Raw genomic sequence first — 57,671 nt, forward strand, 5'->3', positions numbered from 1 at the left:
CACCATTTCCTTCCCCGTGCATAATACCTAGACTGTGTAGTTTACGAATATGGCCCTCAAACCATCCACCTGTAATATCATCTTTTGGCTTTTGTACTTCTTCTTTTGGTACATTATAGTTAATTTTAATCCAACTTGGATTATAGAAAATCCACTCTCCACTTCCTACTTTGTACCAACCGTTTTTAACTGCTAACACTTTGTAACGGTCTCCGTTTGAAGCTTTACGAACAATATGATGCTCAAGGTCCGCACCACTACGTACGTTTATACCGTCACCATTCACTACAAGCTCCATGTTAGGTTCAGCTGGATTATATTCATTTGAATCAAATAGCTCGTTTCTTTCTTGTAAAGGCGAGTCAATTTGCGCATTAACATTTGCATACCATTGAATACCTTGTACGAAGCCAGTCCAATTCCCACGAGAAATTAAAATATCAGGACAGTTTTTTCCGCTCCATTGTTGATGCCTATAAATGTGATCCGCGCTAATTCCTTCTTTATTCATTAAGTATCCTGCAAGTCGTTTTGCATTCTCTAACGCTTTATTATAATCTCCATCTTGGTTAACTGAAATTTCGATACCGATAGACTCTCTGTTTCCTGAACCATCACCATCTCCTGCATGCCAACCATTTTCATTTGTTGGTAAGTGCTGATAGATTTGTTTATCGTCTACTGTAAAATGCCATGAAGCAGTTCGGAACGTACCTTCCGTTGCTTGTTTATACAAATATTTCGCATGATTTTCAGCATTCGCACCGCGGGCTGTGTTTGCAGTCTCATGAATTGTAATATAACGTGCTTTCATCGGATTGGCAGGGCGAATATCAGGGTTTCCGGCTGGAACAATCCACTCTACAAACGGGACACCTGCAAGTGTTCCATATTTCTTTGTAGTCATCGACGCATTATATTGAATAGCTCTTGGCTTTTCAACCGGCTTCATTTCGCGAGTAGAACCATCATTTCGACCGTCTACATGTTCAAATGCCTTTTCAATGTTTGAAATAGCTTCATCTTCCGCTACTTGACCTGTTTTAGCTTCTTTCATTTTATGTAACTCTTCTGTTTCATCATGCTTATGCTTATATTCTTCTAGAAGAATTTTCTCATTCTCTGATACTTCCGCTTCATTAATTTGCATGTGATCTGGAGTTTCTAGATTGAAATCCGAATAACTTAAACCATTTATTCCATATTCTCCTTGAGCGATACTAAGTTGGTCATTTTGAGATTTATTTATCTCTTCGGCTGATGCTGAAAAAGGTAGTCCTCCTAGAATTACTAAACTTGTTGATAGTGCGATTATTCGTTTTTTGATTATCTTATTCATTGCTGTAATCGATACCTACACAGTCTCTTCGTGTAAGTATCTCAACCTCCCTTTATCTTCTCATTCGTTTTAAATTACTATGAATCTACTATGTATTTAAATAGGCTGTCTAATAAATACTTTCATTCTATCCCCCACAAACGAATCGTAGTTTCAAAATTTTTTCTACAAAATCCCTTAACAAACATTATTTTACAACCAATTACAAAGACCGTCAAAAACATTTACAACAATCAAAAGTTTATCTCATGATCCGATAGTTGCCGCCTACTTCTTTTCTCACTATTACTTTCACAGTATATTCGACTCTGAAGCTATTATAAAAAGTCGATTTCTTACCTCAATAAGGAATCGACTTTTTTAAAATCAAATTTAATTATTTTCCACTATAGTTTCCATCTTCTGATGAGCATCTCATTCAAAAAACGTATAATTGAAATACATTTTTGCAAAAGTTATTTTAATAACGATACTATTATACATACCGAATTATCTACAACTGAACGTTCTGGGCGAGATTTCATTAACACCGTTAATCCAATTAATGAAGTGACTAGCGTTTGTGCCAATGCTTTAGCATTCACATCACTTTGCAGTTCTCCAGACTGAATTCCTTTAGTAATTAATTCTTGAAATATAACTGAAAGATACATTTGATGTTCTCTAGTCAGCACTTCAAATTTTTCATTATGAGGGGCAATCTCAACCATTGTGTTAATACAAAAACAGCCTTTATTTGATTCTTTTTTATATTCCTCTTCCACCATATTTTCAAAAAATATACGAATGGCCTCTTTTACAGATTGTTCTTTTTGAAGTTTTGTTCGAATGCTAGCTGCGTGTAAATTCGTGTATCTCCGTAATGCAGCTTCAAATAGCCCTTCTTTATCACCAAATGCTGCATATAAACTCGGTCTTTGTATTTCCATTTTAGCAGTTAGATCACTTAATGAAGTAGCAGCGTATCCTTTCTCCCAAAAAAGTTGCATAGCAGCATCCAAAGCTTTTTCTTTATCAAATTCACGTAGTCGAGCCATTTAACCCCTCCTCTTTTTTCACCTGTTTTCTAAATTATAAATCACGTTTTTATGTACTAATTAGTACATTATATATCGTATTAAATTATAAATGATACGTCAAAATAAACTGAATTTAATTTACAATTCACTTGACATAGTAACTTATCCCTGATTATATTTGACTTACGAAATAACATACCGTTCGGTACATTATTTTAATAACAAAAGGAGATGATATTATGGATACTAAAGAAAAAATGACAGCTGCTCTTACACAGAATAATGATCAGTTCCAATCACCTATCAATACAATCATGCCCCGCTATATAACTCTATTATTTTCAATAGCTTGCGGGATGGCTGTGGCGAATATATACTTCGCTCATCCTCTACTTGATTCTTTATCAAATGCGTTTAAGATCAACCATTCAACTATTGGTGTCGTTATTACGATTACTCAAGTTTGTTATGCACTCGGATTACTTTTATTAGTTCCACTTGGTGATTTGTTAAACCAAAAAAGACTTATCATTGTTCAAATGCTTTTATCCGTTTTCGCTTTAATTGTGGTCGGAGTCGCTCCTTCCAGTACCGTACTTTTTATAGGTATGGCCTTAGTCGGAATTCTTGCGACTGTTACGCAGACACTCGTCGCATACGCATCCATTTTAGCTAACCCAAAAGACCGTGGGCGAATAGTAGGTTTCGTCACGAGTGGTGTCGTAATAGGAATTCTACTTGCACGTACATTTGCCGGAACATTAACAGATCTAGCGGGATGGCGTTCCGTTTATCTCACCTCTGCTGTACTTATGCTCTTCGTAATTGGTTTGTTATATCGTAATTTACCTAGTCTGGAACATAAAAAAACAGCTATGACCTATCGTAAATTATTACGTTCTGTTCTCTTATTATTTGTAGAAGAAAGGATCTTACGTATTCGCGGAATATTAGCATTGCTTATTTTTACTTCATTCAGTATTTTATGGACTTCATTAGTTTTACCTCTAAGTGTTGCACCATATAATCTATCACATACAGCTATCGGAGCATTTGGTCTTGCTGGAGTTGCTGGTGCATTAGCTGCCACTAAAGCCGGACAACTTGCTGATCGCGGATTCGGAGAGAGAACTACTGGCATAGCCTTATCCTTATTATTACTTTCATGGCTCCTAATTAAATTAATGAACCATTCTCTATTCCTACTAGTTATCGGTGTTATCCTTTTAGATTTAGCTGTGCAAGCTGTACATGTCACCAATCAAAGTATACTTTTCACAGTGCGTCCAGAAGCGAGAAGTCGCCTCACTGCCAGTTACATGATTTTTTATTCTATCGGCAGTGCAACAGGTGCAATTCTTTCAACCAACATTTATGCAAGCTACGGATGGAACGGAGTTTGTATATTAGGTGCATCCGTTAGTGCTTGTGCTCTTTTATTTTGGGCAATGACCTTACGGCGATCGTCATAAATAAAAGGGGAATAATTTATTAGTGCATTTTTTAATACGTATTTTTCTACAAGATTATAGAATACCATTTACTTTTTAAAATAAATCAACGGCATTTTCATATTAAAAATGCCGTTGATTTCAAATTTTATGTATGCGATTCGCCATGTCATGATAATAGATCATATACTAGCAAAATACATCTATTACAAATTACCTTTAACTTTTCCAACAATCTCGTTTATCGTATTTCCATCAAACTTGTCACTAATTTCGTATGGCTCACGATCTCCTACTAATTGTACGCCTACGATGTCGTTGCGGTCCTTACCGTATTGCACTTCAATAATAGATCCGCGCTCTATTTGTTTCCAAATGTAACCTGCTTCATCTTTATTATCTAAAATAATACAGTCCTCAATATTTTCATCGATCCCAATTAACTTGTTATCATCCATATACCCAATCTCGTATTGTTGACGTTCTTTCGCTTTGCCGCTTACTAATATACCTTTGCTACCATATGAGTAATCCGTATAATCCTTTTTCTCCGCTTGTACCGCTTTCGGCTCTTGTACTTCAGTTTTTTCAGTAGCCCCACAACCGGTAATAAGACCGATTGGCATAACTGCAGTTAATACTACTCTAGTAAATTTCTTTATCATTTAAAACTAACCTCACGTGATTAAGTTTTAGTTTCATTTATCGCTTTATTAAAGGATAACATGGCAACGCGAAGAAAAAGCCAAACAAAAAATATTATTTACATTTCCCACTTATATAAGGGACTAGGCCGTTTAAACCTAGTCCCTACATAACTTTAACTTTTCTTTACATGCTTAATGATGCTTCATCCTTATTTCTTTACTATCCCCTGTACAACTTATGTGTTAGAAACTTCTTCTTTCATTTTATCCCGCTATTTGTGGGCAGTAAGACTCCCACCTCAAAATTCGGCTGGAGCAAAGAAGTTAGGTGGGAGAATAGCTGCCCGTAAACGCCCGATTGGTGTAGGCTAATAATCAGTGGGGGATGCCCCCCACTGATTAAAGTTTCACTTTATATACCCTATCTCTTTTCTCATCACTTTTGACAAAAACCAGCTTTCCTTCTTTAACAAAACCTTCTAATAGTAAGCATACTTGTCCATATGCTTTCGGCTTATTCGTAGTGAATCTTTCATCGGGTATTTTACCAGCTCGTACTAATTGTTCACATAGCTCAAGTGCACTTATTTCTTCAGAATTAAATAATCCCAATATATCTTGTTGCAATGGCGATAAAGGTACTGGTATCTCAGCAACCTCCACCGTTTCTTTTTCCTCTTCAAATAAATCTTCAAATGAAATTTGATTCATTACATCTTTTCCTTTCTGATAATGAATTTGCTTAACATGAACTGAATCTTATATGTACTAGAACTTTTAAATTTAGTTATTGTTATGTAGTCCTTACCTCTTTACATAAATTTTATAACTCATGTGCATCATTTTAAGTAGTATGTTTCAATTATACCAAATATACGTTCTATCATCTATTGAATTCGTTATTGCAGAAATGAAAGCAATAGTGAACATCATCTGATTTGTTAGTTGCACAAAACATGTAACAAATCTATACTCATCTTTTAGTTTGTCAGCCACTTCTATAAAAGTAAGACTAGAGCCACCTAACCCATGTAAACAAAAGATAACCGAATTTTTCTTATTACCCCATTCTGTGATGTGTACTTTCTTATGTCGATTATTAACAAAATATCTCTTCACCCTATTCAGCTCCTAAAATATTTTCCCTACACCAACTATTTCATCTTAACAAAATTTGTAAGATGCTAACAAATAAAAAACACTACCAATCGCAGTGTTTGGGCTACCTCCACATGTCTATCAAGCTAAGAAAAGCTAACATCCAAAACAAAAAAGATGGCGAGGTTAATATTGTAGCATCTGGAAAGTAGGCAGTCTCTAAAGCCTAGTTAAGCAGATACAGTAAGCAAGTATTCTATGTTACGAATGAAAAAGAATCTGATATGAATATCAGATCCTTTTTCACTGCTTCTTTTATAAATTTAATTTCTTGATACATATATCTTTTCATACGATAACTGGTTCATACGTGCTCAAATTATCATACACCGTTTTCGCAATACTAGGAGGAAGGTTAATACTTCCACCAGATATGGCTTTTTAATAGAAGCAAATTGTATTTTTACTTGCTAGGATTAATTTTTTCGCAATACTCTTCTAAAGTTAATCCTTTTTCTTTTAGATAAACAGCAACTTCTTTTCCTACATAACGATAATGCCATGGCTCATACTTAATGCCAGTAATATTCTCTTTATCTTTTGGATAGCGGAGAATAAACCCATACTCTGCAGCATTCTTATCTAACCATTTGAATGCATCAGTCGTTTCAAATTTTGCATTTAAATCTTCTACAGTATTCTGCCATTCAACTGAAATAATATCTAATGCTAATCCAGTGTGATGTTCACTTGCACCAGGATACTGAAGATATTCCAATGCCTTAGCACTAGCCTCTTTATCCGACAAACCTTGAGATTTATAGCTTTTAACTGAAGCATCATAATAAGTTTGTTGTAATTTTATAGCTCGATAACCTGATCTTAAATAAAGATTGATTCCCTCTTTTTTTGCAGCTGTTACCATATCCTGATAGGAAGTTGCAATTCTGCTATCGATTTTCATATTTGGCTTAGCATTTTGAGTGATACTTGTTAATTCAATCCCTAGTTCCTTTGATAACATATGTTCTCTATTTACAAGAATAATTCTCCAATCATTAAGATCAGAGATAGGTAAAACATCTTTTTTATTCGCATTTATCTCATTTTTATTTTTATCGTTATTATTAGTAGTTTCCTGAGATGTTTGTTTTCCACTACAAGCAGCAAGGCTCCATCCCAATGTCAATACCAATGCTAAAATTATAAATTTTTTAATTGTATCTCATTCCCTTTTTGTTTATTAGTCTTTATACCAATTTCCCAACACATCTCTAGGAATATCCTTGAAATCCTTCAAAGAAACGGGACCTACAAATTTTTTAATCCCATGATTTTTAGAATTTTCATCCGAATAATCTTTTAAAAATTGAATTTTAAATTGTTTCTTACCATCAGCATAGTCGGTTACTGTCGGTACGAGTGCCGCTTGTCGTATACCAAAAGTTTTATCTTCATACTTAACAAATTGTATATAAGATAATCCTCCAACCAATGTTTCTAATTTTTCTTGAGCAGAAATAAGATTTCCAAGAGAATAATAGATTAGCGTTTGATGTCCATCTTTATTTTGTTTCCACTCAATTGGTTGAATTACATGTGGATGATTTCCAATTACTACATCTACACCTAAATCTGTTAAATATTGAGCAACTTCTTTTTGTTGTTTTGAAGGTGTAGAGGTATATTCAACTCCCCAATGCACCATAACAATCACCATATCAGAACTACTCTTTGCCTTTTCCACATCATTTTGTATCGCTTTTTTATCAATTAAATTTAATGCCCAAGACTTATCAGCTGGAATTTTAATTCCATTCGTACCATATGTATAATTAAGTAATGCAAAACGAATCCCATTTTTTGTAATCGTTTTTACTTCATTGCGCTCGTTTTGACTCTCATTAATGCCTACCGGGATAACATCCGGATATTTCTTCCAGTATTCTCTTGTATTCGCAACACCTTTAATACCCATATCCATAGCGTGATTTGTCGCTTGAGTCACTATATTGAATCCAGTATCCACTAAAGATTGACCTACTTCTTCAGGTGTATTGAAAGTAGGATATCCCTGTACTTTTAAATTATTTCCTGCAATCGGGGTCTCCTGGTTCACTATAGCAAGATCACTTGATTTAACAGCTTTTTTGATATTTTCATAAATATAGTTATAATCATATGAACCGTCTTTTTGTTTGCCATCTTTAATTACTGCGTCATGGTATAAATTATCACCCGTTGCTATTAAATTCACAACCGATTTTACTTTTTTATCTTCCGTAAAATTAGGAGATTGTTGAATAGGACTTTTATCTACCCAATTTGGTGCTTTTAAGGATTTATTTATATTTGATTGAGCCGGTGGTAATGAAGCTTTAGATGTCTTAACATCCGTATTACCACACGCGGTTAAAAGCACTAAAAAAATAAGACATAATAAAAAAATTCTTTTACTTCTCTGTAAATTATGTAACATGTAATCCTCTTTTCTGTTTTATTACTTATAACCAGTTCTAACAAATAGCTTTTTAAAACAACGTATTTTGGTTTTACACTTAATTATGGAAGGACACTCTGTTACATCTGCTTCGGAATATACGGATATTTTTTTCCACTTTCTAACAATCTATCGATTCCATCAGAATTGATAGATTGCTAGAAAAACATTATCCACCAGGATGTCGACTAGGTTCCAATCAACATCCTCCAGATATTGAACTTGATATACCTGTTCCAATTGTAGTAGCTGGTTAATCTAAACAAGAGAGGAGAATAGTTCATATAGCCTCCTCTCTTGCTTTACGTTTGTGAGTGGCTCCAAAAAGAGGGAATCGCTGCCGTCCCCTCTTTAGATAGTGCGAAATCTGTGTAACTAATTTCTTTAAGTTGAGCGACAATCATTATACTGATAACAACAAGTAAGACCCAAGAACTTATTTTATCAATATACGAAAAAAGTAGCAATATTTTCTGCGATCCATATAAAGAAGCCAATTAGGAGAAATGAAAAAGGAAGTGGCATTTTATATGTGTTGTTTCGCACTGTGAATTGTACATAAGTTTTAGCAAAAACAATAAATAAAGGCTCTGTTGCAAAGTTTTCTACATGAAGCTACAGTCTAGAAAACAGGATTTAGAAGAATTGGGCATGTCTTTTCGTTCTTCCCAGAAAATATATTTTCCTTCACTGATCAAGTGTAAAAAAACAAGCCATCCAATTCATAGAGGATGAATTGGATGGCTTGTTTTGTATCAAAAAGAAAATCTGTTATTTGATTACTTCAATTTCCCCTCAAAAACAATTTTTCTACCGCATGGTTCAACTTCTGTTTTGCCGTTTTTCTTCACTTCATGAAAGATTGGTTCTTCCATGCGACGAGACGGTGCATAGCCTTCTTGTTCCATACGTGCTAAGCAGTCTGTAATTGTTTCGTTTTCGAGTACTTCAAATTTCTTTTTATTAGGTTGTTTTGTCATGCCCTAACCTACTTTCTATTTTTCTTGATGCGAATTGATTCTTCATGTAGACCATATATACCATTGCGAGAATTCCCATTATAATCATAACCGCAATAAAAAAGCTTGTATACTGTATTTTTTCTATAAATACGCCTCCTAATACAGGTCCCATAATACTTCCTATACTAAAGGCGATTCCGGATAATATATTACCCGCTGGTAGTAAGTGTCTCGGTAATAAATCTGTCATAAATCCAAGCCCTAGTGAGAAGCACGAGCCAATGACCATACCTGCTATAAGCATACATGCAAAGACGATCCAGTAATATTGATCAAATACTGCTGCAAGTAGGAAAATGCCCGTACTTACGCTGAACGTCCACGTTAAAATACGATTTCTTCCGTATTTATCACTTAATATACCGAGTGGAATTTGTGTAATAATGCCCCCAACTGCGAATGCTGGTAATAAGAAGGAAACTTCCGATACAGACCATCCTTTGCGAAGTGCGTATACTGGTAAGTTACTATTTAACATCGCTTCAAGTACGCCGTATGCGAGCGGACCAATTAGCGCAATCCAAGCTAATCCAACGACTTGTTTATAACGAGAAAAGGATGATTCACTTTCAGTTTTTGCCTCATCTTGTGCTGGAAATGCATTTTTCGTTGGTAGTAGTAAAAGCCATCCTATTAAGCAAAGTATAGTAGATACGATAAATGGTGTTGCAAGACCGTACTGAACAGTGCTTGCTAAATACGGGCCAACTGCGAAACCAATTCCGAAGAATACACCGTATATCGATACTTGTCTACCTATTTTACTCGGGTCTGATGTTGTCGTAATCCATGTTTGTGTTCCGACATGAAGCATATGATCTCCGACTCCAACTAGAAATCTAAGAACGAACCATACCCAAAATGAAAAAGTTTGTGTAAAAAAGAATAATGAAATAATAACGAGAAACCCACCAATAACGATAATTGGCTTCATTCCAAACTTTTGCATCGGTTTTTCAAGAAACGGTGAAATAACTAATATCCCAATATATAATGCCGTCGCATGAATACCGTTAATACTTGAACTAACCCCTTCTTGTTCAAAAATCATTGCAATGGCAGGTAAAAGCATTCCTTGTGACAAACCTGAGATTGCTACAATTCCAACCATAATCCAAAAAGTAAAACGCATCGACATCCCTTTCCCTCTCCTTCTCACGCTTTCCACTTTTCATTATAAACTGTTTCTTCAAATGCGTGTACGAATATTCATAATAAAAAAGAAGCTAAAAGAATGAACCTTTTAGCTTCTTATCCTTCCCATACTTGCGCTTTCACATTGTAATGAAAATGCTTAAAATATGGATTTTCATAAAATGAAGGCCCAAATAAAATCGGATGTGTATGGACCATTGATTGCTGCACTTGCAAAGGAACTACAGCTGGTGAAACTTGCATATACATCGGATTTATAATTATTTTTATATATTGATGATCATTATATGGAGAATGATATATTAAAAATGGATTATGCATTGACTCTCTCCCCTTATACATACAAATGCTATAGTATATGCAAGTTTTATATTTCGGGAATTATTTATTGTCTAACCAATCCTCAACATGTTTTATAAATACATCTAAACAATCTATAAACGGTGAGTGTCCGCAATCTTCTAATATCTTCAACTCTGCATTTGGCAAATGTTTTGCTAATTCCTCACCGACTACTTGCGGTACGACGTAATCTCTGTCACCTTGTATGACGAGTGTTGGAGCTTTAATATGATGAATTTGCTTATTTCCCTCTACAACCCCGTTATGTTCATCCGAAATATTAAATGTAATGAGCGCGTAATTCACATCTACGAAATTACGTTGCGTTAACATATCATCTAAATACTTTTCATAACGATCCGGTTCAGGTTGATTATGTGTATATATTAATAGATTCCATACTGTACGGTAATATAATTTATTCATATTTTTTATCGCATCTAGCACTGGAGCAATTTGTACTGGATCTTGCGCGATTTCTTCTTTCGTCTTTACTAAACTTGATACGATCGGTTGCCCGTTAATATCTTTTTTAAAAATTGGATATCCCTTCATTCCCACTGATTCTACTAAAATCAACTTTTCGACAAATGTTGGATGATTCGCTGTAAATTGCATCGCAACACCACCGCCCATTGACCAGCCCATTAATGAAAATTTTTCTAGTTTTAATTGATCGATAAATAGTTTTACATCTCTTGCAAAGTCTTGTAATGAATCTATCGATTGATTATATGTTGATTGGCCAAATCCTCTTAAATCAAGAGCGTAAATATGGTATTGATCTTGCAACTTTTCAATAACTAAATCCCAGTGTTGTGACGATGTCATGTTCCCGTGAATGAGTACAAGAATTTCTGTATTTTGCCTTCCAACTTCCTGATACGCAATCGTTTCTCCGTTCGATAGTGAAACAAACTCCATTGTTGCAGGCTTAATCATCACAAGTTCCCCCATTCTATTTAATAGAAAGAAAATTCTTTACTTAATTAAAGAATACCATGTAGAATGTACGTTCTCAATACAAAATCTATACGAAATTTCCACATAAAACAACATGTCTATTACTAGACAAGTAAAACAAAAAGGTATATAGTTAGCTAGGTAACTAATTTGAAAGGATCAAAATACATGGACGAAAAACAACATTTTTTCCACATTGTCAGTCAAACTTCTCGTAAGTTTACGAAGAAATTTAATGAACGTGTATCTCCAACAGGATTATTTAGTGCGCAATGGGCTGTTATTTTCCGCATTAATCAAACTGGATCTTGTACCCAAACAGAATTATGTCAATATTTAAATGTTGAATCACCAACGATGACTCGTACGTTAACACGTATGGAAACGATGGGCTGGATTATTCGTACGGAAGGAAAAGATCGCCGTGAGAAGCTCATTTCCTTATCGGAAACAGCAATAGAAATGATTCCAGTATGGCAAGAAGAAGTTGATTCCTTTGAAGAAAAGACGCTAGAAGGTATTAAAGAAGAAGACTTACATGAAGCTTTTCAATTGTTACAACAAATTATCAAAAATTTAGATCATTAATATGGAGGGATGACGATGCAAAGTGAAAAACTTTGGACGAAGGATTTCCTCGGAACTTGTTTTAGTAGTCTGTTTCTCTTTTTAACATTTTACATGCTTATGACTACTCTGCCTGTCTATGTTATAGACAGCCTAAAAGGAAAACCTGAGGAAATTGGTTTAGTTGCAACTGTTTTTCTTATTTCATCTGTTTTATGTAGACCATTCACAGGAAAATGGCTCGATGATTTAGGAAGAAAGAAAATATTATTTATTTCACTTTCACTATTTTTAGCCGCTACCGTTATGTATTTCGGTACGCAAAGTTTATTTTTATTACTTGCCCTTCGCTTCTTACATGGTATTGGATTCGGAATGGCAACAACAGCAACTGGAACAATTGTAACTGATGTAGCACCAGCTCATAGACGCGGCGAAGCACTTGCTTATTACGGCGTATTTATGAGTCTACCGATGGTAATTGGTCCTTTTTTAGGTTTAACAATTATTTCTCATTTTTCATTTACTGTACTATTTATCGTTTGTTCAGTATTTTCATTACTCGCATTTTTATTAGGATTACTAGTCAATATTCCGCATGAAGCACCAGTAAACAAACAAAAACGAGAAAAAATGAAATGGAAAGACTTAATTGAACCATCTTCTATTCCAATCGCTCTAACAGGATTTGTTTTAGCCTTTTCTTATAGTGGCATTTTATCCTTTATTCCTATTTATGCGAAAGAGCTCGGTTTAAGCGAAATTGCAAGTTACTTCTTTATTTTATACGCACTTGTTGTGGTCATTTCTCGTCCATTTACAGGGAAAATATTTGATCGTTTCGGTGAAAATGTACTTATCTATCCCGCTATTATTATTTTCACAATTGGGATGTTCATTTTAAGCCAAGCGCAAACTTCATTTTGGTTCCTTGGCGCAGGTATGTTAATCGGTTTAGGATACGGAACATTAATTCCAAGTTTCCAAACGATTGCAATTTCTGCCGCTCCAAACCATCGACGTGGTTCTGCGACAGCTACTTACTACTCGTTCTTTGATAGTGGCATTGGCTTCGGTTCTTTCATTTTAGGTATAGTCGCTGCCAAATCAAGTTATCATAATATGTATTTTATCGCAGCTATTATCGTTGCGTTCACTTTACTTCTATATTATGGATTACACGGACGAAAACAAAAATTCAAGAAACAAAGTACAGACGGACAAATATCTGCTTAACGTTCATAAGGAAAGTAAACTTACCCGTTTACTTTCCTTATTTTGTATTTATTTTAAGACGAGCGTATACTTATAATAGAAACTAAAGGAGGTACCTATATGAATGTAAAGAAATCTCCCCGGCTATTACTGTTACTAGTATTACTATTCGTAGTTACAGGGCTTGGGTTTACTTTTTTTAAAAATAATAAAACGACCCCCACTAAAGCAAATGTCACAAAAGAAAACTGGTTAGACGATCCTTACTTACGCTGGTCGTATACACATATGAAAGAATTCACTTTAATAAATGAAGTAAAAAACAATCCTGATCAAGTTGCTCCCTTCCCTACCGCGTTACAAAACTTAGACGATTTTGCTGTGGAGCGTAGATTTGGAAATAAGACTCCTCTAAAAAAACTTTTAGACGAAAACAAAACAGATGCTTTTGTCGTTGTACATAATGGTCAACTTGTTTATGAACGATATTTCAATGGATATAACGAGAGTGAACCTCATGGAATGGCATCATTAGCAAAGGTGTTTACTGGTGCAATCATACAATCTCTCGCTGAAGAAAATCTTATTGATGTAGAGAAAACAGCTGACACTTACATAAAAGAATTAAAAAATACACCGTTTGGAAAAGCAACACTTCAGCAATTACTGGACATGCAAGTTTCCGCTGAATACCCTACTCACGGATATATGCAGCTAGGACTAGAAAATCAAGATGCACAACTATATTTAGCTAGTAATATTTTACCCCGAGGTAAAAATTACGAGGGGCCTATGAAAATTTATGATATGTTACTAGAAGCAGAAGAAACTGCACCACCTGGTTCAGCTTTTTCTTACAATAACGGATCAACTGAAACACTCGCTTGGATTATCCGAACGATTACAGGAAAATCGTTAGCTGAAAATGTAAGCGAACGAATTTGGTCTCACATTGGTATGGAAGAAGACGCTTATTACGTTACAGATGAAACAAAAGTAGAACAAGCAAGCGCTGGCTTAAATGCAACTGCTAGAGATATGGCGAGGTTCGGACAATTACTATTAAATAATGGTCAATATAGCGGAAAACAAATCGTCCCTTCTTCTATTACAGAAAGTGTGAAAAATGTACAAGAAGGTGAGCTCGCAATTGGTCATGGTGCTTCCATTTCTTATCATAATCAATGGTGGATTCCGCACAATGAACAAGGTGCTTTCGAAGTGTTAGGCAGTTACGGACAAACTCTTTACATTGATCCGAAAGCAAGTATGGTCATCGTCCACTTCTCTTCTAACGCTGCGCCTAGTAATGAAATCCATTCGGTTTATTCCGATATGTATATTGATATTGCACATCATTTGGAGAAGCTTCCACAGTAGTGGAGGCTTTTTTTATTTACCCAAATCCTATTCCAGTTAGTACTTGGTTAGTAGGAGTTGCCGAAAGAATTACTATTTAAGCCACGCCTAAACCCCATTTATATTGATAATATTTTAGTAATTTGAAAACACTAGTGCTTAGGAAAGGAGGGATTGTGAATGTCTGTGAAAAAGCTATTAACTGGATTAATCATTTCACTTGCGATGATTGTAGTTATGACTACTTTAGGTTCGCTCCATGTATTTGCCGAATCCGACGTTGTGAGACAGCCTATTGAGGTTGAATTGAATGATGATTACTTTAATCCGAGTATCATCACTGTTCCGGCTGGGAAAACGACGACGTTACTATTGAAAAACAAAGGAAATAGAGATCACACCTTTACGGTGAAAAAGCTCGGAATTGACGCCGAAGTCCCGTCAGGAAAAGAAATAACAATTACCGTAAAACCTGAAACTCCCGGTACATATGAACTAATATGTCGGTTCCACTACTTGAAAGGAATGGATGGGAAAGTAATAGTCAAATAACAAGCGGTACCGGTCCTTACTTTTTTATAAAGTGAAACTTAAATTCGCGGGGGTGTCCCTCCCCCGCACATTATGAGCTCTCACTAATCAGTTTTTTACTGGTAGCATAAAATCGTTACGCTGTCGTAGCGTACGAAATTTGTGTTTTGTTGGTGCTACCCCATCGCTATCAAGCTAAAAAAATAGGTCACCCCCAAAACGAAAAAACATGTTAAATTCCCATAGATAACTATCTTATATTAATTACATAACCTAGTGTGTGATATAATAATATAAAGATATTATATTTAAAGGGGGGATTCAAATTGGTTAAAAACTTACCTTTACTAATAGTGATTTTAATACTTGGTGTAAGTTCTTCTACATTAAGTACGACTGGATACTTTTCTCCAGTTATAGAATGGTCTTTAATGATTATAAGTATTATTTTAAACATTACTGCAGTGATAGGTTTATCACTACACGTTCTTGTATATCAACCTATGAAAAGATTTGAAACAAATTTAAAAGAGACCTTCAAATAAAATAATTATATTTGAGGTAATACCACATCGCTATCGAGCTAAAAAAATGTATCCATAAAAAGAAAAAATACGCTATTCTTTCTGTAGAATCATAGGAAAGGATGGCGTTTTTTATGTCTGTTTCTGTGTCTGACGAATTACAACTATTTGCTCAAGAGATTCAAAGTTTTTTATCTCCAAATACCTTACGGGATCTTGCTAGAGATGTTGGCTTTGTACAACGAACCAGTAAGTACCAAGCAAAAGATTTAGTAGCTTTATGTGTATGGTTGAGCCAAAATGTAGCTATGACTTCTTTAACTCAGTTATCTAGCTGTTTAGAAGCATCAACAGCAGTACTTATCAGTCCTGAGGGACTGAATCAACGATTTAATAAGGCGGCCGTCCAACTTTTACAACACCTACTAGCCGAACTACTAAGGAAAAAATTGGCCGCATCTATGCCGATTTCTTCTCCATACACTTCTGTCTTCAAGCGTATTCGTATTTTAGATTCAACTGCATTTCAACTCCCGGATGTATTTTCATCGGTTTATCCAGGTGCAGGAGGATGCAGCCATACGGCTGGGATAAAAATTCAACTTGAATATGATTTGTTAAGTGGACAGTTCCTACATATTCATACAGGTCCAGGTAAACAACATGATCGCACTTACGGCTCTCTGTGTGCCCCAACTGTGACAGCGAATGATTTATGTATCCGAGATTTAGGTTATTTTCATTTAAAAGACCTTCAACATATACAAGATAAAGAGGCCTACTATATCTCTCGTATCAAGTCGAATACACGTATGTATCAAAAAAATCCTAACCCTGATTATTTTCAAGATGGAAGAATTAAGAAAGGTACAGAGTATATACAGATAGATATGGAGACCTTAATGAAATCCCTTCAACCAGGACAAACATGTGAAATGGCTGATGCTTATGTAGGAATGATTGATAAAGTGCCAGCTCGTGTAATTGTTCATCGGTTAACAAAACAACAGCAACAAAAACGATTACAAGATCAAGCTGTAAAAGAAAAAAAGAAAGGAATGAAGTATTCTCCTCGTAGTAAACGACTCAGCGGTATCAATGTATATATGACAAACACCCCTACAGATATTGTCCCGATGGGACAGGTACATGACTGGTATTCTTTGCGTTGGCAAATCGAAATTTTATTTAAAACGTGGAAGTCATTCTTTCAAATTCAACATTGTAAAAAGATAAAACCAGAACGATTAGAGTGCCATTTATATGGTCAATTGATTGCTATTCTACTCTGTTCTTCTATCATGTTTCAAATGCGCCAATTGCTCCTCATGAAGAAAAAACGAGAGCTTAGTGAGTATAAAGCCATATATATGATTAAAGACTATTTTCTTCTTCTATTCCAAACTATACAGAAAAACACCCAAGAGCTATCAAAGGTGTTACTTCGTCTGTTCAATCTTCTACAGCAAAACGGACGGAAATCTCATCGATATGAGAAAAAAACGGTCTTTGATATATTAGGTGTCGTTTACAATTGTACCATGTCTGATAATCAAGCCGCTTAATTCAAAAAAGTGAAACCCGTTAGGGTTTATTTCGTATGCAAATCTTTCAATCACCTACACTTACCCTTTAGAAAAAAGAAACAATCTCGCCTGAAATTGACTTTGCATAAGCTTAGCTTGATAGCGATGTGGTGCTACCCCATACCCATCAACTTAAGAATTTTATAACACCGCAAAAAGAGAGAATGTACATTTTCTCATGAAGATGCATATCCTCTCTTTTTTGGATATATTTGTATTCCTTAGCTTGATAGCCATATGTGTACTAGGGGTCACACGAATAGAACGGTACCTCTTATATATTTTCTGTCGTAATATTAACTCCATATTCTCTATAAAAGTCTAAAATTGCACATGCATTCACACCCAAATCTAATAGATTTTCTGGAAAGTAAATTTTAGAATCCAGAACCACAATATCAGATGTTTGTAGAATATTCTCTGCTTGGACAGCTGCTCCTAAAGCAGTAAGATGTGTCTGTCCTAACGGATCTGATATGTTCACACATCGTCTATGCAATACACCAGTAGCATCATAACCTTTAAGGTGAATAACTATGTTATGTGCACTTCCCCTTCCGGGTTTATAGAGAATGTTTTTCCGTAAATTAGTAAATTTTTCTCCGCTAATCATTTTCCAAATCCCTGTATTCACCAGAGAAACCAGTCCATATGTAGAGATTTTACTATCAAAAGCAATACGAAAGTTAGTCGAAACAGCATGAATTGATTCTGGCAGGGTTACGTGATCGGGAGTATCCAAACGATAACATTTGGTTATATAACCGTTGGGAAAGCGGACTTTGATTGGATTAGTCATTGGATAAGCCTGTCGCATTCCCTCTCGAGCTTTGACTTCAAACGGAATAGTTAACCGGTCCATATACGCTGTTGAATTTGGTCCTGCTTTGTCTTGAAGAGAATATAGTGCGTTGATATCAACCGTAACCTCTTGAAGATCTTTTGAATACATTTTAGAAAAAAGGGCTGCTGTCCCCCCCATCCACCCTGAAGCTAATACAACAGGGGATTGCACCTCAACATTTTTTAATCGATCCATAGAACTCTTAAAGCGTTCAGTCCAACGAGTAATGTCAACCAATGGAATTTTTTTTCGAACTGCAGATAGGAGTAGTCTATCTTGAGGATCATTAACCGCATTAACAACTAATGTGAAATTATCATCCAAATTTCTTAAGGGATCATCTGTTGTGTTGTCTACCTTGACTATTTTTACTCTCTCTGATTCAAAAGGTAACGCTTTCCCTAAGGTTCTTCCTCCTAATCTAATTTCCAAATCAGGATGTCGATCATGTAAAATTCGAGCAATTTGACCACCAACAACTCCATACCCACCAACAATTAATACTGTTTTTTTATTCATCTGAAACCTCCATTTTAATTAGTATGAGATTATAAGTTTAAATGATTAAAAACTTAAACCTTTTAACATATTATCGCTAAAAAAAGGGACAAAAGGTGTCCCTAAACTATAAATGAGTACCTAGTTCTTACATTCATCTTCAACTAAAGAAACAAGTTCTTTTAAAAGATTTATTGTTTCATTAAATTCAAGACAATAATACATTTCAGTGCCTTTTTTCTGAACTTGAAGTAACCCTGATTGTTTCAATATTTTCAAATGATGAGATACAGTAGGTCTTGACATGGGAATATTCTCCGCAATTTGCGTCACATTCAAGCTATCTTTATCAATTAAAAGTGCTACAATTTGCTGACGAGTTGGATCTCCCAACCCTTGAAAACATGGTCTTAAATTTTCTAAAATATGCATTACTTTATCATTACAGTTCATTTGGCTAACATTACCTTCCGTTTAAGAATTTAATCATTTAAACGTATTATAAATTACATTACTATCTAATGCAATAAAGAAGTAGCACCAACTTTAAGTATAAATATAGAAAGTTTCATAAACAGCCATTTTCGATTTTCCAGATTTGTAAGAATAGCGGGTCTTTTTTCTGTAACAATTTCCAAATCCATTCCAGCTAAAACCAGGGCAAACCCATGAAATTCACGAAGCCTATATCGGATTGTATCAAAAGCTTCCAACTCAAGTGATCCTGCTTTTCCTGTTTATCCTCCTACAGAAAAACGAGCGAAAGTTCCACTGTTATGAGATTTTCGCCCGTTTTGCTGTAGGAGGTTGAACAAGCGAATTAGAATCTTTGATAGCTCTTGGGTGTCTTTCTGTATAGCTTGGAAAAGAAGAAGAAAGTAATCTTTAATCATATATATGGCCTTATATTCACTCAGTTCTCGTTTCTTTTTTATAAGAAGTAATTGCCGCATTTGAAACATGGTAGAAGAACAGAGTAGAATGGCAATCAGTTGCCCATACAAATGGCATTCTAATCGTTCTCGTTTTATCTTTTTACAATGATGAATATGAAAGAATGATTTCCATGTTTTAAATATAATCTCGATTTGCCAACGTAAAGAGTACCCATCATGTACTTGTCCCATCGGGACAATATCTGTAGGGGTGTTTGTCATATATACATTGATACCACTGAGACGTTTACTACGAGGGGAATACTTCATTCCTTTCTTTTTCTCTCTTACAGTTTGATCTTGTAATCATTTTTGTTGTTGTTCTTTTGTTAGCCGATGAACAATCACACGAGTTGATACTTTATCAGTCATTCCTACATAAGCGTCAGATATTTCATATGTTTGTCCTGGTTGAAGAGAGTTCATTAAGACCTCCATATCTATCTGTATATACTCTGTACCTTTCTTTATTCTTCCATCTTGAAAATAATCAGGGGTGGGATTTTTTTGATAAATACGTGTATTTGATTTAATACGAGAGATATAGTAAACCTTTTTATCTTGTATGTGTTGAAGATCTTTCAAATGAAAATACCCTAAATCTCGGATACATAAATCATTCGCTGTCACAGTTGGAACACACAGGAAACCGTAGGTTCGATCATGTTGTTTCCCTGGACCCGTATGAATATGAAGGAACTGTCCACTTAATAAATCATACTCAAGCTGAATCTTTACTCCCGCTGTATGGCTGCATCCCCCTGCACCTGGATAAACGGATGAAAAAGGATCTGGAAGTTGAAATGCAGTTGAATCTAAAATACGAATACGCTTGAAAACAGAAGTATATGGAGAAGAAATCGGCATAGATGAGGTCAATTTTTTGCTTAATAGTTCGGCTAGTAGGTGTTGTAAAAGTTGGACGGCCGCCTTATTAAATCGTTGATTCAGTCCCTCAGGACTGATAAGTACTGCTGTTGATGCTTCTAAACAGCTAGATAATTGAGTTAAAGAAGTCATAGCTACATTTTGGCTCACCCATACACATAAAGCTATTAAATCTTTTGCTTGGTACTTACTGGTTCGTTGTACGAAACCAACATCTCTAGCAAGATTCCGTAAGGTATTTGGAGATAAAAAACTTTGAATCTCTTGAGCAAATAGTTGTAATTCGTCAGACACAGAAACAGACATAAAAAACGCCATCCTTTCCTATGATTCTACAGAGAGAATAACGTATTTTTTCATTTTAGGGGGCATTTCTTTTTATTAGCTTAATAGCGATGGGGTAGCGTCAGGAAAATGCGGATGTACAGCGTAAAGGAAATTCCAATACTAAAAAGCCTAATTTCTCAGCATTAAAATGAGAAATTAGGCTTTTTAGTTGCTCCATTAAAGCGCCCGATTGCAGTATAAAGTTCCTAAAAGTGCAGCCCCAACATGTGAAAATTTCACAATCATTGTCACTCCACGCTCCGTTAATAATGTCCGATGTTTCAATTCATCTATTAGCCATAATTCCCGTACCTAATAACACCAATAATTAATAACAACACTAATGAAAAAATGCATATAGTTCCGATTGAAGCTAAAACATTAAGGATTTTATTTGCTTTTGTACTAAACAGCTTACAAAATACAATATAGATTCCAACTCCAATAATTCCACCTAATGTATTTCCCATAAGGTCAGTTATATCGCTACCTCCTATAGCAAAGATGAATTGTAATACTTCAAATAACAAACTTATTCCCGCTATTGGTACAATCTTTTTCAAGAAAGACCAACTTGGTTTTAGCATACTGATATAAATTCCAAATGGGATAAATGCAAATACGTTATAGATTATTTCACCAATATCTATTTGCTCGTTTTTAATAACTGAACCAGCAAAAGGGATTAAGTTGATTCCCCTAAAATCCGTGAAATGACGCAAGTCTTGAAATGAAAATTGCATTTTAAAGAGTATAATCCATGTTAATACAAATAAATATACGGTCAACAAGCCAGCAGTTATATTATTTTGGTTACTTTTTGATTTTTCCATATAAACCCTCAATTCCTACTTACAATCCAATCTTTTATCCTACTTCACAATTGAATCTCTTAAATAACAAATTATAGCTTGGAATATTATGTTTGTGCTACCCCTAACTTGTAACAAAAAAATGTACATTTTCACTTGGAGATGCCAATTTTCTCGTTTGGGGATATTTACTTTTCTGAGCTTGATAGCGATGGACGATATCCCTATTACGTAATGATTGTTAGACGTCCAATTTGATTACACTCTTCAGCGAACCAAAGATCGCCATCCGGACAAAACGTGATACCATGTGGCTCTGCATTATTTGTAGGTATCGTATATTCCGTAATAACTCCTTCAACTGTAATACGGCTGATTTGGTTACCTCCCCATTCTGTAAACCAAAGATCTCTGTTCTTCCCGGGTATTATGGCATGCGGACGAGCGTTCGGCGTCGGTATAACAAATTCTTTGACCTCACCTTCGAACGTAATTCTACCAATTTTATTACCCATGATTTGCACAAACCATATTGCTCCATCTGGTCCGCTCGCAATTCCAACTGGCCCGGAGTTGGGTGTTGGGATTGGATATTCTTTGACCTCACCTTTAGTGGTTATTCTCCCAATCCTATTGTTCTGATTCTGTGTAAACCATAATGCACCGTCTGATCCCAGAGTAATAAAAGAGGGAAATGATTTAGAGTTAGGCAATTCAAACTCGGTGATTTCCCCTGACTTTGTTATTCTTCCGATCCTACCATTATTCATTTCTGTAAACCATATTGCTCCATCTGGGCCTTCCGTTATGCCAAAAGGTGCAGCGTTCGTTGTAGGGAGTACATATTCTTCAAAAAGACCGTTCATCGACATTTTACCGATCTTGCTTGAGTTATATTCCGTAAACCATAAGTCACCGGTCTGGCCCGAGATAATTGACATAGCTCCTGCATTTGCTGTCGGAATGGGAAAAGAATTTATTTCACCAGTAGCATTTATTCTACCAATTCGATTCCCTTTCTGTTCCGTAAACCACAATGCTCCGTCTTTTCCTACGGTTATTCCATATGGCCCTGAATCTATTTCATTGACCACATATTCTTGTATCGTGATCCTCATATCATTTCCTCCCATTGAAAATTTCGAGTCTTGTTTTTCGGTATAATTTAGTTTAAAAAAGGACATTCCTGGTATTACAGTGGATGCCCTTTTTGCTAAATTATAAGATATTTTGTTAGAATTCAAAGTCTAGAATAAGTTTACTGGTTTGACCTGTAAACTTATAATTATAGGACCCTTTCAGGCTTTCTAATTCACCGGTAGCTTTGATGATTGTTGCAGGGGAATCTAGATTTCCTTTATCAAATATCCCTTGCTCTATAGCTGTAAATGTCCCTCGTTTTCCCTTATAAACTCCTTCGAAATGTAAAAATCCAGACATTTTAGCAGTAGCCAAGTGACCATCATCTATAGTTGATTCTAAATAATATAATAAATATTCAACAAAAGCTTTTCCTTTTAATTCACCGTCAATATCATATTCGACATGGGCAATATTAATAGGGAAATCTTTTCTAGTGTCATTGACTGGCTTTTCATCCCATTTACTTACTGTAAATGTTACTTCCATACGCGTAAACCTCCCTTCATCATTAGATGAGTAATCTACCTCCAGTATATCACCTAAAAAGCACCATCAATAATTATATCTCATAGGAGTGTTTCTAAAGTAACGGATGCTTCTTATATGACATTGAAGGTAAATTTTTATTTAAAAGTTTACTTTCGTATTTACAATGAAATACAAATGATTTTTATTAATTTGTTATTTTCATACTCTTACAAAACTTATTTTCACTATATGAAAATAACAACAATTTATGAAGGGATTCTTTACAAACAAAAAGAAGGCATCTCGAATAAAGATTAATCAAAATGGCCTTCTTTACACATGCCCATCAACTTAAGCATTCAGAATTACCCCAAAACGAGAAAATTGGCATCTCCAGGGGAAAATACATTTTTTTTGGTTTTGAGGGCCACCTGATGAGCATAGGATATCAGAAAAAACGCGTTAAGATCAGTATTTATATACTATTTCGTTTCATACAAAAGGAATTTGTTCATTATTAGCGAAAGTGTATGTTAACTAAATGAATTCATTCATTCATACACAGTACTACAAAAAGACATGGGGACAATCTTATATCACGATACATAATTATAATTCGTTTAAGAAGCTAGTGAAATTAAGGAGAAACATTGTATGGGGAAAAAAGTATTGTTCTTTGGAGATTTTGGAATTGACGATACGATAGCTATCATATATGCACATTTAACAGATAAAATTGATGTTATAGGAATTGTTGCAGACTATGGGAACGTACCTCAAGCTGAAGTTGTTAGAAATGTTCGCTTTTTGCTTAAAAGTGTAGGAAAAGAATATATAAAAGTTTTTGGTGGGGCTGAGCATTCCATGTCTTCAGAAGCTGAAACTTTTTATCCAGAAGTTCACGGTAAATTTGGGATAGGGCCCATTCACCCAGGACTAGAGCTTCAAACATTTGAGAATTTCCTTGAGGTTCTCGCACTTATTAAGCAGTATAAAAATGAACTTATTATCGTGAATACCGGAAGGCTAACTTCACTTGCAACTTTATTTCTCCTTTATGGAGATGTGATGGAATATGTACATTCTTATTATATTATGGGAGGGGCTTTTCTATATCCAGGAAATGTTACTCCCATTGCCGAAGCTAACTTTTATGGCGATCCTGTAGCGGCCAATATTGTAATGAGATACGCAAAGAATCTATCAATTTATCCTTTGAATGTTACACAATCGGCTATCGTAACACCAGAAATGGTCAATTATATTCACTCTAAAGGAAAAACTAAGTTTTTAAAGCCTCTTTTAGACTATTACTATTATCAATTTTATCAAAAAAAAGTTCCTGGAATACAAGGTAGCCCGGTCCATGATGCGCTCACTTTGGTTGCGATTAATCGTGATGATATTTTTACGTACCATCAATCAGCAGTGACGGTTAATGTACTTGATACTGTACGAGGGCAAAGTATAGGAGATTTTAGATCTACTTTTGAACCAGAAACATTCGGTAACCGTCCAAAACATAGGATTGCAATACAAATGAATTATGAACAGTTTTTTAAGGAGTTTATGACTGTAACGACTGGCGACCTATTTTAGTGAATACCCTTGTCCATCAAGCTAAGATTTTAAAGTATTCTCCTCATGACTTTGTTTCTAGAGTTTAACAGTAGGTCATCAACAATAAAAAACACTAATCTTACATAAGATTAGTGTTTTTTATTGTATTTCCCCCTTGTTTTTGGGTATTAGTGCTGGCCAAACGCCACGAATTTAACGTAACTTTATATGGCGTAAATGAATTTTTCATTCGAGAGATCCAGGCGATTGTACCTTCCAGATTTCTGTAAGTGATTTTAAATCCACACTAACTCAAACTTCTTTATTACTCGATTTAAAAAGTATATACAACTTCTTGGCGAGAAATTGCGGTGTATAAGGCATATCCCTATGTAACCACTTTACAATCGTTCCAATTAAAGCTGAGGAACCGTACCAAATAGCAATATCTTTTGGAATATCTTTAGTAATGAGAAAGGAGTCACTTTCTGTTCTCTCTGTTATTTTGTCTGAAAGTGTATTTAACAAGCGTTCTGTAAAAATCGGTGTTCGCCTAGAACCAAGAACTACTTTATAGAATTTAGCATTGTCAGCAATGTACTCAAGTAGATCTACGAGTTTTAACCATTCTATATCCTCAGAGGAATCCGAGAGGTTTTCCGTACTCGTCATTATCTTCTCAATATCCTCAACCATTTCCTGTGCCATTTTCTCCAACATGTCATGAATATCACGATAATGGAGATAGAACGTAACACGATTAATAGTCGCACGTTCTGCAAGTTTATTAACTGTTATTTTGCTAATTTCCATCTCTTGTAGAAGATCTATTAAAGCCTCTTTTATTAACTGGCGTGTACGAATGACTCGGGGGTCTACACGGGACTTTGGATGGTCTTTCATATCTAATCACCCTTCCTATTAATTGGAAATTTACAACATTCTAAGTTCTGTCTATTATCTTCGATTTTATCAACAGAAATCGCAAGAAGTGTTAACTAATATACAGTTATTAGGAAATTGTCTGTTGTCATAATAATCTTTAATAATGTAATTTATATAGTGTAAATTATTCAACACTTTGTAAAAAAAGTCTACTTTAAAGTTAGAAAGGATATGAAAGAATTGCATAATCAGACTAAAACAGACCCTAATTCGATAAAAAAAGGACCTATTATGTTCATTATGATTTTAGGTGCTTTTCTTGCAACATTAAACCAAACACTCATGAGTGTCGCTACTCCTGAACTTATGGTTGAATTTAAGATCTCGGCTACAACAGCCCAGTGGTTAACAACCGGTTACATGCTAGTAAACGGCGTCTTGATTCCTATTACCGCTTATTTAATGCAACGGTTTACCACACGTGAACTTTTTCAAACTTCCATGCTTATATTTCTAGCTGGAACCATTGTTTCAGCTGTAGCAACAGGATTCCCGGTCTTGTTAACCGGACGTATGATTCAGGCAGCCGGCGCAGGAATCATTATGCCATTGCTTACACATGTTATTTTGACCATCTTCCCTCGCGAAAAGAGAGGAGCAGCTATGGGAATGGTGGGGCTTGCTGTCATTTTTGCTCCTGCAATTGGTCCTACAATTGCAGGATACATTATTGATAACTACAAATGGGAAACGATGTTTTACGGAATGATTCCATTTGCTGTCCTTGTTATTGTGCTGGGATTCATTTATCTCCGAAATGTATCCGACCGAATCAAGACAAAATTTAATATCCTAAGCGTCATTCTCTCTACCATTGGTTTCGGTTCATTAATTTATGGTTTCAGCCAAGCCGGAAGTCTTGGATGGTCAGATATAGAGGTAGTAGGTACGATTACTGTAGGTATCTTAGCCCTTACACTCTTTTCGTGGAAGGAATTAAGATCACAAAATCCATTGCTTGACTTACGTGTATTTAAATACAATATGTTTTCTTTAACAACAATCATTAATATCGCAGTTACTATGGTTATGTATGCAGATATGATGTTACTTCCGTTATACCTCCAGAATATGCGTGGTTACACTGCTATTCAGTCTGGTCTTCTGCTTCTTCCAGGTGCGCTGGTAATGGGATTCCTTATGCCAGTTACCGGTAAGCTATTCGATCGCTTTGGTGCGAAATGGTTAGCTATTATTGGAATGACAATTACCATTATTACAACAATTGGTTTTATCAACCTGACAGACTCTACTAGTTATACCTATTTGGTTCTCATGTCAACAGGACGTCGCATTGGAATGGCCTTAATGATGATGCCTATACAGACTGCTGGTCTAAATCAATTGCCACAACGGTTACATGCACATGGAACAGCAATAAGCAATACGATTCGTCAAGTTGCCGGTGCCGTCGGTACTTCGCTTCTCGTGACAGTGATGACGAGCCGTACGAAATCACATCTACAGGATTTGATTCCTACCGCAGCTGCTAAAGGATTGACTCAAAAAGAGCTTGTTACAGAAGCCTCCATACAGGGGATAAATGATGCCTACCTTGTCATCATTGGAATTGGTATCATCGGATTACTACTTACCTTCTTTATAAAGAAAGTTAAACAGGCTTCCGAATTAGAATCTAACAATCCCGCAGAGATGGTAACGACAGAGAAATTAAAAACAAATTAAAAACATTTGAATTTCTGAATAAAAAAGAAGCAATTTATACCAATTGTTAGTCAACATGTTTGCAGTAAATCGCTTCTATCCTTATGCTGACTAGGAATGAGATGTACTCCAAATATGACTATTTATAGAGTGATTTATACAATTTGTAATTTTAAGGAGGAATATCAGTGAATAAAGAGGTTATTGCAATTCAAGAAATCCCTAATTTCCAGACACGTACTGAAGAGTTTTTCCCTTTAAAGTGGTATAAAGAAATGCTTCACAATCATTCTGTTTATTATCACGAAGAAACGAATACATGGAATGCGTTTAAGTATGAAGATGTTAAACAGGTGTTAACCAATTATGAATTCTTTTCAAGTCAAGGGCCTAGAAGTGGTATTTTTGTCGGCGATAATAAAAAGCAAAAAAACACTTCACCTATAACAATGATTACGTTCCTGGATCCTCCTGATCATCGAAAAATACGTTCCTTATTGGCAGCTGCTTTCACTCCCCGCAGTTTAAAAGAGTGGGAACCTCGTATTCAGCAAATTGCAACGGAGCTTGTAGGAAATATACAAGAAAATTCTACAATTAATATTGTGGAAGCTTTGGCATCCCCTTTACCTGCTCTAGTAATTGCCAATTTATTCGGCGTACCTGCACAAGGTCAAGGTCAATTTAAAGAATGGGTTGATATTTTGTTCCATCCATACGACAAAGAAAGGTTAGAAGACCTTGAACAACAAAAGCAAAAGGCAGCGAAAGAATATTTTGAATACCTTTATCCTATTGTAGTTCACAAACGTTCGAATCTTTGTGATGATATTATCTCTGACTTGATTCAAGCGGAAGTAGATGGGGAAAAACTTACGGATGAGGAGATTGTACAAACAACTATGTTACTTTTAGGGGCAGGTCTTGAAACAACTAGTCACGCAATAGCCAATACATTCTATTCATTGCTTTATGATGACAAGTCATTATATGGAACACTAAGAAATGATATAGGATTAGTCCCAAAAGCCGTTGAAGAAATGCTTCGATATCGTTTTCATATTTCAAGAAGAGATCGTACGGTCAAACAAGATAATAATTTATTAGGGGTTGAGTTAAAGAAAGGTGACGTAGTCATTGCTTGGATGAGTGCATCTAATATGGATGAAAACATGTATAGCGATCCTTTCTCTATAGACATTCATCGTTCAAACAATAAAAAGCACCTGACTTTCGGAAGTGGTCCACATTTTTGTTTAGGTGCACCTCTTGCACGATTAGAAATGAAAATTGCATTAGAGGCATTCTTACAAAAAATTTCTTCTATCGAATCAGTAGAAGGGTTTGAATTAGAAAAAAACTTAACTGCTTCTGCTACGGGACAGTCCTTGACTTATCTACCAATGAAAGTTTATGGGATTCAGCCGAAAAACGTGAGAAAATAGGTCATAAATAAGCTTTACTTTATTTCCATTATTAGTTTTTTAGATAAAAACAACGACCTGATGCTACACAAAAAGCCAATTTTCTATAAGCTAAGGAATCAACTCTTTTATGTTCTTACTTTGCTGTATAATTGTTTACAATATAGAGGTGCAATTAGCACCTCTATTGCATTTATTTTAGTATTTAAATTAGCGCCCAAATTACATGGATCTTGGTCAAGCCCCATGCTCAACAACTTAAGAATTTTATTGTACCCCAGATTGAAAATTCTATCTGTTTTTGAAAGAAAACTGCTTATTTTTTCGTTTTTGGCATTTGCTTTTCTTAGCTTGATGGTGATGTGGTACTACCCCTTACAAGACAGAATTATCAATCACTGAGTATTAATATTCTATAATTGAGTAACAGCTCCAAAACTGATTTTCAATAGAAAAAAAGGTTACAAATTCAATTGTGGCCCTTTTTCCAAGTGTTTTTGTTTTATGCGATTCCTATAATAATTATAAGAGTGAAGTATGGTTCGAAATAGCGCTGATTATATGAACCCAATCGTCGCAATGAATCTCGTGCCCCGATCCTTCGGTTAGTAATACAGCATGGGGAATTCCATTAACAAGAGCAAGACCATGCTCGTATGGAAGCACTGTATCTTCTGTACCGTGGATAACCAAAGTAGGTATATTAATTTCTTTTAACTTCCCCTCATAAGAATCATCGCCTTTAAGAAGTGAGTGATTAAACATACTGAGTAGGTTATTTGCTCGTTTTATTTCTTTTTCTACCTGCTTATAAGCCCTCTTCTCATCGAACTTATGCTTTGAACCACAGAGTAACACTGATCCTGTAACCAAGTAATTTGCAACAGATTCTTCATCCGACCAATTTAGTTTGGCCCCATTAGCATGGTAAGTGAGTATCTTCTCATCGATCGGAGGCAAATTCCGTTTGTTGTCTTCAGAGCCAAAAATACTTGATGCAATCAAATTTATACTTAGAACTCGCTGAGGGTTCCTCAAGGCTACAATTTGAGCAATCATTCCACCCATTAGAAAAAGCAGGACAATAATATTAAATTGGCTTCCATTCGCAGGAATTTAAGCCTTGTATTTATGACTATTTGATTAAGCAATCGATATGTTGTGCTGAAACGTCAATATATTTTAAAAAGGATCTCTCTTGATAAAGAGAGATCCTTTTCTTATTTCTTCTTCTTTTCTGTCGGTTGGCTTTGTTTAGCGAAATTAGATGAATCATCGAAATTCGGTTGCTTTTTACCAGTATTATTACTTCTACCTTTTCCCATATGTAATGCACCTCCCCTCATCCTTACTATTCCCAATAAAAAAAACCCTCTTGCATCCAAGAGGATTTTTTATTTGGCTCTTATTAATAATGCCAAACTGTTCTCGTAGTACTTCCAACACTTCCCGTCCTGCCATAGCTTTTAACCATGGTGTTGATGGTGGCCATCATGCGTATAATTTGTCTTGGAGTTTTCCTTTAAACAATACCTAAGTTCGGTTTCAGTCTTCGATTGCTTGGTAGACCGTGGTCCAGAAGTCTTGGATAAGATGCGATGGGGCCGGAGTTGACATCCCAACCTGGGTGAACAGAATTCCAATAAACTGTTTGTCTGGATCAGCGTAAGCTGTAGTGCCAGTTCCGCCATCCCAGCCGAATTGACCGATAGACGCGTAGTCTCCAAGATAGGTACGCACCCCCATCCCAAAGCCCCAGCCACCTTGTATCCCTTGTCCAAACGACAAATGGATGTTGTTTTTGGCCAAATCGTCTCGGTATACTTGTTGTTCAGGAGTAAGACGGTTGGTGGTCATCAGCTGGACTGCGGGCCTAGACAGAATCCGTTTGGTTCCGTGCATCCCTTTGTTCAACAGCATCTGCAAATACGCGTGATAATCGTCGATGGTTGCGAGCAGCCCACCACCGCCTGCTTGAAATGCTGGAGGTTTGCTGTAACGTCCGCCTGTACCCTCATCCCACACGATGAACTCACCTGTCTGCGGATCTGGGTTGAAGGCAGGTGGAAGCCGGTCAATCTTGAGCTCAGGCACGTAGAAACCAGTGTCCTTCATTCCCAGTGGATCGAATATGCGTTCGCGCAGGAACGACTCGAATGTCTGACCCGTGACCCTGGCAACAAGAATGCCGAGCACTTCAATACTGATATGATACTGCCACCGCTCTCCGGGCTGGTAGCTTAGTGGAAGTGCACCTAGGCGACACATAAACTCATCTGGATCAGGCATATCCTGCCCTGGCGTGTCGAATATCCCACTCTCGAAGAACGCGTTCATGATCGGAGAACCCATCAACGTGAGATCCACTCCGAGACCGAATGTGGAGGTCAACAGGTCTCGTACAGTGATAGGACGCCGTGCTGGGACGGTCTCTTCCAGTGGACCATCGGGCTGTTTCAACACCTGCCGGTCAGCGAGTTCGGGCAGCCATTTGTCTACTGGGTCGTCTAAATGCAGTTTGCACTCGTCGAGCAGAACCATTACTGGTGAAACTGCGATCGGCTTGCTAGTGGACGCCAATCGAAAGATCGTGTCCCGACGCATTGGTGCGCCACCATCATGCCTCATTGTTCCAAGCGCTTCGACGTGCGTCTCCCCGTTTCGGCTGACTAAGGCGACAAGCCCAGGAATCTTTCCAGAATCGACATGCTGCGCCAGTACATTGCGCATTTTGCGCAATCCTGTTTCAGAAAAGCCTTTATTGTTTTGTCCCATTTTGTTCTCCTTTAGTTTAGATTGAGATTTCTAATACATATTGACAATCAATTATTAGTTCTTCAAATAGAAAAATTCCCCTTTTTAATAATTTCGACAAAATGTATTTATGTATATGGAGGCATCATACATCACTATCAACCTAAGATAAATTTATATCCATAATTCACAGAGAACGTTATTCTTTTTGTAGAAATATACAGAAAGGATGGCGATGTGTTGCTATCCCATTGTAGATTAAGTAAGAAGAGGCACTTTGATGATAGTGCCTTTTCTTTATAAAAAATCCAAATGCTGATACATAATGAATTAATAAAGATAGGCTAATTTAAATTTATGGAGATTTAATAATAAGGAATGAAATCATTGAAAACATTCATGCAGGCATTAAAAATATGATTATAAGATTCGCGAATTGATTATGATATATTTGAAAAACGCCGATATACTTTCAACTAAGTAAAAAAGCGCCCTGTAAACAGGGCGCTTCGGACGTATACGTCGCCTTTAATTATGATTAATATTAGCAGTGGGGTATAATGTTGTTCCTCCAATTGAAACCTTTATTTCATTTGTTAACGGAACATTTTGTTCATTAATAATTGTTCTCCACCATTCCCATGCAAGACCTGTACATTCTCTCGCTACGACTTTTACATTTTTTGAATTCGGTGGAAGTAGTATGACTGTAGAGAAATGAGCAGTTTTGTCTCTACCGCTTCCTTCCCAAGTTTTATGTGTTAGTACTTCTTTCCCATTTTGATCATATGAGAATTCATCCCAAGATACATCAAATTGAGCAACATATGCACCGTAATGATCAAGCGTCATTTTAGCACTTGAATATTCTGTAGTTGTAGTCTCAACATAATCTGTATTGTTATGAACAGCCACAGTTGAATTATCTTTTAAGAAAGTGCTTGTATATGAAATTGGGTATGCTGGATTTTTAAGACTTAATTCTGCATTATCTTTAATGATATTTCGTATTTCATTAAAATCTTTTGTAACAACCTTGTTATGCTCTTTTGAATCTCCACCTAAAAATTTCAAAACTGCCATTGCGATTTCCATATTATTTCCTCCTCTTTTGTTGTTGCTAAGATGTGATTTATCTTTATGTTTCTATTGTGGTAAGCGCTTTCATTCTTATCAACACATTCTTATATGCAATATTACATATAGGAGTCACCATACATATCTATCAATTTAAGAAGAATAAACGCCACCAAAACAAAAAAAGCCCCAAATTTTTTTAAAAATAAGTTGGGGCTTTTGAACTAGAAAAGTATATTTTTAACTATGAAAACTATGAAAAAATTTTTTCCTTTTTACCTACTTACCAAATTCAGCAAGTAAAATATTTTTAAAAGGATTAGGACTGTCAGCTCTACCCAAACTATTCCAATTGACGACCAACGTATGCTTGCCTCCAAGTTTACCTCCAACAAGAGTAGTAAACCCTAGAATGCCACCTGTGTGTCCCCATATCGAGACATCGTTTGGAAGCTTAGTTTCATAGATTCCAAGACCATATCCATCGATTCCTTCTTTTCCTGTAGGAACTGTAGTAAGCATTTGTTTTAGTTGCTGTTCTTTCAGTAATTTACCCCCGAGCAAGTAAGAGAAGAATTTATTTAAGTCGTCAGCAGTAGAAATCATATCTCCAGCTGAGCTACCTGCACTTGGGTTATAATAAGTAACGTCTTTTAGCTCACTTACTCCGTCTGGTTGGACATATCCACGGGCATGCTTGGTGCCTGGAATAACGCTTGAATTGCCAGGTAGGAATGTATTCGACAATTCAAGCGGTTCAATAATCCGACTTTCAATCTCTTCCGCATAGCTGTTTCCGGTTACTTTTTCAATAAGAATACCTAGTAATACATATCCTGTGTTTGAATAAGACCAGCCCTTTCCTGGGGCAAAGTCTGGGGGCAGAGAAATCCCCATCTTCACTAACTCTTCAGCCGTATACGATTTTTTTGTATCCGTAAAGTCAGCGTCTTTTGACCTTGAGTATTCAGCGATACCACTTGTATGGTTCAATATCTGCCGGATAGTAATCTGGTTACCATCATATCCGTTTCCTTGAATGACACCAGGCAACCATTTTTCGATGTAGTCGTCTAGATTCAAGCGGTTCTCTCCGACTAATTGAAGTACAACCGTTGCTGTGAACGTCTTCGTCACACTGCCAATGCGAAAGCGAAAATCTGTTTTCATTGGTTTCTTGGTTCTCAGATCCGCTATCCCAGCGGCATAACTCCACGTTTTTCCACCCTCAGAAGTTTTAGCAAGTATCCCCGGGTATCCAAGTTGCAATGTATCCCGCATTGCTTGCTTGACGGAAGTACGATCTCGTTGAGTGCTTGTTTGTAACGAACTAGATACATTTTGAGTGGGCTCTGCTTTTACAATTGAGGCTGGCGTTGTATATAACAGGGAACTTCCAGCTATTAAAAGGGCAAGACTTGCAAATGTAATTTGACTACGTGTTTTCATAAGGCATTCCTCTCCTCTATTCATATTGTATAGGTGGTTGCTTGATATTTCATACTCACCACACAGCTATCATCTCTACCGATGACAAAAAGTCAACATTGAATTCGTAATCATCTTCATAATGATTATTTTTACAAGCTCCATTCTGTCCTAATAAACGGTAAATCCCTCTTTTTGCATGTATGTTAACCTCAGAAATTATTTCTTTTCCATGAAACGCTCTTATTAACTGGTTTGTTTTTCATATATAAGTTATATCTGTTCCTCCTTTCATGCTTCTTTATATTTTCATCATACACAATGAAAATCTCTTTTTCCTTACCTATTCCTTACAAATCCCTTACGTTCAAAATAGCTTCTGTGTCTCAAATCTGCCAATTAATTCTCATCAAGAAAAAACGAGAATTAAGCGAATATAAAACGATTTATATCATAAAAGATTATTTTCTACTTATTTATGAATCTCTACAAAAAGACACCAAAGAATTAACAAAGATATTGTTTCGTCTGTTTGATCTCTTACAGAAAAACGGACGGAAATCCCATAGGTATGAGAAGAAACCGTCTTTGATATCTTAGGCGTCGTATATAACCTTTCTATGCCTCACAAGCATGTAGCGTAATCAAAAAAATTAAAACCCAATAGGGTTTATCTGGTATGAAAATATTTAAAGAACTTACACTGGATCTTTAGAAAAAAGAAAAAAGCCCATTAAGCTAAGGTTTTGAAGTACCCCCTAAATGAAAATTTTCTTTCTCTACAGTTAGTTTTTTTGAGAAGTCAGCTCATTTTTTTGTTTTTGGGGTGTTTACTTTTCTTAAGTTGATGGATGTGGTCTCACCATACCATTTCGGGAAAATTGTACGTTTAGACACAATCCGGACATATTTTAAGCGTTTTCTGTACGTTAAGAGACATCTGTCCAGAAAATCTTATGTTTATGAACAGAGGATAAAACTCAATAATAGAATATTAATATTCAATTTTTATATAAAAAAATAAGCTCCGAAGAGCTTATTTTAATAATAATATCAACGCAATTATCAATGATATTATTGAAAATACAATCATAAATAATGAGGCTCAATCATGAGCTATCGCCCTGTTACCGTCATTGCTGCTGTGTAAATTGTATCTACAGAACCGTCAGCACTTACAATTTCAACTTTATAACGGTATGTTCCATTGTCGTAAATGTTTTCTCCATATCCTGTGAAAGTTGAAATTTCATCATTTGCTCCAGCTGGAACCCATTGATTTTGCCAATGGAAGAAAGTATCATATTCTCCCCAGTTGTCTCCATATTTCTTTTCGATGCTGACATTATAATGAATGTCCTCAGCTCGGTTATTTGTAATTCTTGCAATTACGTTTCCACCAAAAGTGTATTCCGTAGCGTGAACTTGAACTGTAACACCATTCACCGTTTCGCTAGGACCACAGATGTAATGACAATCTTCACTTGCTTGTGCTTCAGGTGTGTTAATGTTCATAACCGTCAAACCGCCTAAAGCTAAAGCTACTGTTAATGCAATTGTAGCTAATTTTTTCATGATAATTCCTCCTATTAACCGTTATAAGTGAATGTTTTTGTTTTTACGTATTCATTGCCAGCATAAAAAGATTTCTATGTCTCATTTTTATCACCCTTCAGCTTATATAATTCGACAAATGGTGATAATTTCCTGCAAATAAAATAAAAAAGCACTCCCGCAGGAATACTTATTCAAATTCAATTTCTGTTTTATTGTCTGATGTGAAGTATCTTATGGTTGTTTTGCCGTATTCTTGCAAGCCACTCTGCGCAACGGCGTCTTTTAACTTTGTTCTCGTTCTGTAGCCGAAATTTTCCCGTAGGCCTTCGTCTGCATTTGACAATGCTGTTTTGTCAACGAAAACATATAAGACATACAAGTTATTTTCTTTTTTTAATTCACCCGCTGTAACAGTACCGCCGAAATATTCTTTGATTTCTTTGGTTCTACGTTCAAAACTTTTCATCATTCGTGTTTGCTCATCTTTTGGTTGTTCTGTTTTCGCAGTTGTTTGTTGTGCTTTTGGCTTCTCTTTTTGAACCACTTCTTTTTCGCCGCAAGCCGCTAACATTGCAACCGATAAACCAACTGCTAATACTAATTTCTTCATCATTTTAATCCTCCCAATATAAATAACTAAATATTAGTATACTATGAAATTTATTACTGAATATGAAAAGATGCCCATTAAGGGGTACCGCCACATCGCTATCAAGCTAATATTTTTAACTACCCCCATAACAAAAATTTTATACATCGTTGACTATTGATAATGATACGTTATGTAGACCTCACAGATAGATATGGGCATACAGTTCTTCTTTTATGGTACACTTCAATAAAAGGGGGGTAAGAGGTTTGAAAAAGTGGATTAAAATCACATCAACCTTAGTTATTGCTATAGCAGTTGGTATTTTTACTGGCTACAAAGTCGGTACGTATGCAGGTTCAGACGTTAAGGAAAAGCAGACTGAGAGAATTAAAGGGGAAGGGGTAATACTTGACCTCAACTCTGATCGTCATATAATCAATGCAATGCACAAAATGACTCATCAAAAAGTATTATCCCACGAAAAGCAAGGATTTATCAAAATGACTCCAGAAAACATCGAAAAAGTACGTCAAGCGATTGATGAAAGTAATAGTGGAACCTTACAACATAAAGAACAGTACCTTAAGATTTTGGTTCGTTGGTATGAAGGCGATTTCTCTCAATCGGTTGAGGAGCATAATTTATTATGGGAATGGGACAATAGCAGCACTGGTAAAGCATACGAATTAGCGACACCGGAACAAGAAGAAGCATACATTTTAGAACAAGCGAAGTCTGAAAAACAATAAAGGGGTATCGTCACCTCGCTATCAAACTAATAAAAAGAAATGCCCCCTAAAATGAAAAAATACGCTATTCTTTCTGTAGAATCATAGGAAAGGATGGCGTTTCTGTATATTGTTACAAAAAGAATAGCGTTTTTTTCGCTTTATAAATACAATTTCTTTTTCAGTAAAAAATGTGGGTGGTACCCCTCTAATACCCCAGAAGGAAAAGAAGAGTTTGAATTCTTTAACGTACAGGGCGTTCCATATATCATTGTAAAAGATCATGAGAATAACACTCAAAAATCAATTCTTGGATTCAGCACTCAATCATTAGAAGAGGCTATTTTATAATAATCATCCCCCAAAAAAAGAAACGAACAAAAATGTTCGTTTCTTTTTTTTGTGTTTAATGCTCAAGAAAACTTATAACCGCATAAGTATATAGAACGACTAGAGCAAAGGCACATATTCCCATAATTATAATCGCTAGTGCGCTTTTCTCTTGTCTAAACCCTATAATTCCAAGAATAAATGCACTCCACATTGTTACCTTAAGCATTGTAGAAAGGTTGGGAATTGAATATCCACTCAACCAGGTAGAGAAACTTACAATTACGGAAAAAGAGAACAAAGTTAGAACAATAGATAATATATTAATGTGCTTCCCATACTTCAGTTGCATTTCGCTACCCCCTTTTCTTTTCATTAGTGAATAATAGGTAGATGGTTATATTTTTATTTTATTCTAAATTTTCTTAAAAATACACAACGAAAAGAAGAGGTTGTCCCAAAAGTCGCTGAATAGTTACTTTTAGGTAACCTCTTTTCTTTATTTTTTACTTTCCTCTAGTTTAGAGATACTTGCTTCTTTTTCAGGTAACGTATCAACAAAATCCTTTTGAGATTTTAATAAGTCAGATTGTTGTATCCAATCCATAAGATCATCTAAAGATTTACGGGCTTCTTTTACATCACCAGTAATATCATTCATGTTCAGCTTATTAAATGTAGCTAAAAATTCTTGTTGAATCTCACCTTGCAATGCATTGCTTTGTTAATTCTTTATTTTCATCACTTTTTGCCTTTTGAACATTATTCATAGCTTTCCCGATTTCATGTTTATCAAAAGCATCTTGCGCTTTCTTTAAATTTTTCAAGTTCTTCACGTTCACGCGGAGACAATTTTTCTAGTAGGGGTACCCCCCATCACCATCAAGCTAAGAAATGCAAAAGATAAAAATTGTAAGCCAATAGATAAAAAAATAATAATTCCTTATTCAACTAACGCATGCATTAGTTAAACAACCTAAGGCTGCTTCGGTAGCCATTTTTTGTACCAACTGGCAGTTTGGTTTTCAATATGTGAAAAGGGATTTCTAAGTGATTAATTGAATATATATTTATTGTTTACTAATTTTTGGGAGGTCCCTTTATGGGAGATAAACTTTACTGTATTGCTACATATCAAGTTCTTAATGAGGAAAGAATAGGAGCTTCGCACGGTTCTATAATAATTTATAGTGCTGCTGTGACGGGATCTCCTGTTAGTGAGATAGGGTGTTTTTTAATTTATTTATCATAATAACGTACCACGAAATTGCAACTCTCGTCCTCAAGAATTATTTCTTTTGGGTGAAAGTTTTTTTATTATATAAGTTTCATTCTGTCATAATTTAAAGTTTTCGAGAGGAGAAATGATATGAATTCTATTTTATTAGATGTTCCGTTACAAATAGAAACAGACAGACTAATTCTTCGAGCACCACTTCAAGCTGGTGACGGGAATGTCGTACACCAAGCTATTAAGGATTCAATTAATGAGTTAAAACAATGGTTGCTTTTATTTCAGTCAATTCCTACTGTTGAAGAAACGGAAATTCTCCTGAGAAATGCCCATATAGATTTTTTGAAAAGAGAAAGCTTTCGCTATCTTATCTATCATAAGGATACTAATGATTTTATTGGAACTGCTAGCCTTCACGGAATTAATTGGAAAATTTCTAAATGTGAAATTGGATACTGGATTAATACGCAATTTAGTGGCAATGGATATATGACAGAGGTAGTAAGTGAGTTAACAAACCTTGGATTTCAGTTACTCAAATTTAGAAGGATTGAAATACGCTGTGAATCTACTAACACTAAAAGTCGTACGATCCCTGAAAAACTAGGTTTTGAGCTTGAAGGGATATTACGTAATGAAGATCTTTCAGCTGACGGTAAAGAACTAACTGATACCTGCATCTATGCAAAGGTAAATTAGATTGAAATTTTAATACTCAATTGCGTCTGTGTACATAGTTTATTCCCCTTCTAATCCATTATTGTGATTTGTTTAGAACTATAGTACATCACTATGTTTAAAATGAAATGTACTGAAATGGGTATATTCTATTGTTACAATCATTTTATAAATAAATTACTTCATGAAGTTATAAAATTAGGACCGTACATATTAGACATATCTAAAATGTACGGTCCTTTTGTTTACTAGTGGTTCACTTATCTAACCTAAAGATAAGTATGTGGTCCTTTTACAATTTGAATTTCTTTTTAAGCTTCTTATATTTTCTATATGAACGTCGAACAATGTTTAACATGAAATACGGTATTTTAACAGGGAAAGGCAATTTATAAATGAAAGGCAAGTAAAATGTAAAATATGCCTTTTCTAAGTCTCTCCACTTACTATCTTCTTTTGTTTTTAAGAAATCAGATACATCGACTACATATCCCCTTCCATTTTCCATCATCACATTTTTTCCGTGAACATCACAAGGAGTTAATCCTTGCTCCCTTGCATACTCTATAGCTTCATTGATATCAAGGATTACCTGCTTAGGAATTTTAATCCCCTTATGGATAGCATCGTATAAGGTAATTTCTTTTAAACGTTTCAATACTATGAAATTTTCTCCTTTATATATAAGATTCGAATAAGAAGGATGATTTCCGATTCTTCGGTATACTTCTGACTCTTTTTCAATTCCTTCTCCTTCTCGCGCGTAAACTTTCACTACCCAATCTTTGTATTCTTTGTGCATAAATACTGCGGCATAATTACCTGTCCCTAAACACTTCCAAAGTCTAGGAATATCTTTAACTACTATAGGCTCGAATTCATCCTCACTTCTTATGCTTACCTCTTTTAATAATTCGTCCTTTATCAATCTCACAAAACTATTTATACTCATCATTTCCACTCCGGTTTTGCTACAAGGGGGTACTACCCCATACCCATCAAGTTAAAAAGTACATTCTTCCCTAATACGAAAAAAATGAGCAGACTTCACTAAGTAACTAACTTTAGCGAAATAAATTTTTCATTTAGGGGGGTACTTCAAAATCTTAAAATGGATATTCTACGCAAATATATATTATTGATACAATAAGTTATGTTAACTTCACATAATTATATTATACAAAAACTCAGCAAATACCGTTACAAAAAGTGTACAAGCCATATCTACTCTCTCTAAATAGTTTATTGCGAATCTATTTTAAAGAGAATTCTTACATCACAATTTCATAAATCTAAGGTTTCAAACTATTCATTACGAAAAAAAGACCGTATCACTACGGTCCTTTTCTCGCTCTTATGCAAACACTATGACTGTGTAACTTTATTAGAAACAAGTAGTTTTTCAATACATTTAGGTAACATATCTAATAACGTTTCAAATGCGTAATTTACGTCCAGACGCTCCGTCCATTGATGTGCATCTTTTCCTACTGGTCCCATATTTAATACTGGAACGTCAAACTCTTCTAATTCCTCTAGTGGAATCGAATAACCTTTATCCCATAATGGCATATTGTCTACAAGAGAACTCATTGAATCCAATGGGTTTTGTAAGCCCACATAGCTTAAATCTGAAATTCCTCCAAAATAATTTTGGTTTTCAAATGTAATGCTATGATTATAGTGGGCATACTTTTCCATTTCTACAACTACCTCTTTAATTAAAGGATTGTTGCGTGAACTCACAGCTGGATAGTATGGCGGCGCAAAGAAAAGTACAATCATTGGAGCCTTTTCTTTACATAAGATAGATAATTTGTCTACTAAATCAATAGTTACTGCACGATCATCTTTATCTTCTCTATTTTTTATAATATCGGATTGAATTTCATCTATTTTTTCTCTTCCATGTTGTTCAATTGCATAAGCGATAAGCTCTTCATACGTTAATACATTTACTTTAAGATTCGGCGGTATGAACGGATTATACTTAGAAAAATGATACGCTCGCTCCTCATACGATTCTTCGATTTTCTCTGCTACTTTCGTTACTTTTTGGCGTAACAATGAAACTACATCTGTCATCGTTTTTTCTAGTAAAAACAAGTTAAATAACGTGACTGCACGATGAGGAATTTGTACAGAATAATCCTCCTTTAAATCTCTTTGAAGCAAGTTAGTTGGTGGAGGACTTGCTTCACCATCTACAATATCGCAAAGGTCCGTATTCAACTCTAATTCAGCTGTTAATAATGCAGCCATATAGCTCCCATTTAATCCTGCAAAAGGTTCGCCTACATGTGTCTCTTTTCCATAGCAAAGGAAACCAGGTAACACCTTACCAATAGAACCAGTATAAATGTACTTATTTTGGTCACCAGGATGTCTTGAAAACATAGGCTCTGAATTTAGGACCGTTTTATACTCTAAGTCATGCTCTTTTGCTAGGTCTAATAATCTTGGAACAGCAGCTCTCATCCCTACAGAGTTCACTTCTTCATCTGGAACAGCCAATAAAAGAACATTCCCATCAAATCTTCCTTCACAAGCTTGCTCAACCATCGCCATTTGTAAAGCTAGACCACATTTCATGTCCATCGTTCCTCTACCAAATAGCCAATCTCCTTGTTCAATATCTTCACGTACATGATCTGGTAGCTCATCTTTATGAGAATAAAACATAGATGTTAATTTTTTAGGGTTAAATGCATCTTCTTTCCACACTCCATAATCTTGTACATCTACAACATCAAAGTGACTAACAAGAATTACAGTATTTTTCGTACTATCACTTTTCTTTACTAGAGCTGTAACAAAATATCGTCCATCCCCCGTCGGATTTTTTTGTAAATGATGCGGATTTTGTTTGAAATACTGTAAGTCAGATAATTGTTCTACAACAAAGTCTGGCAATATAACTTCAGCTTCTGAACCTGTAATACTAGGAATTTCAACAAGATTGCTTAATAATTGAACCAATTGTTCTTTAGATTGCCACTTTGACATATAAATCCCCCTATTTTTCCGCATTATGAAAATCAATTCCAATATATGAATAAAAAATGACGACAGCTATCAAAATTATAATTCTGATGTACTGCCGATTTTTACTGATATTTCATGAGCTGCTTGTTTTACCTTACTAATAAGAAAAGATAGTCGATCATCATTAATTCGATGACTAATTAACCCAACACTTAATGCTCCTACTACTTTATGATTAAATCCTATAATAGGTGCAGCTACTGAAGCTGTCCCCTCTGTTTTTTCACCATAACTCACAGCATATCCTTCATTTCTGATTTGCTTTATTTGATCGAAAAGAATTTGCTTTTGTTCTGGTAAAGAAGAAAGTAAATGTTCTACAATCTGTTCCATTTCATTCGTGTTCATATTGGCAAGCATCGTTTTATTTGCGGCTCCAATCGAAAGTGGAATCTGCTCCCCTAAGTTATCGATAACTCGAATTTTTAAAGGGCTATCAATTCTTTCAATGATAATAGAATGTGTTCCATTTGGAATGTTCAAATAAACACTTTCTTCAACTTCAGAGGCCACACGCTTCATCACTTCTCTTGCAACAGATCTGTAGTCTACCTTCTCCAATTGACGTAATCCTATTTCCATCCACATTGGTCCAATCTTGTACTGTTTTGTTTCTGAAATTTGCGTAACTAATCCATGCTCCATTAAAGAGTTCAGTAACCTATGTACTGTACTAACCGGGAGATGTGTTCTATCAGCTATATCAGAAATAGCCCAATACTCTTTTTCATTTGTAGAATTCAGTAACTTAATAATACCTATCGCTCGATCAATGGACTGTACCATAACTCGCCTCAACTTTACTTGTAGTATGTTTAGCCTAATTACCTATCAATTTATCAAAAATTCAAACTGAAATCAATTAATTTATTTAATTTTCTAAAAATAGAGATATAACACTATCAAAAAAATGAAAACGCAAACAAAAAAATATTGACTTTTCTTTTTAATTATCTGAAAATTAGAACAAGATTTCACATCACGGAATACATTCCATAATACGGAAAAACATCAATTTTCATACTACCAATTATGAAAGTGAGGAAAACAATGACGCAAGTAAACAATACAAACAATGAATTAAAGCGCACGATGAAAGGTAGACATTTATTCATGATTGCACTCGGTGGTGTGATTGGAACGGGGTTATTTAACGGATCTGGTTTTATTATAAGTCAAGCTGGACCTGGTGGATCCGTACTTGCCTTTATGGCCGGTGGATTATTAATGTATCTCGTTATGCTATGTCTTGGTGAGCTTGCTGTAGCAATGCCAGTTTCAGGTTCCTTCCAGGAATATGCCACTAAGTTCATCAATCCCGCAACTGGGTTTACCATCGGATGGTTGTATTGGCTAAGCTGGGCGAATACGACTGGTCTTGAATTTACCACTGCTGGTATTACAATGCAGCGATGGTTTCCTGATATTCCTGTCTGGGTTTGGTGTTTAATATTTGGTGTTACAATATTCACTATTAACGCATTATCCGCTCGTAGTTATGCAGAAACAGAATTTTGGTTCTCAAGTATAAAAGTATCTGCCATTATTGCTTTCATTATTCTTGGCGGCGCCGCTATGTTCGGTTTTATTGATTTAAAAGGAAACGAACCCGCTCCGCTTCTTTCAAATTTCGTAAATCATGGTGGTTTATTCCCAAATGGACTTGCCGCTATCTTATTAACAATGGTTACAGTCAATTATTCCTTCCAAGGTACAGAACTTGTTGGAATCGCAGCAGGTGAAAGTGAAGATCCAGCAAAGACTTTACCTCGTTCTATTAGAAATATAATATGGCGCACGATGTTTTTCTTCGTCTTAGCAATCTTTGTTCTCGTGGCTTTAATTCCTTGGGAAGAGGCAGGATTAACAAAGAGTCCGTTTGTTGCTGTATTTGATAATATAGGTATTCCATATGCAGCTGATATTATGAACTTTGTTATTCTTACTGCTGTTCTTTCTGTCGCAAACTCAGGACTGTACGCTGCAACTCGAATGCTTTGGTCATTATCAAAAAATGATATGGCTCCAGCCTTTTTAAAGAAATTATCATCACGAGGGATACCTTTAAACGCTTTAATCTTAACGATAGCTATTTCTGCTTTTTCTCTTTTGACAAGCGTTGTAGCTGCTGAAACTGTTTACTTATGGCTCATTTCAATTTCTGGAGTCATTACAATTATTGTTTGGATGTCAATTTGTGTTTCTCAATTCTTTTTCCGTAAACATTATTTAGCCGACGGTGGAAAATTAGAAGACTTAAAATTTAAAACTCCACTTTATCCTCTTGTACCAATTCTTGGTTTTGGATTGTATGGCATTATATTAATAAGTCTTATCTTTATCCCAAGTCAAAGACTAGGAATCTATTGCACTGTACCATTTATCATTTTTTGCTACACCTACTATCACTTTAAGATTAAGAAAAAAATTGCTACTAACACTCATACAGAGACTAAAATTAGCGAAACTTCGTAATACTGTACGATATTTAAAAGACCGCACATTGCTTTTACTTCATGTGCGGTCTTTTATCATTGCTTTATTCATTTTTCCTGGCCCCCTATTTCCCACTTACTATTACTCTTTTGTTTTGATATATTGAATACATAGTCACATTAAAAATTAAAAGACAGACAGGAGTTAAATACAATGATAAAAGGTTTCGGAGGAATATTTTGGAGAACTAAAAATCTTGATGTTATAAAAAAATGGTACAGTGAAGTGTTGAAGATTGAAATAGAAAATTGGAATGGGACTGTGATTAAACCCGAATTAGGAACTGAGACTATCTTTTCTTTCTTTGCCGAGAATGATAGTTATTTTCCTACAGAACAACAAGTGATGTTAAATTTCCAAGTACATAATCTAAACGAGACTATTCAGCATCTTGAACAAATTGGCGTACCTCTTGAAAAGAAAGAAGAGATTAGTGAATTTGGAAAGTTTATTTGGATTAAAGATCCTGAAGGGCGATTGATTGAGCTTTGGGAGAAATAGTGGATTTTAATCATTTGCTATTATGCTAACAGATGCTTTAGTTCAATAAGGTAAATAAAAAAGTGCATCTCCGTTTATTAGACACAGTCTAACAATCGGAGGTGCACTTTTTTAATCTAAATTAATACTTTTAATAAAATCAAAATGATTTTCATCAGCTAATTTATCGATATAACCTGTTATATACAGATTTGCTTTAGATACTTCTGTATTCTTAAACTCAGAATAAAAATCAGGAGAAAATGATACTTCTAAAACAATACTATCCCCAGGTTTAATATTTAACTTATTACCTTTAGCTAACACTCTAAATGGATTTGTTGTTTGGCCAGAAACAGTAGGTGATTTAGGAAATGAAAACATAACATTATTTTGTACAATAATATAATCGGTATTATTAGTCATTTTTATTTTATAAGATATTTCAGTGTTCATATTAAGATTTTTAGAAATTAATTCATACACTATTCCATTTTCAACATCTGCTTGTTTAAAAGTAATATTATTTTTACTAGAACAAGCACTCAAAACAAAAAACAAAACCAATATGATTATTCCACATTCTTTTTTCATTGATCTATTACCACCTATCAGTAAACACTATGTTCTCTTTGGATTGTCATAACATTTGAAACGTACGTAACACTAGTAATACTCTAAAAGCTAGAATTAGAACCGATTATGACAGTAGCGTCCAGTTCCTTGTTTCTAGCAACTTTTGTGCTAAGCCCAGCACCAGCAAAGATTTCAAAGGCCTGGGGTGCCTGAACTTCGCTCGTCTCTATCAAAAGATGTCCATCCAAAGCTAACCAGAGTAAAGCTTCTTCTGCTACTCTTCGCAGAATGTTAAGACCATCTTCTCCTCCGTCAAGCGTTACATGTGGTTCATATAGGCGTGCCTCCCGGGGGAGAAACTTTATTATTTCAGTAGGAACGTAAGGTACGTTCGCAACTAGGATATTTACATGGCCCTTAAGTGAGTCTGGTAGAGCTTTATACAAGTCACCTTCAAAAGCATGACCGCCAAAATTCGTTACATTGCGGCTAGCGCATTGTACTGCGATAGGGTCAATGTCAACAGAATACAATTCAACTCGTCCCAAAGCTGCTGCCAGTGCTGCGCCCACCGCACCTGATCCACAACATAGGTCAACAATGATATCGCTAGAACGTGACAGAGCCTCTGTTTGATGAACAAGGAACTCGGTACGTTTACGCGGTACAAAAACGCCTCGATCCACTTCTATTCGTAGACCACAAAACTCCGTGTATCCAACAACGTATTCCAGAGGTAAACCGTTGACTCGCATTTCTACCATTTTCATAAGGTCCTCTGGAGTTAGTGCCTCTGACATAAGTAACCGGGTCTCATCTTCTGCAAAAACACAACCGGCACTTCGAAGCTTGCCAACTATATATTTTTCCATTTTCATATCCAAAAATAAATTTGTTTTATTCTCTATATTATCTCACCACTTTTGATAAATTTTGTTTGTAATTCAGAATTCGTTAAAAATAGCTAATATCCTTTTTCAATAATCTGATTCTTACATAAACTGTCATTTGATGGACATATTCGTCTATGACCATCTCTTTCCCTTGTATATAGAGCATTCTTTTCAATTTCTGTTTTCGTCAAATCTAATTAACAGAGATATAAACGAAAACACATATTTTTACACTATTTCGATTTATATATACAAACTATAATTTTAACGTTTTGGGCTATTTGCTTTGCTTAAGTTGATTTGCATAGATACTACCCCTCTTTGAAATATTTCAGTTCAAAATGAAATAACATTTCAACATAGACTATCAATCTACCTAGACATTATGACAATCACTTTAAATATCTGAATTTTCCATATATTAAAGGATATTACTCAAACAACCTCGAATAATTGTAATAAATATACATAAGGAGGTTGAGCTATTTTGTTTCGTTCATTTACAAATGGATGTGTTGCCCTTGTGCAGCGTTTCTTACCAGAACCGTTTATTTTATCATGTTTATTAACTGTTTTCGTTATCTTCTTCGGTATGTTTGCAACGAGCCAAACACCTGTAGAAATGATTAATCACTGGGGTAATGGAATTTGGGGACTTCTCGCTTTTTCTATGCAAATGGCTCTTGTACTCGTGACAGGATCTGCATTAGCAAACGCTCCTCTTATTAAAAAAGGATTAACGAGAGCAGCGAAATTACCGAAAACAAATGGACAAGGTATTATTGCTATTTCAATCGTAAGTTTACTAGGAGCATACATAAACTGGGGATTTGGTATTGTTGTATCGGTTTTATATGCAAAAGAAGTGGCCAGACAGTTAGAAGGATTGGATTATAGGTTAGCAATTGCTTCTTCCTACTCTGGATTTCTCATTTGGCATGCAGGCCTTTCTGCTTCTATCCCTCTTACGTTAGCAACTGGCGGCGAAACGTTAATTAAAACGACAGCTGGAAGTATTAAAGAAGCGATTCCAATAACAGAAACGTTATTCTCACCATACGCACTCGTGCCAGTTATTATTTTTCTCGTTACGATGCCTCTCATTAACCGGGCCATGCATCCAGATGAAAAACATACGATAACTGTAGATCCTAGCGTATTCCATGAAGAAGCTGCCGCTCAAGAAGTAGGGAACAATACGTTCGCTGAAAAAATGGAAAATAGTATGATTATTACACTTTGCATCGGATTATTAGGTCTTATTTATATTTTTAACTATTTTAGTACGAAAGGCTTTAACCTTACACTTGATATCGTTATTTTTATGTTATTAATTGCCGGTCTTATTTTCCACCGTACTCCGATTCAATATATTCGCGCTTTCTCTGACTCAACTAAGAGTGCTTCAGGTATTTTACTTCAGTTTCCGTTCTATGCTGGAATTATGGGGATGATGATTGGAGTAAATAGTGAAGGTCTTTCGCTTGGAGGAGCTATTTCTACTTTCTTTATTAGTATTTCAAATGAAACCACATTCCCGCTCTTTACATTTTTAAGTGCTGGCATTGTAAATATTTTCGTTCCATCTGGAGGCGGTCAATGGGCAGTGCAAGCACCAATTATGATTCCAGCTGGCGCTGAACTTGGTGTACCTGCCGCGAAAACAGCGATGGCAATTGCATGGGGCGATGCTTGGACAAATTTAATTCAACCTTTCTGGGCATTACCGGCATTAGCGATAGCTGGTTTAAGCGCGCGTGATATTATGGGATTTTGTGTTGTTAACTTACTATATGCAGGATTTATCATTAGTCTATGTTTCTTATTTATTTAAACGAAAAGCTAGTTTTATACTAGCTTTTTTATATAATAAATCATTCATTATCTATACAGCTTATTACCTTCCTCCACTCTACCTCTGCATGATTTAATGCTTCATATGTAAACAAATCTTCACATACTTTTTCAATCATATGAGGATTGTTCTTAAGGAAATTCCACTGCAATACTTTAGGAAGAACATACGTTTCATATTCTTTACTTCCCTTTATTACCTCATCAACTTCTCTTTCACAAATCCCTCTTATTAAATAATCATTTCTTAATTGTATTTGAATTTGTTGAAACGTTTCGCTGTATTTCTTCAATTGGACTAAACAATTAATATACGTACGCAAAAGTTCGTCATCACAATTGCAACACTTTATAATACGATCGATTTCATTCATAATGTACGAGCCGCTTCTTCTATTTGTAACAGCCATTTTTCACGCTTCGTTACTTTACTCGTTTTCACAGATTGAAAAGTAGAACGTTTTATATCGCGAATACCACAAAAACGCAAAACCCCTCTTTTCATCATAATCCAATCCGCTGATCGATATAATAGGGCCACGTACCATAACGGTGAGTCTAACGTATTAATAACCCATGCTTTCTTTCCTTTAAATAAGCCTTTCGGTAATGACCCCTCATATTTATAAGCAAATCCAGCTACAAAAATACGATCGATAAATCCTTTTAAAATAGCAGGCATGCCCCACCACCATATCGGATATATGAAAAGAAGAATATCCGCTTTCTGCACTAATTCTCTATATCGCTTCGTCTCTTCTTCATTTAGTAAATCACGTCTTTTCTTCTCTTCATTAAATACAAGCACTGGATCAAATTGTTCTTTATATAAATCAAGTAGCGTAACAGAATGATTTGTTTCCTCAAGTCCTTTTTGCACATGCTCTAAAATTGCCCCATTAAAGCTTGAAGGATTAGGGTGAGCATATATAATTAGTACGTTCACTACAAAACAACTCCCTCTTTAGTTAAAGTTTCCCCTTCTTTAACATCGTCTCTACAATTTGCACATTTTTCGAACTTTGTAACAAACGATTTAATACTGTTAGTAACTCTTCTTTTTCTAAACCTTTCAATTGCTCTTTAACTGTACTCTCACCAGCACCTTGAATTTCATACACAACTGCCGCCATATGTTTACAATAATTTTCATAAGGACACTCGCAGCTACTTTCTGCAAAATCTTCAAGATCAATAATCACTTCATAATTCCCTGCATTTCCAGTAACGAAAGCAAATACTTTCTTGTCGTGTATTTCAACATCTTCTACATGTCCCTCTTCATAATATTCATATCCTCTATCTATAATGTACTTTGGAATCCATTTCATTATATCTTTTAATAAGTATGCATACATCACAACACCTCTTCCTCTAATTCCCTTTTGACTTCCAAAATCCTGCATGTTATTCTAATAACTGTCAAGTAGCGAGTCTACGTGACAAAACGACTGACACCTATTCGGCGGAGGTGTCTCTTTTCATTTGCAGCCGATATGAAGTGCCTCTTTCAGGCACATTCAATCTTTGACACTACACACTCAACACCATTCCCTTGTATCAGGCTGCTTTAGCAGTCTTTTACTCTACATACTTCAAAAAAAAGAGAGCTCAGCTCCCTTTTCCCGCTTTATAAAATACCCCTTTTTCAGCATAGCGATATTCATCATCAGCTAAAGTAATTTTCCCATCCAGTTTGAGTTCATCTAATAGTCTTGATAAATAAAATTGATGTAACATTTTTTTAGTGAATTTTCCTTCATGATGCGAAACGATATGTTCTTGAATATCTAACAATGATATTGGCTTATCTTGCTCTATCATATATTCATAAACTGTACTACGCAGTTTTACGTATTTTTCGAGTGTCACAGTACTTCGCAACCCCTTTCTTCTTATTATATGTTTTCGTAATCGGTTTTTTTGCAACAAAAAAACCTCTCCGATAAGAAGAAGTTACGTATATCTTCGTCTTATCTCCCAGAACAAATATGTTCTGCTGGAATTAGCACCTGCATCGCGGTTGCTGGGTTTCATCGGGCCAGTCCCTCCACCTCTCTGGATAAGAAAATATTCACTTTAAATTTAACTATACGTAATTTTATTATAATTGTCAAATAAATATAAAAAATTATATTTTCTTCTTTATTGTTCATACTACAAAAAGATGTACAAAAGGAGGCTACTACTTTGAAAAAGAATGCTCGTGGATACGTACAAGATTCTTTTCATTCCTTACAAGAAGCGAAACATTGTTTAGAAGATGCATTACAGACTGTTGAAGAAGATTTTAATCGCGCACGTATTGAACAATCCCTTTACGCTGTAGAGCAAGCTCTTCAACGTTGCGATTACACCGTTCACATTTTAGAACAAGAATGAAAACTTCCCATCAAAAGATGGGAAGTTTGTTTCAAATGGCATACTTCATCATTATTACCGTTATTATTAAAAAATATACAGAATTAACAATTTCTAAAATCCCTACTTTTAATATAGAAATCTTTTTGCCATACAACATAATGGCCCGAATTACACTTGGTACAAATATGAGTGAACACCATGGATTTATAGCAAATACAATTACCGTTAATACAATATGGTATCCCCAAGATATAAAACGATACTTCGGATTATTTTTTTCACGAATCATCGTTTTCACATAAAACGTACTTCCTAAAAAATATAGAAATGAAATAAGCGTAATGAATAATGCTGTTTTATCTATTAATTTCATGGAGAAATAATAACTGATTAAACCACCTATACAAAACACTATAATCGCACAAACATCATTTAGTAATGCTCGTTCATTTTTTTGACGAGCGTAATACATATTTACAATAAACAATGGAATCATTAATACTGCGAATAAAAGAATTCGCCATTCATATAATAAAGAAATCATCCCAAATACAAATGCAATGATAAAATAAATAATTGCAGCGTGTAGAAATTCTTTTTTTCGTCTTTGCCTTATGTACATGAGAAATGGATACGTAGCTAGATAGATAAAGAACCAGGCTAAAAACAATGGGATATGATAAAAAGTAGGTTTACCAAGTAATACACTTAATAGAAATGGTATGACAAGCATCGCCCATGCTCCATGTTGCTTCGGAATAACTAACTTCATTAACTATACACCTCCCTCTTGAAAATAGTTCTCACCTACTATTATACAAATAAATTCATATAATAACGGACATATATTGAATCTATTTTTTGACAATAAAAAATGCTCCTTACAATATGTAAGAAGCATGAAAGAGGCAAACGAATATGTAAGTCGCGACCCTACCTTATATGAGTATGCTTTTCTATGTCACGTTATGCTCATCTAATATACCGTATTTCTTTTTAAATCTTGTGAGGATCGTAATCCATGACGTACTAAATAGCAGAAGGAAAATAACATTCGATATCGCGTGACTCAGATCAAAGTAAAAACTTGCGACATAGTAAGCAATAACTGTTTCCCACGTTGCTTCCTGTATAAAACCAAGAAGACCCCAAAAATTCATAATCCAGCCAAATAGAAATCCAACGGCAAATCCGTACAACAGTCTTCCCCACAGTTTTTTCATTAAAAATGTATTACGTAATAATCCAGCTATAAACCCGATCATGCCCCAAGAGAACATTTGCCACGGCGTCCACGGACCTTGTCCTAAAAAAATATTAGATACAATAGCCGCCGTTGCCCCAATCATAAAGCCAGTTTCACTCCCAAAAACAATTGCAGAAACGATAATGACAAAAGAAGTCGGTTGTACACTTGGTAAAATAGAAAATGGTACCCGGCTAACCGCTGCAATCGCCGCTAACACAGCAACGATAACAATTTCACGTGAAACAAACGCCTTCCTTTCAAAACGAATATAGAAAGGTAACATAATGACAGCTAATAAAAACAAACTACTTACCATGTAATACCCGTCCATAATAAAAGTCGTAAAGAGTAGTGTACATATTACAACAGCAAAAATAAATATTATGAATGCAACATATCGTTTGGACACGCTTCGTACACATCCTCCCACGTTAATGCAAATGGCAACTCTCTACGGATGAATCGATTAATAGATGTTGTATAAAAGAAGTTACCACTAAAGAACTCTTTCGGTGCATCATTCATAATGACTTTCCCGTCAAATAACATCATGCACTGATCAACGTATTTCGCTGCAAACTCAATATCATGCGTTGCCATTACAATTGTTGTACCTTCTTTTTGCAACTGTTTAAATAGCTCTCCTACTCTTTCCTTTTTCCATGGATCTAGTCCCTTTGTCGGCTCATCGAGTAATAATAAAGTTGGCTTTGATAATAACGTTGTACATAATGCGAGTAATTGTTGCTCTCCGCCGCTACAATCATGTGGATGGCGCTCTTTAAGTGAATCTAACCAGAACTTTTTCAACATTTCTTCTGCTATTGTTTTTCCCTCTTCACCATATAATTCACGCGCACGCTCATAAACCTCTTCCCATACTGTATCAAAAGTAAAATGATAGTACGGATGTTGCGATACGTACCCTATACTTTTAAATCGTTCTTTCGAATCAATTTTATGTACCACTTTACCATTCCACTTTACCTTACCTCTTCTAGCTTTCTGCAATCCTGCTAAAATCGTTAACAGTGTAGACTTCCCGGTTCCGTTTTTCCCAACTAGAGCTGTCCATTTTCCCTTTTCGATGTTCACTGTTAAATCTCGTAAAATAAGTGGACTATTTTTTTCATATTGAAAAGATATATGTTCTGCACTTAAAATTACTTCTTGCTTTTCATAGTGTTCTACTTGCCCATTCCTATATGATATCGCTGAAAAATCATTCATTTTCATTTGCGCTTCTCGCACTGTAAATGGAATCTCTTTCACATTCCACTCTAAAAACAATCTTGGAATTTGTGGAATGAATGGACGTAACTTTTCTACTTCCCACATGTTCGCTATCACATTTTTAGGAGTATCATCATAAATGATTCTGCCATTATCCATACAAACAACGCGTGTTGCGAGCGGTATAACTTCATCTAAACGATGTTCACTTAAAACTATCGTAATTCCGAGTTCTTCATTAATACGTTTTAATAATCCTAAAAACTCTTTCGCAGCAATCGGATCTAGTTGTGCTGTCGGTTCATCCAGTAATAATAGTTTCGGCTGCATGACTAACACCGCAGCTAAATTTACAAGTTGTTTTTGACCACCAGATAAAGTATGAACAGATTGATGTAACAAATCTTGAAATCCTAAAAAGCTAATGAGTTCCGCTATTCTTTGTTGAATAATATGTGATGGTAGCCCGATATTTTCTAAAGAGAATGCTAATTCTTGAATAACGGTATCCATTACGATCTGATTTTCTGGATTTTGAAATACCATACCAATTTCTTGGGCAGATAATAAATCTGGTACTTCTTCTAATAAAGCACCATCATAATATGTATGTCCAGAACGCGTGCCAATTGGAAGTAACTCCTTTTTAAAATGTTTTAATAAAGTTGTCTTCCCAGAACCTGAACCGCCAGCAAGTACTATAAATTCTCCTTTTTGAACAGAAAGAGAAATATGCTGTAACGCTTCTTCATTTTCATCAGTATATATAAATGATAAATTCTTCATTTCTGCATGCGCCACCATATCCATTCCGATACGATAAACTTAACTAAATCTATACAATTTAATCAAATTTACACAAGTTAGTGCTTCATCGCGTTCTCGCAACCCCGAAGGGACGAGAGGTATAACACTCCACACAAGGCAGTATCGTTACCTCCTATTATCAAGCATTTATTTTACCCATCTTGATAAATTTATCGAAGCATTTAAATCCCTATCGTGATGGCTATTGCATGGAACACAGTTCCATTCACGAATCTTTAAACTCCACTGTCCTTCTGGTTGAACTGAATGGTCGTATTTAACTCCACAATTTGAGCAAATCTTGCTTGAAGCGAACCATTTATCAGCTTTTACATATGCAATGCCGTACTTCTCACACTTGTATGATAAACATTGAAAGAAGAAGTTTAATTTTTGAAATGAAAATGCTTTCGATAGTTTTTTGTTTTTTAACAGGTTTGAGATATGTAAGTCTTCCACAACAATCCTCATTGGTTTGGTTTTCACCAATTTAGCTGTTGCTTGATGGATATGGTTATTTCGGATATTCGTAATTTTCCTAGATAACCGCAGGTGCTCAGTTTTAGCTTTTTCATATCCGGCAGATTGAAATTTCACACCTTTTTTAAATCTCCTAGACATATCTCTTTGCGCTAACTTTTTCCTTTTCAAAAGTTTTTTAACCTTAGCATCTTTGTTTATATTTCGTTCTTTCGTACCATTAGAAGCTACAAATAACTCTTTTAAACCAACATCCACACCAATCGACTCATTGGTTAGTTCTTGCGGTTCGAATTCTTCTTTGAACCCTACACTAATCCACCAGTGACGACCATCAAATGTAACTCTTGGATTTGATGGTTTTTTGTTTCTTGGTAGTTGTTGGCTTGTTTTCACTTCTCCAATGGACTGAATATCAACTACTTTCTTTCCTATAATCAGTCTTTCATAATTGGCATAAAATCCTTGGATTAAATCTTTTTTGGTTTTATAAGAAGTGTGATAGCCATTTTTGTACTTTTCGAACGAATTTTTTCTCGCCTTGTCAAAATCTTTTGAAGCCTGTTTGGGAACTTGTGCGTTGATGTCTTTTAACCACTCATATCGCTTTCGCTTCTTGATCTTTGTAAATCGTTTCTGTAAAGCTAACTGTGAAACAGATTTTCCAAATAGCTTATAGTATCTATCACTCATTCTTTTACAATAGTTATAAGCGAATCTTGAAGCTCCAGCATGGTTTCTAAGCACTTTTTCTTGTTCAGGCGTTGGAATCAATCTGACTTTCTTCGCCAATATCATCAGAAGTCAACTCCTTGATTATCTGTTTGGTCTTTTTAGAGCGCTTGCCTTGAAGTTTACAACTAAATACTGTAATGATTTGAACAAGGTCTTCTACGACCTCCTGTTCTTCTGTTTTAGCAGTATTGTCAATTACTTCAATCGCTGTTCCATGTAGTTGATAGATCTTTTCAACCAACTCATAACCGAACCTCACAAGTCTATCTTTGTGCATGACAACAATTTTTTCAACCTCATTGTTCTCAATGCGTTCAATTAACTTGTTAAAGCCTTTTTTCTTATAGTTGATTCCAGAACCAATATCTTCGATAATTTCAAATTGATAACCTCGCGCGATAAGATAATTGCTTCATTCTATCGACTTGTCTTTCTAGGTCGTTTTTTTGACTCGAAGAACTGATTCTACAATAGCCAATTACTGTGCGATTATTTGGGCGCTCCCCTTTTAGATAATGAAAGATTTGTTCTTCTGAATAGTAGCGTGTTCCACCAGCAGTCACCTTTTCAGGTACTAATTCACCGCTTTTGTGCATTCTCCTAAGACTACTAGGATGCAAACCTGTTAATTCCGATACTTGACTAACTCGTAAAAATTTCATTATTATTCTCACCTCATTGGATTTACCATAGCACATACGTTCGGTAGATTCAACGAGATTTGATAGATTTAATTAAATTTATCTTGTTCAACTAAGGGCGCAAGTCCTTAGCCAGTTCTCTTATGAACTTCTCATGTTTTCACATGAGCGCAGACTATATGTTTATCTCTTTAGAGATAGAGGATTTTTCCATCACCATAGGCTTGTGATGTACTCTCGTCAGTTATACGAGATAGTCGTTGAACGTTCATCTTATCAATTTTAACTTAGATGATTCGATGCGGAAGACCCATTGTTCTAGTGTTTAGGATTTAACCTTGCACCATCTGATTGATTTTTTCTGCTTTCGCAACATTCACGCTCACCATTTCTAGCCACGTTGTAGTTCAATCAGCTTTAGGGATTGCCCGCAGTTAACCCTCACTACTAGCCAATCACTTGACTAGCAGGGCTTACTGCTATATTTAATTAACTTTAGTTATAATTGATTAAATAAATCGTAACAGTTAGTTACCCTTCCTTCCATCATAATTGGTAAACTAATAAACATCATAAATAGGAAAAACATCATTCCATCATATTGCTGGAATAGTATTGATTCCACTTTCGGATAAATGATCAATTTCCCTCCGCCATAATAACTAAATATGAATGAGGCTATAAATAGAATACTTAAATAACTTAGCGTGTACCAATCGCGTCTTTCCATTCTATACCGAATATAAGTCGTACGTTTCGTTACACCAAATCCACGAGCTTGCATAGAATCTGATGTTTGTAGTGCATCTTCTAACGAACAAACTAATAACACTTGCAGTAATTTCATCCCATTTTTTATACGCTCAATGAGTGAACCTGAATCTAATTGCACACCTTTCGTTTTTTGAACGAGTGTAATTTTCTTTAACCGCCTAATAAACAAAGGAACAAACCTCACTGTAATCATCGTTAACAATGCTACTTTCGGTGAAATTCTTGAAAATAAATATAAAAATTTATGACTCGAAATAATATCGTTATAAGAAGCAAACGTAAACATAATCGCAACTAATAATAAACCCATAACAAGTCCATACATACAGGCCTCAAGCTTAATCCGGCTATCTCCTAACCAAAATAACGTAGTCGCCCCTCTATGCGTTAATAAAGAATTAAATAAAATTACCATTAGAAAGAATACGATAGTACTTGGCAGCATGTTTCTTATTTTCTCGCCATTTCCTTGTACTATATTTAAGATTACTATTAGTATAATCGCTCCAATTAAAAAAAGAGGATGAAGACACATCATACATAGTATCATCACCCCAATATAATAGAAAAAATTAACAAAAGGATGTAAAGAAGAAAAGCTTATTTTCATAGTCCTTTACCGAAGATCCTTTCCTATTTTAATACAAACACCCACTCGATTGTATCGCCTGGTTTTACTTTAACTACACCAGCACTATAGTTTGGAAAAGCACCGTTCACACGATATTTCCAGCCACTAGTAGCAGTAATATCTTTCTCGTATAAATCATTAATACCTTTTACATAAATATCACCTTTAGAGCCCATTGCATCAACCTCTAGTCCTGTACTCTGTAGCA

56 protein-coding genes, 7 pseudogenes and 1 riboswitch (2 of these 64 running past the window's edge) are annotated in these 57,671 nt (G+C 35.4%); of the genes and pseudogenes, 18 read left to right on the forward strand and 45 right to left on the reverse strand.

Annotated features, from left to right (window positions below; translation table 11 throughout):
- Both QCI77_RS16380 and QCI77_RS16385 read right to left on the reverse strand, forming a co-directional pair.
- On the reverse strand, nt 1–1,339 hold the 5' portion of the coding sequence (locus QCI77_RS16380) for an S-layer homology domain-containing protein (RefSeq protein ID WP_353825240.1). The gene continues 443 nt to the left of window position 1, outside the view; 1,339 of the gene's 1,782 nt are visible here — the first part of the coding sequence; its start codon is at nt 1,337–1,339; its stop codon lies off the left edge, out of view.
- Nucleotides 1,340–1,794: 455 nt separating this feature from the next.
- Nucleotides 1,795–2,376 (reverse strand): TetR/AcrR family transcriptional regulator, encoded by a 582-nt coding sequence (locus tag QCI77_RS16385; protein WP_002142459.1) that lies wholly within the window; start codon nt 2,374–2,376, stop codon nt 1,795–1,797.
- Nucleotides 2,377–2,597: 221 nt separating this feature from the next.
- On the opposite strand from QCI77_RS16385, the gene QCI77_RS16390 reads away from it, so the two are divergent.
- On the forward strand, nt 2,598–3,830 hold the full coding sequence (locus tag QCI77_RS16390; RefSeq protein WP_016101037.1) for an MFS transporter: 1,233 nt from the start codon (nt 2,598–2,600) through the stop codon (nt 3,828–3,830).
- A 185-nt stretch (nt 3,831–4,015) separates the two neighbouring features.
- Here QCI77_RS16390 and QCI77_RS16395 read toward each other — a convergent pair whose 3' ends face one another.
- From QCI77_RS16395 to phaZ, 10 genes and pseudogenes are all read right to left on the reverse strand, one after another.
- Entirely contained in the window at nt 4,016–4,474 is a 459-nt protein-coding gene (locus QCI77_RS16395) for a hypothetical protein (RefSeq protein ID WP_353825241.1), read from the reverse strand.
- A gap of 381 nt (nt 4,475–4,855) precedes the next feature.
- Nucleotides 4,856–5,167 carry a DUF3895 domain-containing protein gene (locus QCI77_RS16400; protein ID WP_002190151.1) on the reverse strand — a complete coding sequence of 104 codons (312 nt, stop codon included), beginning with the start codon at nt 5,165–5,167 and terminating at the stop codon, nt 4,856–4,858.
- A 246-nt stretch (nt 5,168–5,413) separates the two neighbouring features.
- Nucleotides 5,414–5,575 (reverse strand): annotated as a pseudogene (locus tag QCI77_RS16405) (alpha/beta fold hydrolase); the annotation flags it as partial.
- A 442-nt stretch (nt 5,576–6,017) separates the two neighbouring features.
- On the reverse strand, nt 6,018–6,749 hold the full coding sequence (locus QCI77_RS16410) for a M15 family metallopeptidase (protein ID WP_033709263.1): 732 nt from the start codon (nt 6,747–6,749) through the stop codon (nt 6,018–6,020).
- 48 nt (nt 6,750–6,797) lie between these two features.
- Nucleotides 6,798–8,033, reverse strand: coding sequence for a CapA family protein (locus QCI77_RS16415; protein WP_353825242.1), 1,236 nt, complete (start codon nt 8,031–8,033; stop codon nt 6,798–6,800).
- Between the two features lie 323 nt (nt 8,034–8,356).
- Nucleotides 8,357–8,639, reverse strand: a pseudogene (locus QCI77_RS16420) (DUF817 family protein); the annotation flags it as partial.
- Nucleotides 8,640–8,833: 194 nt separating this feature from the next.
- Nucleotides 8,834–9,034, reverse strand: coding sequence for an NETI motif-containing protein (locus tag QCI77_RS16425; protein WP_000166305.1), 201 nt, complete (start codon nt 9,032–9,034; stop codon nt 8,834–8,836).
- On the reverse strand, nt 9,018–10,214 hold the full coding sequence (locus tag QCI77_RS16430) for an MFS transporter (protein WP_353825243.1): 1,197 nt from the start codon (nt 10,212–10,214) through the stop codon (nt 9,018–9,020). Before QCI77_RS16430 ends, QCI77_RS16425 begins: the two co-directional genes overlap by 17 nt.
- Nucleotides 10,215–10,327: 113 nt before the next feature.
- Entirely contained in the window at nt 10,328–10,552 is a 225-nt protein-coding gene (locus tag QCI77_RS16435; protein WP_193653694.1) for a hypothetical protein, read from the reverse strand.
- Between the two features lie 60 nt (nt 10,553–10,612).
- The gene (gene phaZ / locus QCI77_RS16440) at nt 10,613–11,530 is read right to left on the reverse strand and encodes an intracellular short-chain-length polyhydroxyalkanoate depolymerase (protein WP_002013809.1); all 918 of its coding nucleotides are present in this window, start codon (nt 11,528–11,530) and stop codon (nt 10,613–10,615) included.
- 174 nt (nt 11,531–11,704) lie between these two features.
- Between phaZ and QCI77_RS16445 the strand changes: the two genes are divergently transcribed.
- From QCI77_RS16445 to QCI77_RS16470, 6 genes are all read left to right on the forward strand, one after another.
- The gene (locus QCI77_RS16445) at nt 11,705–12,124 is read left to right on the forward strand and encodes a MarR family winged helix-turn-helix transcriptional regulator (RefSeq protein WP_002013810.1); all 420 of its coding nucleotides are present in this window, start codon (nt 11,705–11,707) and stop codon (nt 12,122–12,124) included.
- A 15-nt stretch (nt 12,125–12,139) separates the two neighbouring features.
- On the forward strand, nt 12,140–13,339 hold the full coding sequence (locus QCI77_RS16450) for an MFS transporter (RefSeq protein WP_002128166.1): 1,200 nt from the start codon (nt 12,140–12,142) through the stop codon (nt 13,337–13,339).
- Nucleotides 13,340–13,438: 99 nt separating this feature from the next.
- Nucleotides 13,439–14,698, forward strand: a complete 1,260-nt coding sequence (locus QCI77_RS16455; protein ID WP_353825244.1) for a serine hydrolase domain-containing protein — start codon at nt 13,439–13,441, stop codon at nt 14,696–14,698.
- 159 nt (nt 14,699–14,857) lie between these two features.
- Nucleotides 14,858–15,229, forward strand: coding sequence for a cupredoxin domain-containing protein (locus tag QCI77_RS16460; RefSeq protein ID WP_012261269.1), 372 nt, complete (start codon nt 14,858–14,860; stop codon nt 15,227–15,229).
- A 305-nt stretch (nt 15,230–15,534) separates the two neighbouring features.
- Nucleotides 15,535–15,753 carry a hypothetical protein gene (locus tag QCI77_RS16465; protein WP_070168690.1) on the forward strand — a complete coding sequence of 73 codons (219 nt, stop codon included), beginning with the start codon at nt 15,535–15,537 and terminating at the stop codon, nt 15,751–15,753.
- Between the two features lie 113 nt (nt 15,754–15,866).
- A complete protein-coding gene (locus QCI77_RS16470) occupies nt 15,867–17,297 on the forward strand; it encodes an IS4 family transposase (RefSeq protein ID WP_353825245.1) in 1,431 nt (476 codons plus the stop codon).
- A gap of 295 nt (nt 17,298–17,592) precedes the next feature.
- On the opposite strand, the gene QCI77_RS16475 is transcribed toward QCI77_RS16470, so the two are convergent.
- The 7 genes and pseudogenes from QCI77_RS16475 to QCI77_RS16505 all read right to left on the reverse strand — a co-directional run bounded on the left by QCI77_RS16475 (nt 17,593) and on the right by QCI77_RS16505 (nt 23,251).
- Nucleotides 17,593–18,681, reverse strand: coding sequence for a saccharopine dehydrogenase family protein (locus tag QCI77_RS16475; protein WP_353825246.1), 1,089 nt, complete (start codon nt 18,679–18,681; stop codon nt 17,593–17,595).
- Between the two features lie 120 nt (nt 18,682–18,801).
- On the reverse strand, nt 18,802–19,113 hold the full coding sequence (locus QCI77_RS16480; protein WP_353825247.1) for an ArsR/SmtB family transcription factor: 312 nt from the start codon (nt 19,111–19,113) through the stop codon (nt 18,802–18,804).
- Between the two features lie 65 nt (nt 19,114–19,178).
- On the reverse strand, nt 19,179–19,373 hold the full coding sequence (locus QCI77_RS16485) for a hypothetical protein (protein ID WP_353825248.1): 195 nt from the start codon (nt 19,371–19,373) through the stop codon (nt 19,179–19,181).
- 24 nt (nt 19,374–19,397) lie between these two features.
- Nucleotides 19,398–20,789 (reverse strand): annotated as a pseudogene (locus QCI77_RS16490) (IS4 family transposase).
- Nucleotides 20,790–21,103: 314 nt separating this feature from the next.
- Complete coding sequence (locus tag QCI77_RS16495) at nt 21,104–21,643, reverse strand: VanZ family protein (protein ID WP_060752035.1); 540 nt, start codon at nt 21,641–21,643, stop codon at nt 21,104–21,106.
- A 206-nt stretch (nt 21,644–21,849) separates the two neighbouring features.
- A complete protein-coding gene (locus tag QCI77_RS16500; protein ID WP_353825249.1) occupies nt 21,850–22,740 on the reverse strand; it encodes a Vgb family protein in 891 nt (296 codons plus the stop codon).
- Between the two features lie 115 nt (nt 22,741–22,855).
- A complete protein-coding gene (locus QCI77_RS16505; RefSeq protein WP_113770831.1) occupies nt 22,856–23,251 on the reverse strand; it encodes a DUF3224 domain-containing protein in 396 nt (131 codons plus the stop codon).
- A gap of 636 nt (nt 23,252–23,887) precedes the next feature.
- Between QCI77_RS16505 and QCI77_RS16510 the strand changes: the two genes are divergently transcribed.
- Entirely contained in the window at nt 23,888–24,832 is a 945-nt protein-coding gene (locus QCI77_RS16510) for a nucleoside hydrolase (RefSeq protein ID WP_113770830.1), read from the forward strand.
- Between the two features lie 273 nt (nt 24,833–25,105).
- Here the strand turns inward: QCI77_RS16510 and QCI77_RS16515 are convergent, their stop codons facing one another.
- On the reverse strand, nt 25,106–25,696 hold the full coding sequence (locus tag QCI77_RS16515; RefSeq protein ID WP_060752030.1) for a TetR/AcrR family transcriptional regulator: 591 nt from the start codon (nt 25,694–25,696) through the stop codon (nt 25,106–25,108).
- Between the two features lie 213 nt (nt 25,697–25,909).
- Here QCI77_RS16515 and QCI77_RS16520 point away from each other — a divergent pair, with 213 nt between their 5' ends.
- A complete protein-coding gene (locus QCI77_RS16520) occupies nt 25,910–27,424 on the forward strand; it encodes a DHA2 family efflux MFS transporter permease subunit (protein WP_353825250.1) in 1,515 nt (504 codons plus the stop codon).
- A gap of 167 nt (nt 27,425–27,591) precedes the next feature.
- On the forward strand, nt 27,592–28,848 hold the full coding sequence (locus QCI77_RS16525; protein ID WP_113770827.1) for a cytochrome P450: 1,257 nt from the start codon (nt 27,592–27,594) through the stop codon (nt 28,846–28,848).
- A gap of 501 nt (nt 28,849–29,349) precedes the next feature.
- Here QCI77_RS16525 and QCI77_RS16530 read toward each other — a convergent pair.
- From QCI77_RS16530 to QCI77_RS16545, 4 genes and pseudogenes are all read right to left on the reverse strand, one after another.
- A pseudogene (locus tag QCI77_RS16530) lies at nt 29,350–29,895 on the reverse strand (alpha/beta fold hydrolase); the annotation flags it as partial.
- Between the two features lie 477 nt (nt 29,896–30,372).
- Nucleotides 30,373–31,602 carry a serine hydrolase domain-containing protein gene (locus tag QCI77_RS16535; RefSeq protein WP_113770826.1) on the reverse strand — a complete coding sequence of 410 codons (1,230 nt, stop codon included), beginning with the start codon at nt 31,600–31,602 and terminating at the stop codon, nt 30,373–30,375.
- 507 nt (nt 31,603–32,109) lie between these two features.
- Nucleotides 32,110–32,646, reverse strand: a pseudogene (locus tag QCI77_RS16540) (thiol-activated cytolysin C-terminal domain-containing protein); the annotation flags it as partial.
- Nucleotides 32,647–32,937: 291 nt separating this feature from the next.
- Entirely contained in the window at nt 32,938–34,107 is a 1,170-nt protein-coding gene (locus QCI77_RS16545; RefSeq protein ID WP_078422362.1) for a serine hydrolase domain-containing protein, read from the reverse strand.
- Nucleotides 34,108–34,473: 366 nt separating this feature from the next.
- Here QCI77_RS16545 and QCI77_RS16555 point away from each other — a divergent pair.
- Nucleotides 34,474–34,730 (forward strand): annotated as a pseudogene (locus QCI77_RS16555) (IS4 family transposase); the annotation flags it as partial.
- Between the two features lie 472 nt (nt 34,731–35,202).
- Here QCI77_RS16555 and QCI77_RS16560 read toward each other — a convergent pair.
- Both QCI77_RS16560 and QCI77_RS16565 read right to left on the reverse strand, forming a co-directional pair.
- Nucleotides 35,203–35,661, reverse strand: a complete 459-nt coding sequence (locus QCI77_RS16560; protein ID WP_002084479.1) for a hypothetical protein — start codon at nt 35,659–35,661, stop codon at nt 35,203–35,205.
- Between the two features lie 169 nt (nt 35,662–35,830).
- Complete coding sequence (locus tag QCI77_RS16565; RefSeq protein WP_113770825.1) at nt 35,831–36,256, reverse strand: hypothetical protein; 426 nt, start codon at nt 36,254–36,256, stop codon at nt 35,831–35,833.
- A gap of 245 nt (nt 36,257–36,501) precedes the next feature.
- Between QCI77_RS16565 and QCI77_RS16570 the strand changes: the two genes are divergently transcribed.
- Nucleotides 36,502–36,984 (forward strand): PRK06770 family protein, encoded by a 483-nt coding sequence (locus QCI77_RS16570; RefSeq protein WP_113770824.1) that lies wholly within the window; start codon nt 36,502–36,504, stop codon nt 36,982–36,984.
- A gap of 385 nt (nt 36,985–37,369) precedes the next feature.
- Here QCI77_RS16570 and QCI77_RS16575 read toward each other — a convergent pair whose 3' ends face one another.
- From QCI77_RS16575 to QCI77_RS16585, 3 genes are all read right to left on the reverse strand, one after another.
- A complete protein-coding gene (locus QCI77_RS16575) occupies nt 37,370–37,645 on the reverse strand; it encodes a hypothetical protein (RefSeq protein ID WP_002084476.1) in 276 nt (91 codons plus the stop codon).
- A 147-nt stretch (nt 37,646–37,792) separates the two neighbouring features.
- Entirely contained in the window at nt 37,793–38,005 is a 213-nt protein-coding gene (locus tag QCI77_RS16580) for a hypothetical protein (RefSeq protein ID WP_002128243.1), read from the reverse strand.
- Nucleotides 37,995–38,135, reverse strand: a complete 141-nt coding sequence (locus tag QCI77_RS16585; RefSeq protein WP_002066118.1) for a hypothetical protein — start codon at nt 38,133–38,135, stop codon at nt 37,995–37,997. Before QCI77_RS16585 ends, QCI77_RS16580 begins: the two co-directional genes overlap by 11 nt.
- Nucleotides 38,136–38,395: 260 nt before the next feature.
- On the opposite strand from QCI77_RS16585, the gene QCI77_RS16590 reads away from it, so the two are divergent.
- On the forward strand, nt 38,396–38,545 hold the full coding sequence (locus QCI77_RS16590) for a hypothetical protein (protein ID WP_002142482.1): 150 nt from the start codon (nt 38,396–38,398) through the stop codon (nt 38,543–38,545).
- A gap of 117 nt (nt 38,546–38,662) precedes the next feature.
- The gene (locus tag QCI77_RS16595; protein WP_002142483.1) at nt 38,663–39,226 is read left to right on the forward strand and encodes a GNAT family N-acetyltransferase; all 564 of its coding nucleotides are present in this window, start codon (nt 38,663–38,665) and stop codon (nt 39,224–39,226) included.
- 271 nt (nt 39,227–39,497) lie between these two features.
- Here the strand turns inward: QCI77_RS16595 and QCI77_RS16600 are convergent, their stop codons facing one another.
- The 3 genes from QCI77_RS16600 to QCI77_RS16610 form a co-directional block, all read right to left on the reverse strand.
- The gene (locus QCI77_RS16600; RefSeq protein WP_003190427.1) at nt 39,498–40,166 is read right to left on the reverse strand and encodes a protein kinase family protein; all 669 of its coding nucleotides are present in this window, start codon (nt 40,164–40,166) and stop codon (nt 39,498–39,500) included.
- A 404-nt stretch (nt 40,167–40,570) separates the two neighbouring features.
- Complete coding sequence (locus QCI77_RS16605; protein WP_326997178.1) at nt 40,571–42,211, reverse strand: M20 family metallopeptidase; 1,641 nt, start codon at nt 42,209–42,211, stop codon at nt 40,571–40,573.
- A gap of 75 nt (nt 42,212–42,286) precedes the next feature.
- On the reverse strand, nt 42,287–43,036 hold the full coding sequence (locus QCI77_RS16610; protein WP_193664156.1) for an IclR family transcriptional regulator: 750 nt from the start codon (nt 43,034–43,036) through the stop codon (nt 42,287–42,289).
- A 264-nt stretch (nt 43,037–43,300) separates the two neighbouring features.
- On the opposite strand from QCI77_RS16610, the gene QCI77_RS16615 reads away from it, so the two are divergent.
- Both QCI77_RS16615 and QCI77_RS16620 read left to right on the forward strand, forming a co-directional pair.
- Entirely contained in the window at nt 43,301–44,725 is a 1,425-nt protein-coding gene (locus tag QCI77_RS16615) for an amino acid permease (protein WP_060750705.1), read from the forward strand.
- A gap of 174 nt (nt 44,726–44,899) precedes the next feature.
- Nucleotides 44,900–45,247, forward strand: a complete 348-nt coding sequence (locus tag QCI77_RS16620) for a VOC family protein (RefSeq protein ID WP_002033235.1) — start codon at nt 44,900–44,902, stop codon at nt 45,245–45,247.
- A gap of 111 nt (nt 45,248–45,358) precedes the next feature.
- Here QCI77_RS16620 and QCI77_RS16625 read toward each other — a convergent pair whose 3' ends face one another.
- Both QCI77_RS16625 and QCI77_RS16630 read right to left on the reverse strand, forming a co-directional pair.
- Entirely contained in the window at nt 45,359–45,820 is a 462-nt protein-coding gene (locus tag QCI77_RS16625) for a hypothetical protein (RefSeq protein ID WP_060750704.1), read from the reverse strand.
- An 83-nt stretch (nt 45,821–45,903) separates the two neighbouring features.
- Nucleotides 45,904–46,674 carry a putative protein N(5)-glutamine methyltransferase gene (locus QCI77_RS16630; protein ID WP_353825784.1) on the reverse strand — a complete coding sequence of 257 codons (771 nt, stop codon included), beginning with the start codon at nt 46,672–46,674 and terminating at the stop codon, nt 45,904–45,906.
- A gap of 508 nt (nt 46,675–47,182) precedes the next feature.
- Here QCI77_RS16630 and QCI77_RS16635 point away from each other — a divergent pair.
- Complete coding sequence (locus tag QCI77_RS16635) at nt 47,183–48,529, forward strand: short-chain fatty acid transporter (protein WP_002128252.1); 1,347 nt, start codon at nt 47,183–47,185, stop codon at nt 48,527–48,529.
- A gap of 40 nt (nt 48,530–48,569) precedes the next feature.
- On the opposite strand, the gene QCI77_RS16640 is transcribed toward QCI77_RS16635, so the two are convergent.
- The 4 genes from QCI77_RS16640 to QCI77_RS16655 all read right to left on the reverse strand — a co-directional run bounded on the left by QCI77_RS16640 (nt 48,570) and on the right by QCI77_RS16655 (nt 50,481).
- Nucleotides 48,570–48,923, reverse strand: a complete 354-nt coding sequence (locus QCI77_RS16640; protein WP_002165385.1) for a hypothetical protein — start codon at nt 48,921–48,923, stop codon at nt 48,570–48,572.
- The gene (locus QCI77_RS16645; protein ID WP_002142490.1) at nt 48,920–49,495 is read right to left on the reverse strand and encodes an NAD(P)H-dependent oxidoreductase; all 576 of its coding nucleotides are present in this window, start codon (nt 49,493–49,495) and stop codon (nt 48,920–48,922) included. The genes QCI77_RS16640 and QCI77_RS16645 overlap by 4 nt, the downstream gene beginning before the upstream one ends.
- 22 nt (nt 49,496–49,517) lie before the next feature.
- Nucleotides 49,518–49,955, reverse strand: coding sequence for an SWIM zinc finger family protein (locus tag QCI77_RS16650; protein WP_002033243.1), 438 nt, complete (start codon nt 49,953–49,955; stop codon nt 49,518–49,520).
- Nucleotides 49,956–50,160: 205 nt separating this feature from the next.
- On the reverse strand, nt 50,161–50,481 hold the full coding sequence (locus tag QCI77_RS16655; RefSeq protein ID WP_002110869.1) for a hypothetical protein: 321 nt from the start codon (nt 50,479–50,481) through the stop codon (nt 50,161–50,163).
- Nucleotides 50,482–50,519: 38 nt separating this feature from the next.
- Nucleotides 50,520–50,618: riboswitch (SAM riboswitch) on the reverse strand.
- A gap of 121 nt (nt 50,619–50,739) precedes the next feature.
- Here QCI77_RS16655 and QCI77_RS16660 point away from each other — a divergent pair.
- Nucleotides 50,740–50,931, forward strand: a complete 192-nt coding sequence (locus QCI77_RS16660; protein ID WP_002084448.1) for a hypothetical protein — start codon at nt 50,740–50,742, stop codon at nt 50,929–50,931.
- A 31-nt stretch (nt 50,932–50,962) separates the two neighbouring features.
- Here QCI77_RS16660 and QCI77_RS16665 read toward each other — a convergent pair whose 3' ends face one another.
- The 7 genes and pseudogenes from QCI77_RS16665 to QCI77_RS16695 form a co-directional block, all read right to left on the reverse strand.
- Nucleotides 50,963–51,685, reverse strand: a complete 723-nt coding sequence (locus QCI77_RS16665) for a YwiC-like family protein (RefSeq protein ID WP_113770819.1) — start codon at nt 51,683–51,685, stop codon at nt 50,963–50,965.
- A gap of 184 nt (nt 51,686–51,869) precedes the next feature.
- Complete coding sequence (locus tag QCI77_RS16670) at nt 51,870–52,571, reverse strand: ECF transporter S component (protein WP_002142494.1); 702 nt, start codon at nt 52,569–52,571, stop codon at nt 51,870–51,872.
- Nucleotides 52,544–54,205 (reverse strand): ABC transporter ATP-binding protein, encoded by a 1,662-nt coding sequence (locus QCI77_RS16675; RefSeq protein ID WP_113770818.1) that lies wholly within the window; start codon nt 54,203–54,205, stop codon nt 52,544–52,546. Before QCI77_RS16675 ends, QCI77_RS16670 begins: the two co-directional genes overlap by 28 nt.
- A 144-nt stretch (nt 54,206–54,349) precedes the next feature.
- Nucleotides 54,350–55,480 carry an RNA-guided endonuclease InsQ/TnpB family protein gene (locus QCI77_RS16680; protein WP_353825251.1) on the reverse strand — a complete coding sequence of 377 codons (1,131 nt, stop codon included), beginning with the start codon at nt 55,478–55,480 and terminating at the stop codon, nt 54,350–54,352.
- Nucleotides 55,440–56,079, reverse strand: a pseudogene (locus QCI77_RS16685) (IS607 family transposase). Before QCI77_RS16685 ends, QCI77_RS16680 begins: the two are co-directional and overlap by 41 nt.
- 478 nt (nt 56,080–56,557) lie before the next feature.
- Entirely contained in the window at nt 56,558–57,442 is an 885-nt protein-coding gene (locus QCI77_RS16690; protein ID WP_353825252.1) for an energy-coupling factor transporter transmembrane component T, read from the reverse strand.
- Between the two features lie 23 nt (nt 57,443–57,465).
- A protein-coding gene (locus QCI77_RS16695; protein WP_353825253.1) for a DUF4430 domain-containing protein crosses the window boundary here: on the reverse strand, nt 57,466–57,671 show its end. Its footprint extends 616 nt past the window's final position; 206 of the gene's 822 nt are visible here — the last part of the coding sequence; its start codon lies off the right edge, out of view — the gene reads right to left on this strand; the stop codon is at nt 57,466–57,468.

Origin of the sequence: Bacillus cereus group sp. MG9 (assembly GCF_040459995.1) — a bacterium.
In the GTDB taxonomy this organism is placed as follows: Bacteria; Bacillota; Bacilli; order Bacillales; family Bacillaceae_G; genus Bacillus_A; species Bacillus_A mycoides.

Excerpts from the sequence above, each read along its gene's own strand:
- QCI77_RS16385 (WP_002142459.1), bottom strand. The coding sequence starts at position 2,376 with ATGGCTCGACTACGTGAATTTGATAAAGAAAAAGCTTTGGATGCTGCT.
- QCI77_RS16390 (WP_016101037.1), top strand. The coding sequence starts at position 2,598 with ATGGATACTAAAGAAAAAATGACAGCTGCTCTTACACAGAATAATGAT.
- QCI77_RS16395 (WP_353825241.1), bottom strand. The coding sequence starts at position 4,474 with ATGATAAAGAAATTTACTAGAGTAGTATTAACTGCAGTTATGCCAATC.
- QCI77_RS16400 (WP_002190151.1), bottom strand. The coding sequence starts at position 5,167 with ATGAATCAAATTTCATTTGAAGATTTATTTGAAGAGGAAAAAGAAACG.
- QCI77_RS16415 (WP_353825242.1), bottom strand. The coding sequence starts at position 8,033 with ATGTTACATAATTTACAGAGAAGTAAAAGAATTTTTTTATTATGTCTT.
- QCI77_RS16425 (WP_000166305.1), bottom strand. The coding sequence starts at position 9,034 with ATGACAAAACAACCTAATAAAAAGAAATTTGAAGTACTCGAAAACGAA.
- QCI77_RS16430 (WP_353825243.1), bottom strand. The coding sequence starts at position 10,214 with ATGTCGATGCGTTTTACTTTTTGGATTATGGTTGGAATTGTAGCAATC.
- QCI77_RS16435 (WP_193653694.1), bottom strand. The coding sequence starts at position 10,552 with ATGCATAATCCATTTTTAATATATCATTCTCCATATAATGATCATCAA.
- phaZ (WP_002013809.1), bottom strand. The coding sequence starts at position 11,530 with ATGGGGGAACTTGTGATGATTAAGCCTGCAACAATGGAGTTTGTTTCA.
- QCI77_RS16445 (WP_002013810.1), top strand. The coding sequence starts at position 11,705 with ATGGACGAAAAACAACATTTTTTCCACATTGTCAGTCAAACTTCTCGT.
- QCI77_RS16450 (WP_002128166.1), top strand. The coding sequence starts at position 12,140 with ATGCAAAGTGAAAAACTTTGGACGAAGGATTTCCTCGGAACTTGTTTT.
- QCI77_RS16455 (WP_353825244.1), top strand. The coding sequence starts at position 13,439 with ATGAATGTAAAGAAATCTCCCCGGCTATTACTGTTACTAGTATTACTA.
- QCI77_RS16460 (WP_012261269.1), top strand. The coding sequence starts at position 14,858 with ATGTCTGTGAAAAAGCTATTAACTGGATTAATCATTTCACTTGCGATG.
- QCI77_RS16470 (WP_353825245.1), top strand. The coding sequence starts at position 15,867 with ATGTCTGTTTCTGTGTCTGACGAATTACAACTATTTGCTCAAGAGATT.
- QCI77_RS16475 (WP_353825246.1), bottom strand. The coding sequence starts at position 18,681 with ATGAATAAAAAAACAGTATTAATTGTTGGTGGGTATGGAGTTGTTGGT.
- QCI77_RS16480 (WP_353825247.1), bottom strand. The coding sequence starts at position 19,113 with ATGAACTGTAATGATAAAGTAATGCATATTTTAGAAAATTTAAGACCA.
- QCI77_RS16495 (WP_060752035.1), bottom strand. The coding sequence starts at position 21,643 with ATGGAAAAATCAAAAAGTAACCAAAATAATATAACTGCTGGCTTGTTG.
- QCI77_RS16500 (WP_353825249.1), bottom strand. The coding sequence starts at position 22,740 with ATGAGGATCACGATACAAGAATATGTGGTCAATGAAATAGATTCAGGG.
- QCI77_RS16505 (WP_113770831.1), bottom strand. The coding sequence starts at position 23,251 with ATGGAAGTAACATTTACAGTAAGTAAATGGGATGAAAAGCCAGTCAAT.
- QCI77_RS16510 (WP_113770830.1), top strand. The coding sequence starts at position 23,888 with ATGGGGAAAAAAGTATTGTTCTTTGGAGATTTTGGAATTGACGATACG.
- QCI77_RS16515 (WP_060752030.1), bottom strand. The coding sequence starts at position 25,696 with ATGAAAGACCATCCAAAGTCCCGTGTAGACCCCCGAGTCATTCGTACA.
- QCI77_RS16520 (WP_353825250.1), top strand. The coding sequence starts at position 25,910 with ATGAAAGAATTGCATAATCAGACTAAAACAGACCCTAATTCGATAAAA.
- QCI77_RS16535 (WP_113770826.1), bottom strand. The coding sequence starts at position 31,602 with ATGGGACAAAACAATAAAGGCTTTTCTGAAACAGGATTGCGCAAAATG.
- QCI77_RS16545 (WP_078422362.1), bottom strand. The coding sequence starts at position 34,107 with ATGAAAACACGTAGTCAAATTACATTTGCAAGTCTTGCCCTTTTAATA.
- QCI77_RS16560 (WP_002084479.1), bottom strand. The coding sequence starts at position 35,661 with ATGAAAAAATTAGCTACAATTGCATTAACAGTAGCTTTAGCTTTAGGC.
- QCI77_RS16565 (WP_113770825.1), bottom strand. The coding sequence starts at position 36,256 with ATGATGAAGAAATTAGTATTAGCAGTTGGTTTATCGGTTGCAATGTTA.
- QCI77_RS16575 (WP_002084476.1), bottom strand. The coding sequence starts at position 37,645 with ATGCAACTGAAGTATGGGAAGCACATTAATATATTATCTATTGTTCTA.
- QCI77_RS16590 (WP_002142482.1), top strand. The coding sequence starts at position 38,396 with ATGGGAGATAAACTTTACTGTATTGCTACATATCAAGTTCTTAATGAG.
- QCI77_RS16595 (WP_002142483.1), top strand. The coding sequence starts at position 38,663 with ATGAATTCTATTTTATTAGATGTTCCGTTACAAATAGAAACAGACAGA.
- QCI77_RS16605 (WP_326997178.1), bottom strand. The coding sequence starts at position 42,211 with ATGTCAAAGTGGCAATCTAAAGAACAATTGGTTCAATTATTAAGCAAT.
- QCI77_RS16610 (WP_193664156.1), bottom strand. The coding sequence starts at position 43,036 with ATGGTACAGTCCATTGATCGAGCGATAGGTATTATTAAGTTACTGAAT.
- QCI77_RS16615 (WP_060750705.1), top strand. The coding sequence starts at position 43,301 with ATGACGCAAGTAAACAATACAAACAATGAATTAAAGCGCACGATGAAA.
- QCI77_RS16620 (WP_002033235.1), top strand. The coding sequence starts at position 44,900 with ATGATAAAAGGTTTCGGAGGAATATTTTGGAGAACTAAAAATCTTGAT.
- QCI77_RS16625 (WP_060750704.1), bottom strand. The coding sequence starts at position 45,820 with ATGAAAAAAGAATGTGGAATAATCATATTGGTTTTGTTTTTTGTTTTG.
- QCI77_RS16630 (WP_353825784.1), bottom strand. The coding sequence starts at position 46,674 with ATGGAAAAATATATAGTTGGCAAGCTTCGAAGTGCCGGTTGTGTTTTT.
- QCI77_RS16640 (WP_002165385.1), bottom strand. The coding sequence starts at position 48,923 with ATGAATGAAATCGATCGTATTATAAAGTGTTGCAATTGTGATGACGAA.
- QCI77_RS16650 (WP_002033243.1), bottom strand. The coding sequence starts at position 49,955 with ATGCAGGATTTTGGAAGTCAAAAGGGAATTAGAGGAAGAGGTGTTGTG.
- QCI77_RS16665 (WP_113770819.1), bottom strand. The coding sequence starts at position 51,685 with ATGAAGTTAGTTATTCCGAAGCAACATGGAGCATGGGCGATGCTTGTC.
- QCI77_RS16675 (WP_113770818.1), bottom strand. The coding sequence starts at position 54,205 with ATGGATATGGTGGCGCATGCAGAAATGAAGAATTTATCATTTATATAT.
- QCI77_RS16680 (WP_353825251.1), bottom strand. The coding sequence starts at position 55,480 with ATGATATTGGCGAAGAAAGTCAGATTGATTCCAACGCCTGAACAAGAA.
- QCI77_RS16690 (WP_353825252.1), bottom strand. The coding sequence starts at position 57,442 with ATGAAAATAAGCTTTTCTTCTTTACATCCTTTTGTTAATTTTTTCTAT.